Annotated in this window: 46 protein-coding genes and 3 tRNA genes (2 of these 49 cut by a window edge); 24 read left to right on the forward strand and 25 right to left on the reverse strand. The window is 42.1% G+C overall.

Features of this window, described 5'->3' with window-relative positions; translation table 11 throughout:
• Positions 1-213, reverse strand: partial view of a 1-acyl-sn-glycerol-3-phosphate acyltransferase gene (locus CDG61_RS11970; protein WP_087549326.1) — the 5' end (the start) only. It extends 384 nt beyond the left edge of the window; 213 of the gene's 597 nt are visible here — the first part of the coding sequence; the start codon lies at positions 211-213; its stop codon lies off the left edge, out of view.
• Positions 214-686: 473 nt separating this feature from the next.
• On the opposite strand from CDG61_RS11970, the gene CDG61_RS11975 reads away from it, so the two are divergent.
• Complete coding sequence (locus CDG61_RS11975) at positions 687-1,181, forward strand: copper resistance protein NlpE (RefSeq protein ID WP_087549327.1); 495 nt, start codon at positions 687-689, stop codon at positions 1,179-1,181.
• 130 nt (positions 1,182-1,311) lie between these two features.
• Here CDG61_RS11975 and CDG61_RS11980 read toward each other — a convergent pair whose 3' ends face one another.
• Positions 1,312-2,913 carry an isocitrate lyase gene (locus CDG61_RS11980; protein WP_087549328.1) on the reverse strand — a complete coding sequence of 534 codons (1,602 nt, stop codon included), beginning with the start codon at positions 2,911-2,913 and terminating at the stop codon, positions 1,312-1,314.
• A 640-nt stretch (positions 2,914-3,553) separates the two neighbouring features.
• Between CDG61_RS11980 and CDG61_RS11985 the strand changes: the two genes are divergently transcribed.
• The 3 genes from CDG61_RS11985 (at position 3,554) to CDG61_RS11995 (ending at position 7,697) form a co-directional block, all read left to right on the forward strand.
• Positions 3,554-4,543 carry a LysR family transcriptional regulator gene (locus CDG61_RS11985; protein WP_087511848.1) on the forward strand — a complete coding sequence of 330 codons (990 nt, stop codon included), beginning with the start codon at positions 3,554-3,556 and terminating at the stop codon, positions 4,541-4,543.
• A 128-nt stretch (positions 4,544-4,671) separates the two neighbouring features.
• The gene (locus CDG61_RS11990; protein WP_087511849.1) at positions 4,672-5,997 is read left to right on the forward strand and encodes a hemolysin family protein; all 1,326 of its coding nucleotides are present in this window, start codon (positions 4,672-4,674) and stop codon (positions 5,995-5,997) included.
• A 359-nt stretch (positions 5,998-6,356) separates the two neighbouring features.
• On the forward strand, positions 6,357-7,697 hold the full coding sequence (locus CDG61_RS11995) for a CitMHS family transporter (protein WP_087549329.1): 1,341 nt from the start codon (positions 6,357-6,359) through the stop codon (positions 7,695-7,697).
• A 126-nt stretch (positions 7,698-7,823) separates the two neighbouring features.
• Here CDG61_RS11995 and CDG61_RS12000 read toward each other — a convergent pair whose 3' ends face one another.
• Positions 7,824-8,330 carry a hypothetical protein gene (locus tag CDG61_RS12000; protein ID WP_087549330.1) on the reverse strand — a complete coding sequence of 169 codons (507 nt, stop codon included), beginning with the start codon at positions 8,328-8,330 and terminating at the stop codon, positions 7,824-7,826.
• Positions 8,331-8,512: 182 nt separating this feature from the next.
• Here CDG61_RS12000 and CDG61_RS12005 point away from each other — a divergent pair, with 182 nt between their 5' ends.
• Positions 8,513-8,740, forward strand: a complete 228-nt coding sequence (locus CDG61_RS12005) for a hypothetical protein (RefSeq protein ID WP_228199573.1) — start codon at positions 8,513-8,515, stop codon at positions 8,738-8,740.
• An 83-nt stretch (positions 8,741-8,823) separates the two neighbouring features.
• Here the strand turns inward: CDG61_RS12005 and CDG61_RS12010 are convergent, their stop codons facing one another.
• The gene (locus CDG61_RS12010; protein ID WP_087549331.1) at positions 8,824-9,816 is read right to left on the reverse strand and encodes an NAD(P)H-quinone oxidoreductase; all 993 of its coding nucleotides are present in this window, start codon (positions 9,814-9,816) and stop codon (positions 8,824-8,826) included.
• 140 nt (positions 9,817-9,956) lie between these two features.
• Between CDG61_RS12010 and CDG61_RS12015 the strand changes: the two genes are divergently transcribed.
• Positions 9,957-10,292 carry a thioredoxin family protein gene (locus CDG61_RS12015; protein ID WP_087549639.1) on the forward strand — a complete coding sequence of 112 codons (336 nt, stop codon included), beginning with the start codon at positions 9,957-9,959 and terminating at the stop codon, positions 10,290-10,292.
• Between the two features lie 184 nt (positions 10,293-10,476).
• Entirely contained in the window at positions 10,477-11,019 is a 543-nt protein-coding gene (locus CDG61_RS12020; protein ID WP_394357218.1) for a DUF2239 family protein, read from the forward strand.
• A gap of 126 nt (positions 11,020-11,145) precedes the next feature.
• On the opposite strand, the gene CDG61_RS12025 is transcribed toward CDG61_RS12020, so the two are convergent.
• A complete protein-coding gene (locus CDG61_RS12025) occupies positions 11,146-12,324 on the reverse strand; it encodes a S1C family serine protease (protein ID WP_087511854.1) in 1,179 nt (392 codons plus the stop codon).
• Positions 12,325-12,491: 167 nt separating this feature from the next.
• On the opposite strand from CDG61_RS12025, the gene CDG61_RS12030 reads away from it, so the two are divergent.
• From CDG61_RS12030 to CDG61_RS12060, 8 genes are all read left to right on the forward strand, one after another.
• A complete protein-coding gene (locus CDG61_RS12030) occupies positions 12,492-13,250 on the forward strand; it encodes a Nif3-like dinuclear metal center hexameric protein (protein WP_087549333.1) in 759 nt (252 codons plus the stop codon).
• A gap of 149 nt (positions 13,251-13,399) precedes the next feature.
• Positions 13,400-14,026, forward strand: a complete 627-nt coding sequence (locus CDG61_RS12035; protein ID WP_087511856.1) for a superoxide dismutase — start codon at positions 13,400-13,402, stop codon at positions 14,024-14,026.
• A gap of 185 nt (positions 14,027-14,211) precedes the next feature.
• Positions 14,212-14,787 carry a hypothetical protein gene (locus CDG61_RS12040; protein ID WP_147387792.1) on the forward strand — a complete coding sequence of 192 codons (576 nt, stop codon included), beginning with the start codon at positions 14,212-14,214 and terminating at the stop codon, positions 14,785-14,787.
• A gap of 248 nt (positions 14,788-15,035) precedes the next feature.
• Positions 15,036-15,111 (forward strand) — tRNA-Asn (locus tag CDG61_RS12045).
• A gap of 5 nt (positions 15,112-15,116) precedes the next feature.
• A tRNA-Asn gene (locus tag CDG61_RS12050) sits at positions 15,117-15,192 on the forward strand.
• Positions 15,181-15,387, forward strand: coding sequence for a hypothetical protein (locus tag CDG61_RS17425; RefSeq protein WP_147387793.1), 207 nt, complete (start codon positions 15,181-15,183; stop codon positions 15,385-15,387). Before CDG61_RS12050 ends, CDG61_RS17425 begins: the two co-directional genes overlap by 12 nt.
• Before the next feature lie 127 nt (positions 15,388-15,514).
• Positions 15,515-15,590 (forward strand) — tRNA-Asn (locus tag CDG61_RS12055).
• Positions 15,591-15,651: 61 nt separating this feature from the next.
• Positions 15,652-16,098, forward strand: a complete 447-nt coding sequence (locus tag CDG61_RS12060; RefSeq protein WP_171405643.1) for a DUF2726 domain-containing protein — start codon at positions 15,652-15,654, stop codon at positions 16,096-16,098.
• 20 nt (positions 16,099-16,118) lie between these two features.
• Here CDG61_RS12060 and CDG61_RS12065 read toward each other — a convergent pair whose 3' ends face one another.
• From CDG61_RS12065 to CDG61_RS12140, 16 genes are all read right to left on the reverse strand, one after another.
• Positions 16,119-16,322 (reverse strand): hypothetical protein, encoded by a 204-nt coding sequence (locus CDG61_RS12065; protein ID WP_087549336.1) that lies wholly within the window; start codon positions 16,320-16,322, stop codon positions 16,119-16,121.
• An 82-nt stretch (positions 16,323-16,404) separates the two neighbouring features.
• Positions 16,405-17,499 (reverse strand): OmpA family protein, encoded by a 1,095-nt coding sequence (locus CDG61_RS12070; RefSeq protein ID WP_087549337.1) that lies wholly within the window; start codon positions 17,497-17,499, stop codon positions 16,405-16,407.
• Positions 17,499-23,516, reverse strand: a complete 6,018-nt coding sequence (locus CDG61_RS12075; RefSeq protein ID WP_228199574.1) for an SdrD B-like domain-containing protein — start codon at positions 23,514-23,516, stop codon at positions 17,499-17,501. The genes CDG61_RS12070 and CDG61_RS12075 overlap by 1 nt, the downstream gene beginning before the upstream one ends.
• Before the next feature lie 106 nt (positions 23,517-23,622).
• A complete protein-coding gene (locus CDG61_RS12080) occupies positions 23,623-26,421 on the reverse strand; it encodes an isopeptide-forming domain-containing fimbrial protein (RefSeq protein WP_087511861.1) in 2,799 nt (932 codons plus the stop codon).
• Between the two features lie 56 nt (positions 26,422-26,477).
• The gene (locus CDG61_RS12085; protein WP_087511862.1) at positions 26,478-26,969 is read right to left on the reverse strand and encodes a hypothetical protein; all 492 of its coding nucleotides are present in this window, start codon (positions 26,967-26,969) and stop codon (positions 26,478-26,480) included.
• Between the two features lie 208 nt (positions 26,970-27,177).
• On the reverse strand, positions 27,178-30,915 hold the full coding sequence (locus CDG61_RS12090; RefSeq protein WP_160117049.1) for a DUF11 domain-containing protein: 3,738 nt from the start codon (positions 30,913-30,915) through the stop codon (positions 27,178-27,180).
• Position 30,916: 1 nt separating this feature from the next.
• The gene (locus CDG61_RS12095) at positions 30,917-33,565 is read right to left on the reverse strand and encodes a hypothetical protein (protein WP_087549338.1); all 2,649 of its coding nucleotides are present in this window, start codon (positions 33,563-33,565) and stop codon (positions 30,917-30,919) included.
• A gap of 16 nt (positions 33,566-33,581) precedes the next feature.
• On the reverse strand, positions 33,582-36,275 hold the full coding sequence (locus CDG61_RS12100; protein ID WP_087549339.1) for a DUF11 domain-containing protein: 2,694 nt from the start codon (positions 36,273-36,275) through the stop codon (positions 33,582-33,584).
• A 378-nt stretch (positions 36,276-36,653) separates the two neighbouring features.
• A complete protein-coding gene (gene ubiA, locus CDG61_RS12105) occupies positions 36,654-37,532 on the reverse strand; it encodes a 4-hydroxybenzoate octaprenyltransferase (protein ID WP_087549340.1) in 879 nt (292 codons plus the stop codon).
• A gap of 6 nt (positions 37,533-37,538) precedes the next feature.
• Positions 37,539-38,048 (reverse strand): chorismate--pyruvate lyase family protein, encoded by a 510-nt coding sequence (locus CDG61_RS12110; RefSeq protein WP_087549341.1) that lies wholly within the window; start codon positions 38,046-38,048, stop codon positions 37,539-37,541.
• Between the two features lie 99 nt (positions 38,049-38,147).
• Complete coding sequence (locus CDG61_RS12115; protein ID WP_087549342.1) at positions 38,148-38,798, reverse strand: hypothetical protein; 651 nt, start codon at positions 38,796-38,798, stop codon at positions 38,148-38,150.
• A 61-nt stretch (positions 38,799-38,859) separates the two neighbouring features.
• Positions 38,860-39,819: a carnitine monooxygenase, reductase subunit CntB gene (gene cntB, locus CDG61_RS12120; protein ID WP_087549343.1), complete on the reverse strand. Its 960-nt coding sequence runs from the start codon at positions 39,817-39,819 to the stop codon at positions 38,860-38,862.
• A 248-nt stretch (positions 39,820-40,067) separates the two neighbouring features.
• Positions 40,068-41,519, reverse strand: a complete 1,452-nt coding sequence (locus CDG61_RS12125; protein WP_087549344.1) for an NAD-dependent succinate-semialdehyde dehydrogenase — start codon at positions 41,517-41,519, stop codon at positions 40,068-40,070.
• An 80-nt stretch (positions 41,520-41,599) separates the two neighbouring features.
• Positions 41,600-42,715, reverse strand: a complete 1,116-nt coding sequence (gene cntA, locus CDG61_RS12130) for a carnitine monooxygenase subunit alpha (RefSeq protein WP_087549641.1) — start codon at positions 42,713-42,715, stop codon at positions 41,600-41,602.
• Between the two features lie 58 nt (positions 42,716-42,773).
• Positions 42,774-43,703 (reverse strand): alpha/beta hydrolase, encoded by a 930-nt coding sequence (locus CDG61_RS12135; protein WP_087549345.1) that lies wholly within the window; start codon positions 43,701-43,703, stop codon positions 42,774-42,776.
• Positions 43,700-45,343, reverse strand: coding sequence for a BCCT family transporter (locus tag CDG61_RS12140; protein ID WP_228199575.1), 1,644 nt, complete (start codon positions 45,341-45,343; stop codon positions 43,700-43,702). The genes CDG61_RS12135 and CDG61_RS12140 overlap by 4 nt, the downstream gene beginning before the upstream one ends.
• Positions 45,344-45,967: 624 nt before the next feature.
• On the opposite strand from CDG61_RS12140, the gene CDG61_RS12150 reads away from it, so the two are divergent.
• On the forward strand, positions 45,968-46,951 hold the full coding sequence (locus tag CDG61_RS12150) for a LysR family transcriptional regulator (protein ID WP_087511874.1): 984 nt from the start codon (positions 45,968-45,970) through the stop codon (positions 46,949-46,951).
• A 95-nt stretch (positions 46,952-47,046) separates the two neighbouring features.
• Here the strand turns inward: CDG61_RS12150 and CDG61_RS12155 are convergent, their stop codons facing one another.
• From CDG61_RS12155 to glnA, 3 genes are all read right to left on the reverse strand, one after another.
• Positions 47,047-48,228, reverse strand: a complete 1,182-nt coding sequence (locus CDG61_RS12155) for a hypothetical protein (RefSeq protein WP_087549348.1) — start codon at positions 48,226-48,228, stop codon at positions 47,047-47,049.
• A gap of 293 nt (positions 48,229-48,521) precedes the next feature.
• Positions 48,522-48,800, reverse strand: coding sequence for a hypothetical protein (locus tag CDG61_RS12160; protein WP_087549349.1), 279 nt, complete (start codon positions 48,798-48,800; stop codon positions 48,522-48,524).
• Between the two features lie 164 nt (positions 48,801-48,964).
• Positions 48,965-50,380, reverse strand: a complete 1,416-nt coding sequence (gene glnA / locus CDG61_RS12165) for a type I glutamate--ammonia ligase (RefSeq protein ID WP_171405456.1) — start codon at positions 50,378-50,380, stop codon at positions 48,965-48,967.
• A gap of 1,080 nt (positions 50,381-51,460) precedes the next feature.
• Here glnA and CDG61_RS17500 point away from each other — a divergent pair.
• The 4 genes from CDG61_RS17500 (at position 51,461) to trpC (ending at position 54,583) form a co-directional block, all read left to right on the forward strand.
• Positions 51,461-51,637, forward strand: coding sequence for a hypothetical protein (locus CDG61_RS17500; RefSeq protein ID WP_171405606.1), 177 nt, complete (start codon positions 51,461-51,463; stop codon positions 51,635-51,637).
• Positions 51,638-52,108: 471 nt separating this feature from the next.
• Positions 52,109-52,693: an anthranilate synthase component II gene (locus CDG61_RS12170; protein WP_087511878.1), complete on the forward strand. Its 585-nt coding sequence runs from the start codon at positions 52,109-52,111 to the stop codon at positions 52,691-52,693.
• Between the two features lie 17 nt (positions 52,694-52,710).
• Positions 52,711-53,757 carry an anthranilate phosphoribosyltransferase gene (trpD, locus tag CDG61_RS12175; protein ID WP_087549350.1) on the forward strand — a complete coding sequence of 349 codons (1,047 nt, stop codon included), beginning with the start codon at positions 52,711-52,713 and terminating at the stop codon, positions 53,755-53,757.
• Positions 53,758-53,773: 16 nt separating this feature from the next.
• Positions 53,774-54,583, forward strand: a complete 810-nt coding sequence (gene trpC / locus CDG61_RS12180) for an indole-3-glycerol phosphate synthase TrpC (protein ID WP_087549351.1) — start codon at positions 53,774-53,776, stop codon at positions 54,581-54,583.
• A gap of 121 nt (positions 54,584-54,704) precedes the next feature.
• On the opposite strand, the gene CDG61_RS12185 is transcribed toward trpC, so the two are convergent.
• Positions 54,705-55,229 (reverse strand): hypothetical protein, encoded by a 525-nt coding sequence (locus tag CDG61_RS12185; protein ID WP_087549352.1) that lies wholly within the window; start codon positions 55,227-55,229, stop codon positions 54,705-54,707.
• Positions 55,230-55,545: 316 nt separating this feature from the next.
• Between CDG61_RS12185 and CDG61_RS12195 the strand changes: the two genes are divergently transcribed.
• The 4 genes from CDG61_RS12195 to CDG61_RS12210 all read left to right on the forward strand — a co-directional run.
• On the forward strand, positions 55,546-56,247 hold the full coding sequence (locus CDG61_RS12195; protein ID WP_087549354.1) for a Smr/MutS family protein: 702 nt from the start codon (positions 55,546-55,548) through the stop codon (positions 56,245-56,247).
• Positions 56,248-56,375: 128 nt separating this feature from the next.
• On the forward strand, positions 56,376-56,924 hold the full coding sequence (gene folE / locus CDG61_RS12200; RefSeq protein ID WP_171405645.1) for a GTP cyclohydrolase I FolE: 549 nt from the start codon (positions 56,376-56,378) through the stop codon (positions 56,922-56,924).
• A gap of 64 nt (positions 56,925-56,988) precedes the next feature.
• Positions 56,989-57,360 (forward strand): cupin domain-containing protein, encoded by a 372-nt coding sequence (locus CDG61_RS12205; RefSeq protein ID WP_087549356.1) that lies wholly within the window; start codon positions 56,989-56,991, stop codon positions 57,358-57,360.
• A 243-nt stretch (positions 57,361-57,603) separates the two neighbouring features.
• Positions 57,604-57,671, forward strand: partial view of a hydrolase gene (locus CDG61_RS12210; RefSeq protein WP_087511885.1) — the 5' end (the start) only. It continues 619 nt past the right edge of the window; 68 of the gene's 687 nt are visible here — the first part of the coding sequence; its start codon is at positions 57,604-57,606; its stop codon lies off the right edge, out of view.

Consider the following 57,671-nt stretch of genomic DNA (forward strand, 5'->3'; position numbering starts at 1 on the left):
AAATGGACCAAATGGCAGTTTCATATAACTGTCTTTAATCGTGATCCGCACATTGACACCTAATGCCTTCAGAGCAAGCCTGGCATACAGTGCATCCCAGTTACTGGTATGTGGTGCAGCAATCATGACACACTGATCTAGGGTCAGATCCCAGTGATTATCTATTTTCCAGCCCATCAACCCCAGACTTTGTTCTGCCATTTTTTCGAACATGGTATATTTCGCAATATAAAATTTGTGCGAATTGTACCAATGACGCACAGATTAAACAGTCATAAATGCAGATAAAACATACAATTAATATATAAATGTATAAGAATTTATTTCAGTTTTTTTAAACTTCATAAAGGCTGAAAAACACTTAATTTTCATATTGTAATTATTTACATGCTAAAAATTTCACACACTGCTTATTTTTAATAAAAATTATCAGATCAGCCTTAAATGCTCACCCTCAGAAATTTCCAGACCATCTGATCTTATTTCTTTTCCAGATATCCAATTTCCTAAAATTTACTGCTGTCTTTTATGGTCTATTTTGCCAGTAATACAGCCTGCCATCAGAGTCATGCTTAAATTACACGCCTCTCTGTCCCACAAGTTTTAACATTACTCTGACAAGCACCAGGCACTATGTTATGTTTTAATTTCTGATGAATAAAACAACGCTTTTCCAGGATAATCCAATGAAAAAGACATATATTGCTCTCAGCCTTGCTGTGATCACCACTTTGGGTCTCACTGCCTGTAATAAACCAAAAACGGAGGAACCATCAACTCCATCGACTGTAGAATCCACTACTCCAACTGCTGAAAATCCGGCATCTTCAAGCCAGCTTCCTGTTGCTGACAGCGCTGAAACATCACTGGACTGGGCAGGTGAATACAAAGGCGTTTTCCCATGTGCTGACTGCTCAGGCATTGAAACTGAACTTGAACTTAAATCAGATAAAACCTATGAACTGACTGAAAAATACCAGGGTAAAGGTACAGGCAATGAATTTAAGGTCAAAGGCACTTTCAGCTTTGATCAGGACAATCCATCCATCATCACCCTGGATAAAGCAGCAGAAAACAGAAAGTTCTTTGTCGGTGAAAACTTTGTAGAAGCACGCGATATAGAAACCGGAAAGGCGCTTGAAACAAAACTGAACTACAAGCTGCAGAAAGAGTTGCGCTGACATTCAGCTTTAAGGAACAAAATACTGTATCCATTATTCTGAAATAATTCACAGCTCGCTGTTCACTGGCTTTAATTTCTCCATAAAAAAAACCCAGCTTTCGCTGGGTTTTTTGAATCACTCGGGAGGATTAACCACCGAACTGGTTCATTGTGTTTTTAGCATCATCATGCGCTTTAAGAGCGTTGTCACCAGAGAAGATTTCTTTGTGATCATCACCGATGTCAGAACCAGCCATTGCCTGGTGTTTAACACAAGCAATACCGCCACGGATTTCTTTACGCTGTACACCAGCAACATAAGCCAGCATACCTTCAGAACCGAAGTAACCTTGAGCAAGCTCGTGAGTAGACAGAGCAGCTGTGTGGTAAGTCGGAAGAGTGATCAGGTGATGGAATACACCCGCTTCACGAGAAGCATCTGCCTGGAATGTACGAACTTTTTCATCAGCATCAGCAGCTAATTCAGTTGCATCGTACTCAGCGCTCATTAATTTAGCACGGTCGTAAGCAGAAACGTCTTTACCTTCAGCAACCCAACGGTCGTATGCTTGCTGACGGAAGTTTAAAGTCCAGTTGAACGATGGAGAGTTGTTATAAACAAGTTTCGCATTTGGAACTGTTTCTTTAACACGGTTCACCATGTGAGCGATTTCTTCAACGTTTGGAGTCGCAGTTTCGATCCACAGAAGGTCAGCACCGTTCTGTAAGCTTGACACACAGTCAAGTACAACGCGGTCAATCTGGGTGCCTTCACGGAACTGATACAAACCAGAAGCTAAACGCTTAGGACGGTGTAATTTACCGTTACGTTTGATCAGGATTTCATCTTCCTGAGCTTCAGCGATGTCGATTTCAACTGTATCTAAGTAGCTGATGTACTGAGAAGCGATGTCGCCTGGCTCTTTAACCACTGGGATTTTCTGAGTCAAGTCAGCGCCTTCAGAGTCAGTACGCGCAACGATGATACCGTCGTCAAGACCCATTTCTAAGAATGCATAACGTAATGCATGGATTTTAGCGATGAAGTCTTCGTGTGGAACTGTTACTTTACCAGCCTGGTGACCACACTGTTTAGCGTCAGAAACCTGGTTTTCGATCTGCAGTGCACAAGCACCAGCTTCGATCATTTTACGAGCAAGTAAGTAAGTCGCTTCTTCGTTACCGAAACCAGCGTCGATGTCCGCAATAATTGGCACAACGTGAGTCTGGAAACCATCGATTTGAGCAGTGATTTCAGCAGCTTTAGCAGTATCACCAGCTTCCTGTGCTTTTTTAAGTGCACGGAACAGATCGTTTAATTCTTTAGCATCAGCCTGGCGAAGGAAAGTATAGATTTCTTCGATTAACGCAGGAACTGAAGTTTTTTCGTGCATTGACTGGTCAGGAAGTGGACCAAATTCTGAACGAAGTGCAGCAACCATCCAACCAGAAAGGTAGATATAACGACGTTCAGTAGTACCGAAGTATTTTTTGTTCGCAATCATTTTCTGTTGCGCGATGAAACCGTGCCAGCAACCTAATGACTGAGTGTATTTGCTTGAGTCTGCATCATAAGCAGCCATATCACGACGCATAATCGCAGCTGTATATTTAGCAATGTCTAAACCGGTTTTAAAACGGTTTTGCATTTGCATACGTGCAGCATCTTCTGGGCTGATATCGCGCCAGGTGCTTCCGAATTTTGCTTTTAATTCACGGATTGCATCAATCGCTGTTAAGTATGTAGACATGATATGTTCCTGTATATAATATTTAGGATTTCATCAATTAAAGTGCTAAACCTGCTCGGAATAAATTGTTCAGATTTAATACACTTCGCTGTTATGGACTTAGCTTAGTTTGAGTCAAATAATTAATCCAATATTCTGCGTTAATTCCCAGTATTTATTTAAAAAATACATAGATCAAAGTCGTATTATAATATTTATTTACATTTATAAATTACTGTTTAATATGTGTTTTTTAAATCTTAAACGTGATCACAAAAACAACATATTGCTTAAAAATTAATTATTAGACTTAAGTCGTGCTTTTGTAAAAAAGTGCATTTCCTCTTCAGATTAAAACTGAAATCAGTTTTTATGTCACACACTACAGTATAATAATCACACAAAAAAAATAAGTGATGGTGAATGACTGGATACTGAATAAAGCCCTCTGAAGGATAAACTCAGTTCCTGCTCAGAAAGCTCAAAAAACCAGTGAAAAAAGCACCTCAGATCATGAATAAGGCAGGCTGCTCAAAAAGGGAAAAGTGATCTCCATTTCCTGTTACAGACTGCGTTTTAATTCATCTTTTTTTATACACAACCTATATCGCTTATGGCATAATCAAAATAATTTCTTGATTTTATTTTCGGTATTTATTTTATGAATCTGGAGCGGGTCGATCTTAATCTATTAATTTATCTTGATGTACTGCTTCGTGAAAAAAATGTAACTCGTGCTGCTGAACAGTTAGGTGTAACACAGCCTGCCATGAGTAATATTTTGCGTCGTTTACGTAATTTATTTAATGATCCTCTCCTGATCCGCTCTTCTGAAGGAATGACACCGACAGAACGGGCACTGGAACTGCAACCGCGTATCCGTGATGCACTTTCTGATCTCTCCATGATTCTTGAACCACGTACCGAGTTCCGCCCTTATACATCCAACCGTGTATTCCGCATTATGACTTCGGACTATGCAGAAGCCACACTGGTTCCGCGTTTAGTCAAGGCACTGCGTTCTGAAGCACCCAATGTCGTACTCGACTTTTTAACACCGAGTGATGTGTCTTACCGTGACATGGAACAGGGTAAAGTCGATCTTGCGATTAACCGCTTCAATGAAATTCCACAAAGTTTCCATCAGGTGCTGGTGTGGCGTGACAGTTTTTCATGTCTGCTGAACAGTAAGCACCCTGCTGCCACCAACCTGAACCTGAAAAGCTACCTGGATGCACAGCATATCTGGGTATCAAAAACAGGAATGGGCGTTGGCTTTGGTGTAAATCCTGAAAAACAGGCAGGTTTAGGCTGGATTGATCAGGCTCTTGAACGTATTGGTCAGAAACGTAAAATTTCTGTTTTTACCCGACATTACCAGATGCCTGCCCTGTTGGCTTCCAATGTTGATCTGATTGCCACACTTCCATCCCGTATTGCACATTTACAGGGAAATAACCAGAGTCTGCTGATCAAAGATCCGCCTTTTTATATTCCAGAATTTGAACTCAAAATGGCATGGTGCCCTTTACTTCATCACCATCCTGCACATCGCTGGTTACGTCAGCTTATTCTGTATGTTGCACGTCAGATGATTGAAGAGGAAAACCGTGAATATTTATTGAATAATTCACAATTTTCACATTATTAAGCAAGACGCTTCTTAAATACCGCGTTTTACGCTTATACTGTCAGCACCAAAAGGGAATATCTGAATATTACCTTCTGGTGCTTTTGTGTTAAAAATATTCATAATAATCAAAATCCACAGGTGGATTCGTGAGCCTTTTCCAGAATATCCTCATCATCGCGGTACTGATTGTAGGGGCAGGTTTTTTATCTTTGACAGAAATTGCACTTGCTGGTGCACGCAAAGTCAAACTCAAGATTCTTGCCGAATCAGGAGATGAACGCGCACAGAAAGTCCTCGACTTACAGCAGAACTCTGCTGATTTCTTTGCTGCGTCGCAAATTGGCTTAAATGCCGTCGCTATCCTGGGCGGTATTTTAGGTGAAGGGGCATTTCGTCCTTATTTCTTTGAATTTGTTTCACGTTTCTATGTTGGCCCCTGGGCTGAAACCATCAGCTTTGCCCTTTCATTCACCTTAGTCACTTCATTATTTATTCTGTTTGCAGACCTCATGCCAAAACGCATGGCGATGATTGCACCAGAAAAAATTGCTGTTTCAGTGATCAACCCGATTCAGATTTTCATTGTGGTATGTAAACCACTTGCCTGGTTTATCAATGCCGTTGCCAATCTGCTGTTCCGTTTATTCAAAGTGAACACCACCCGTGAAGACAATATTACTTTTGATGATATTTCTGCGGTAATGGATGCCGGTGCGCAAGCAGGCGTATTGCAGAAACAGGAACACCACTTTATTGAAAACGTATTTGAGCTGGAAGAGCGTAATGTTCCCTCAAGTATGACCACACGTGAAAATGTTGTGTTCTTTACACTGAAAGAATCTGAATCAAGTATCCGTCAGAAACTTGCCGAATATCCTTATTCCAAGTTTTTAGTCTGCAGTGAAAATATTGATGATGTGATTGGTTATGTGGATGCCAAAGATATTCTGGTGCGTATTTTAAATAATCAGTCTTTATTACAGTTAAACGAAAATACCATCCGTACAGTACTGACTATTCCTGACACACTGACCTTATCAGAAGTACTTGACCGCTTCCGCTCCACCAAAGAGAAATTTGCGGTGGTGATTAATGAATATGCCCTGGTCGTTGGCGTGATTACTCTGTCCGACATTATGATTACGGTCATGGGTGACTGGGTAACACCGATTGAAGAAGATCAGCAGATCATTAAACGTGACAACAATTCATGGCTGATTGAAGGCAGTACTCCAATTGAAGACGTTAAACATGCGCTTGAAATTGATGAAATGCCAGATGAGGAAAATTATGAAACCCTTGCCGGCTTTATGATGTTCCGTTTACGTAAAATTCCGCGCCCAGCAGATGCCGTGATTTATGGCGGATATAAATTTGAAGTGGTTGATGTCGATCATTTTAAAATAGATCAGCTGTTGGTGACCCGCTTACTGGAAAAAGCAGAGCATCCAGAAGCCCAGTCCGAAGAATAAACATACCGATTGATACCCTCATGAACGAGGGTATTTTTTTATAAAATATCTAAAATCATAGTAATCAATCATCAATTGCTGAAATATTCATTTTCAGATACTGAAATCAAACGGATAATAAATAAAAAACTAAATTAATAAAAATCATAATCTTAACAATACACAATAAAATAAACACATACCGCTGACATAGTTTATGAGTAATACAAATTACTGTTAATTAAATACTATTTCTACAATTAATGTTGATAAAAATCACATTTACCTACCATTATTTAATTTTATAAAAAAACAGCCTAGCATCTGTCATCGAAACACAACAATTAGAAATCTATTTAACTGTATCAAAGGATTGAACCATGCTGACCATTCTCGGTTTAGGCATGATCCTGTGCTTTATGTACCTGATCATGTCCAGACGCCTTACTCCCCTTGTTGCACTGACACTGATTCCTGTTTTATTTGCACTGATTGCTTATGGTCTTGGTTTTTTCATTGACAGTCTGAGTCATATCCAGCTGAATGGACTCGGAGAGATGATGCTGGACGGTGTCAAAAAACTTGCACCTACCGGAATCATGTTACTGTTCGCTATCCTTTATTTTGCTGTCATGATTGATACAGGGCTATTTGATCCTTCTGTAAAATTTATTTTAAGACTTGTTAAGGGTGATCCGCTTAAAGTTATTCTTGGCACAATAACACTGACTATTATTGTTTCACTGGATGGAGATGGCTCCACAACATATATGATCTGTGTCGCAGCCATGCTTCCCCTTTATAAACGGCTGGGTATGAGTCCATTGATCATGGCAGCGTTAATGATGCTGGCAAGTGGCATTATGAATCTGACCCCATGGGGGGGGCCAACTGCCCGTGCAGCGAGTGCTCTGCATGTCGATCCAAGTGATGTTTTTGTACCGATGATCATTCCCATGCTGTTTGCTATTGCCTGGTTATATTTTCTGGGCTTTATGTATGGACGTATGGAACGTAAGCGTCTGGGTATCATTGAACTGGACATCAGCCACGGCGATAACATTCAGATCTCCAATAATCCAGAAGCCAACCGCGCCCATCTGCGCTGGTTTAATGCCCTGCTTACCATAGTACTGATGGTCTGCCTGGTGAAAGGTGTATTACCACTTTCAATTCTGTTTATGATTGCGCTGTGTATTGCGCTGGTGGTGAACTATAAAGATGTTGATATGCAGAAATCGCTGGTCGCCAACCATGCCGGCAGTGCCCTGAACGTTGTCGGTATTATCTTTGCAGCGGGTATTTTTACCGGAATTCTGGCAGGTACAGGTATGGTCGATGCCATGTCCAAAGAGCTAGTGGCAATCATTCCTGAAAGTATGGGACCCTTTCTGGCACCGATCACGGCAATTGTAAGTATGCCACTGACATTCTTTATGTCCAATGATGCATTTTACTATGGAGTACTGCCAATCATGTCAGAGGCAGCGGCGCATTATGGCATCACGCCTGTAGAAATGGCACGAGCTTCCATTGTTGGGCAGCCAGTGCATTTGCTTTCGCCATTGGTTCCATCAACTTATCTGCTCTGTGGTCTTGCTGGGATCGAAATGGGGCAACATCAGAAATTCACGATTAAATGGGCAATTATTACCTGCCTGGTCATGATGGTAGCAGCACTGGTGTTCGGAATATTCCCTCTTTATTCCACACTGGGCTGATAAACTGGTAACAGTCGGATAACATAAGCATAAAATAAAAAAGCACCCAGTATCGGGTGCTTTTTTTAACTGAATATTTTCAGTTCACCATGCTGAAGCAGCATGGTTCACACTAACAATCACTGATCAGTTATGCTTTTTTAACAGCTCATCCAGCGTTGCCTGATAATGAATCGAAATATCATCTTCAAGAATTTTATAAACATTATCAAACTGAACCATTGGCCAGCCTTCTTTCCAGAAAGGAAAAATATTGTGCAGGTCATGCGTCACGACCGCATCTTCACGCACAATAGCCTGTGCAACCTGAGACAGTACCTGAGCAGTTTCTGCACCATCAATCTCCAGGTAATCAATACCACGGGCTTTTAAAATACGGATACGGTCTTTTTTATAACGGATTTTCTTTGCCTGAGCATCATTCAGCCCAAGTGCAAGAACAACAGCTTCAACAAATTTTTCTTCAAAACTTTGATTCAGCGCAACCAGTGCCTGTTTATGCGCTTCCTGACGCCCAGCCTTACCACCATTTCGGATAATTTCTTGTGCTTCTGTATTCAGAACATCATCCTTCATGGAGTGAAGTATGTCCAAAATTTCAATATCGCTTAAAGATGCAGAAGAATCTGTCATGGGAGTCCTGGAAATAAAATTAATGTCCTATTTTCGCATAGTTTCACACAGAAAACAGATATAAATACTTTAGCTGATATCTATGATATTCTCCTCAAAGAATCATGACTAAACTATAGATAATGATGAACTTTTCCTTAAGTGCTGTTCTTGCCTGCATCTCTTTTTATTCAGCACTTTATATGATTTATTATTTCTTTGCACATCAGTCCCAGGCTGTTTTATTGTTTGGAGCAGTGGGTTTACTGATTCTTTCCTATGTGATTACACCACCCGCTTATAAACACAGAGAGCGCAGCAAATATAACAGCACGCTCAGTTACGAAAATTTCTTCACATTGCCTCTGTTTACATGGTGGCGTCTGTTCAGTCTGCCAGTACGCTTACTGTTATCTAAAATTTTCGACTGATCCTAAAACGGTATTGATCATTTATGACTTCTGGAGGTTTTTCCCGAAGCCTTCAATGCTGGCTTCAGGAAAAATCTGTGCCTTTAAATCACTTCCACCACAATTTTACCGATATGATCACCGGTATCCATTGCAGCATGTGCATCCTGAATCTGATCAAACTTAAAAGTTTTATAAATCATCGGTAAACATTCTCCTTTTGCCCAGAGTGGCGCAACATGCTCCATCAGCCCTTTGGCAATTTCCGCTTTTTCTGCAGTATTTCGGGCACGCATAGTTGAACCTGTAATGGTCAGCCGTTTCATCATGATCTGCCCAAGTTTGACTTCTTTGGCTTTTGCTCCACCCAGAAAGGCAATATAAACCAGTCTGCCATCACGACGTAACAGGTTGAGATTCTGATCCAAATACGGTGCTCCGACCATATCCAGTACAATATCCACGCCTGCATTTTCTGTTTTTTCGTTGATCACCTGCTCAAAGTCCTGCGTTTTATAATTAATCGCAGTCGTTAAATGGCTGATTGCAGCAACTTTTTCATCTGAACCCACAGTTGCAAATGAGCTTAAACCTAAAGATTTACACAACATTAGAGCCGTTGTTCCAATCCCACTTGCACCGCCATGTACAAGTACCGTCTCTCCTGCTTTGGCATGAGCCATCTGGAAGACATTTGCCCAGACCGTAAAAAATGTTTCAGGGATTGCAGCTGCCTGTATATAACTGGTTCCCTCTGGCACGGTGATGGTCTGACTTTCAGGGACAACACAGTATTCTGCATAACCACCGCCATTGGTCAGTCCACAAATCCGATCACCTACTTTAAACAGTGTAACATCAGCCCCTGTTGCAACCACCTCACCTGCCACTTCCAGCCCAGGTACAGGTGTTACGCCTTTCGGCATTGGATAAAGCCCCTGACGTTGTAAAATGTCCGGTCGGTTAATACCAAACGCATGGACTTTGACCAGCACCTCATCTGCCGCTGGCTGTGGTAGATCCACCTGCTCATAAGCCAGTTTTTCGACTCCGCCCGGTTCAGTGATAATGACCTGTTGCATACTGCTCTGTGACATAAGGACTTCCGTTTTAATTCAATACATTTCAAGTTTTATCCATTTGAACATAAAGCGGTTGAAGTTTGAATAACAGTGGACTTATGTATAATTGGCTCAGCATTCAGCAACTTGATAATCATGCTTTTATGGAACAAATAATGAACATAATCATGCATTATAATGAAGACAACTTTTCTGAATTTGAATGGTATGAAGGTTTTGCTGTCATCCGTTTTTATGCAGACTGGTGCGCACCCTGTGTTCAGAATTTTCCAGTTTTCGAACAGGCAGCAAACGCCTTTGCCCATTCTGATCCTGCCATAAAATTCGGCAAGGTCAATATTGATCAGTCCCCAATCGTCAGTTTACGTTATAACGTCTATGGCCTACCCACAACGCTGATCTTTCATCAGGGTCAAATTATCAAAAGAATTGCAGGTGTAAAAAGCCTGACAGAAATAACTCAGATCATTCAACAATCCATCTCCCCATGAAACAGATCTCACTGAATTTTTCAAAATTTTATTTCCTTTATAAATAAACACTTCAATTAATTTTCTGTGTTCATCGCATCAGCATGATCATTTTTTGTTTTATTTTTTATTATTACCCGGGTAATATAAGCCTAATGTTTAATTTTACCCTGATAAAATTATTTTAAATTGATGGATGCTTATTATGAAAAAGACCTACAGTGCCTTTGCAGGCAATACACTTCTATGCTGTGATTCATTACTGAACATTGCCTTAGAGATCAAAAATCATGTTCCGACTGACCAGAATATCCTGATCTTTAATGATCAGACCGGACAGCAGATTGATATTGACGTTTCAGGTTCTGCACAGGATATTCAGGCACGTTACGGTGAAACAACCGAAGTTAAAAAAGTTGGACGTCCTAAGCTGGGTGTAATATCCCGTGAAGTGACTCTGCAACAGAAACACTGGGACTGGCTTGATCAGCAAAGTGCCAGTGCCTCCTCTGTCATTCGCAAACTGATTGATCAGGAGCTGAATAATCCTGCATCGAGCAGTAATATCATGATGGCTAAACAGGCTGTAGACCGCTTTATGTCTGCTATGCTGGGTGATATGCCGCATTATGAAGAAGCGACCCGAGCACTGTATCAAGGCAATAAAACAGCTTTTGATGCGCTGATTGAGCATTATCCTGCAGACTTGAAATCATATCTTTTGAAAAAAACTGAATCCGTGTTCTGATCTGTTCAGGAAAATAAAATTATTGACCCTGACCTGTTTTCAACATCATATATTCAGCGCAGGAAGTACCTTTGAGTCCAATAAAAAACCCAGCTGAAGCTGGGTTTCTGTGAAGCCGCAAAGAACTTATCGTTTAGGCAATGGAATAAACTGAGAATCACTGGTTTGTGCTTTTCGTTCAGCTACAGCCACATCAAATGTAATCGCTTTACCATTACGTTCTGCCAGAATTTTAATCTGACTGCCTGGTGCCTGAAGTGCAACATAATTGATCAGATGCGAAGCAGAAGTTATCACTTCGTTATCGACCTGAATAATTTTATCTCCACGCTGTAAACCGGCCTGAGCTGCAGGACCATTTTTCAGAACATCAGCAACAACCACACCATTCTGCTTAGGTCCAAGAATATCTTCCTGTTGTACTGGCAGCAGACTGATCCCCAGCCAGCCACGTACTACACGACCATCTTTCAAAATAGAGTTCAGAACCTGCTGACAGATTTTCGCTGGAATCGCGAAACCAATGCCCAGTGATCCGCCCGACTGAGAGAAAATAGCCGTGTTTACACCAATCAGATTACCCGCAACATCAATCAGCGCACCACCCGAATTACCTGGATTAATAGCTGCATCTGTCTGAATGAAATCTTCATAGGTGTTAATACCAAGATCTGAACGACCTGTTGCAGAAACAATCCCCTGCGTGACCGTCTGCCCCACACCAAATGGGTTACCGATCGCCAGAACAACATCCCCAACTTCATTGCCGCTCAGTTTAAACGGCAGAACCGGCAATTTATCCAGTTCAATTTTAATCACAGCAAGGTCTGTGTCAGGATCAGTTCCAATCACTTTTGCCTGAGCACGACGCCCGTCACGCAAAGCCACCACGATCTGATCAGCCTGTGCAATCACATGATTATTGGTCAGAATATAACCATCAGGACGTACAATTACCCCTGAGCCCAGGCTGTTTTCGTTCTGATCCTGCCCCTGATCTGGAATCTGATTTCCAAAAAACTCACGGAAAACCGGATCATTCAAAAGTGGGTGATCCAGCTGTTTAACTTTTTGTGTTGTAAAAATATTGACTACTGCTGGTGCTGCAACTTTCACGGCTGCACTGTAAGAGACCACACCACCAGCTCGCGTTGTATCAATCAGCGGTTCAACTTTTTCGGCAGGCATTTTAATGCCGTCTACAGCAACGGGAGCTTTCGGTTTCTGATATTGCTGCCAGCCAATAAAACCGATAATTACGATAATTAGCAACACCCAGGGTAACCATGTAAAGGTCCGGCGCACGTCTATATCCTCTATAAATATTATTAATATGTTGATGGTTAAGTAATTTCTTCCCTATTGTAAATCGAAAAACCAGTTGATACATAAAATAGAAGCAAAGATTTGTGATGCTTTAGTTACAATTCAGATTATGCTTTGATGATATCTAAACAGATTTGAGAATTTTTATGGCTAAACTTCAGGACATACTTCAGTGGTGCAATCAGACCCTGAAAACTGGCGAATTTAAAGACTATGCCCCTAACGGCTTACAGATCGAAGGCAAACAGGAAGTCCGCAAAATTTTATGTGCTGTAACAGCTTCTCAGGATGCTGTAGATGCAGCGATTGACCAGGGTGCTGATCTGCTGCTTGTACATCATGGTTATTTCTGGAAAGGTGAAGCGTATCCGATTACAGGAATACGTGGGAAACGGATCAAAAGTCTGATTCAGCACGATATTTCACTGGTTGCCTATCATTTACCGCTCGATTCGCACCCTGTATTAGGCAATAACGCCGCGATAGCCGACCTGCTGGAACTGGAAAACCTGGAAGCACTTGACCCTGAAGAAAAGCATCCGATTGGCAATACTGGTTACTTAAAACAGGCAATGACACCTGAGTCTTTTAAATCTTTTGTTTCTGAACGTCTGCTTTTTGATGCAATCCATCTGCCTGCGGAGAAAACCTTGATTCAGAAAGTCGGCTTCTGTACCGGCGGCGCACAGGATTTTATCGGCAAAGCAGCCCAGCAGAATTGTGATGCCTATATTTCTGGCGAAGTCAGCGAACGGACTTTTTATGAAGCCAAAGAACTGGGGGTACATTATTTTGCATGCGGTCACCATGCAACGGAACGTTATGGTGTGCAACGGTTGGCAAAAGCGGTTTCAGAACAGTTCAATATTGAGTATAGTTATTTCGAGTTAAACAACCCGATTTAATTTTTCTCAGGTTTTAGCATTTTCTTTATGCGTATTAATTCAGCTTATATTGTGTATTGTTATTTAAAGTGATGCACAATCAGTCGAATAATCCATTACAATAAAGCCACTTAATGTTAAAACCCAGCAAATTGCAAGGAATTTAAAACATGTCAACAATTACTTTACCAGCACTTCCTTATGGTTACGAAGATCTAGCGCCACACATCAGCAAAGAGACGCTTGAATTCCACCATGACAAACACCACAACACATACGTTGTAAACCTGAACAACCTGATCAAAGGTACTGACCTTGAAGGTAAATCTTTAGAAGAAATCATCACAGCTGTTGCTGGCGATGCTTCTAAAGCAGGTGTTTTCAATAACGCTGCTCAAGTATGGAACCACACATTCTACTGGAACTGTATGGCTAAAAACGGTGGCGGTGCTGCAACAGGCGCTCTGGCTGCTAAAATTGATGAAGCTTTCGGTTCTTATGAAAAATTTGCTGAAGAATTCGCTGCTGCTGCAACGACTCAGTTTGGTTCAGGTTGGGCTTGGCTGGTTGCTGACAAAGTAAATGGCGAACTTTCTATCCTGAAAACTTCAAATGCAGATACTCCACTTGCTCACGGTAAAGTTGCAGTATTAACAATTGACGTATGGGAACACGCTTACTACATCGACTTCCGTAATGCACGTCCAGTTTATATCAAAACTTTCCTTGAAAGCCTGGTAAACTGGGACTATGCAAATGCTAAATATGCAGGTCTTGCTGCTGGCGTTGAAAAATAATTGAAGTCCGTAAGGACTCAGCTGAATATCAGTTGAATTATTTACAAAAATCGCTCTTTCACAGAGCGATTTTTTATCAGCATATAAAAAGTATTTCCCAATAAAAAGAACATCGTATAACAATGGCCATACAACCTCATGTGATCAAAGCCAGTTCTGGACGTATAGCATTTATTTTCATCAGTATGATTGCGATACAGTTTGCCTGCTTTAAATTTTTACAATATTCAGACTACATTACGCCCCTTTTCGGTATAGCAGTGATTGTTCTTTTGATTTTATTTATCTTCAGCATTTATCTGTTATGGATGGTCTTTCAACGCAGAACACCACGTATTATCTTTAACCTGGAAGACTTGGAAATTATAAAATATACGGCTAAAACCAGAATAAAATATGCTGATATTACGAATTTCAGTTTAGAAAGACACGAAACCAATTATCAAATAACAGCCTATGAACCAGAACGGAAATTATTTCTATACACCGCTCAGCCTATACAGGTCGTTGATATTTTTTCCAGAACTACAACTGTGCCTATATTTCAAGTTCAACAGGGATTATTGATCAGCAATAATCAAATTCTTGAAACTGCTATGCTGATCTGTGTTCTTTGCCAGAATAAAGCCAAAAGTAGACCCGCTGTTTTTCACAAGCTCAACAACAGACAATTCAGATTCATTGATTTTCTCAGTCAGAAAGACATTGCGAACTTTAACTACGATCAAAAACTCAATAAAAAATTCAGTCTCCGAAAATAAAAATAGTCCCGTGCACAGGATAACTGTCGCATTAAAAAATAAAATGATTAAAAATAAATACCACACCGGAAAATATTTTTTATAGCACCAGTATCATCATTCAATCGCCAAGAAAGAACAGAAAACTTCAAAAATAATCAATATATAAGCAAATATTTTAAATATGGACAATAAAAAAACATTTAACAGGGTTTTCATTCAATTTCACTTGACCATGTTCAGTTTCATCCCTAAAATGCGCATCAGATTCTCCAATAGCTCAGTCGGTAGAGCGACGGACTGTTAATCCGCAGGTCCCTGGTTCGAGCCCAGGTTGGAGAGCCATCTATTCTTCCATAGCTCAGTCGGTAGAGCGACGGACTGTTAATCCGCAGGTCCCTGGTTCGAGCCCAGGTGGAAGAGCCAGATTCTAAAAAGCCCACTCATCATGAAGTGGGCTTTTTTATTGCCATCATCAGCATAAATGATCTGAACCGCATCATCTACATGACCACTGAATCTTATACGCTTAGATATTTAGTCACTGTAAGAAAGGCAAAACAGGAATATAAAAAGAAAATCCCCTTCCAGCCATTGCCCATTGAAAGCCACAGAAAATAATCTAAGTCGCGGATTTATATGCATAGAATACAAATGACTATTTTTAAGACATTTGATCGCAATTTTAAACTTTTTCATGGCTCTATGCTTGACCCTGCTGCATTTGCCCCATAGAATGCGTGCAGATTCTCCAATAGCTCAGTCGGTAGAGCGACGGACTGTTAATCCGCAGGTCCCTGGTTCGAGCCCAGGTTGGAGAGCCAGATTCTAAAACCCACTCACTATGAGTGGGTTTTTCTTATTCAGCCTGTCAGTTGTATCAGCATTGTGTTTGATTTTCAGATTATTTTCATTTTCATCGGCTGTATCGCGACTGCTGCATTCATCCTGCTGGTCTTTGGACAGCATCTGTTCCGCTCACAACAATACCATCCCCGAAAAATTATCACGCCTTTTGAACAGAAAATGTTTATCCGTCTGAATGAAGCATTTCCTGCACAGCACGTTCTTGCTCAGGTTGCTTTCAGCGCACTGATCACCAGTCAGAATTATAAAGTCCGGAACCGTTTTAACCGCAAAGTCACCGACTTTGTAATTCTTGATCAGTCTATGAATGTACTGGCGGTCATTGAACTGGATGATCCCAGTCATGAAGGAAAAGAGGAAGAAGATGCCCTACGGGATGCCATGCTCCATGAAGCAGGCTACAAGGTATGTCGTTACACAGAAATTCCGACCGTACGACAACTTAAACAGGATATAGCTTCGTAAAGCTGAATCGTCAGACCAGACTATTTCTGTTCTTTAGCTGCCCGCTCACGTTCAGCAATTTTCTGAGCCTGTTCAAGCCTTTGCTGCTGATATTTTTTCTGATTTTCAGCATCACTTTTTAATGCAAGAAAAGCCATTCCAACTAAAAAAACAGGAATACATAAGCCCAGCGTTGCCAATAAAATGACTTTCCGTGTTAATGGCGATTTTTTAGGTTGCGTCATAAAACAGACCGTTAAAAATGGCGTTTCAATATAGCAAAAAATAACCCTGAGGCAAGTGCTGTCTCAGGGTCATATTTCAGCTTTATTTCTCTTTCTGCAAATCAGAATACTGAGTTTCTGTTTTGATTTCCTTACCCTCAGCATCTGTGAACAGCATTTCCACTCTACGGCTCATTGCTGTGGACTGAACTGCATCATCATGCTCAATCAGATCTGTTTTACCACGGGCTTCAGATGCTATTCTGGATGGGTTGATACCCTGAGCTGTCAGATACTGCTGTACTGAGGCGATACGACGTTCAGAGAGCTTCAGATTATAGGCTGCATTTGCTCTAGCATCAGTATAACCATAAAGCGTAACAGACCACTCAGGCTGTTCTTTAATGACCTGAATAATTTCATCCAGTACGGCTTTGGATTCTGGTGACAGTACCGATTTATCCAGTGCAAAATGCACCGTGTTTTTAATCTGAAGAACTGCGGGTTCCTGTGCTTTGTCTTCAGATACTTTTAAAGGCCATAACTCAGGATTGACACCGGCACACCCAATACTGCCATTCAGCTGTTTCAGCTCAGGCAGCTTCACAACCGATGGCTGCTGAACCTGACCTGATGCACCTTCACATTGCTGTGCAAGATAAACTGCCTGATCCATCTGCCGCTCTGCCGCAGCAAAGATTTCTCTGGAATGTCTCCATCCCAGTTCACAGTATTCTGCTGCCGCCCAGACCAGATTTACTTCCGCCTGCGCAACCGATCTGTATGCACAGGAAAAACCAGGTTGCAGTTTTAACTGTTCTGCACGTAACCACAGATCACGTCGCATGACCTGCGAAGATGAAATAATAGCAGTTGTCAGGCTCGGTTTCTGCTCCTGTTGCAGTAGTTTACTGACCTGTTCAAAAGCCTCTTTGCCCGCAGGAGTAAAACCTCTTTCACTGTACTGATGGTCTGCATAAGTCAGCCAGGCACTGGCTTTTTCAAGCTGATAACGATCCTGCACTTCAGATGCACTGGAAAGTCGGCTCTTGATCTGTTCATGCAGTATCTGAGCGGATGCAGCCTGATACTGGCTGTCAGCCGAAAGTGGCTGAGTTTCAGCATTTACTGTAAAGCTCAGTGTTGAGAAAATAAGCCCACCAAGCAATACGCTGTATTTATTCATTGTGAATGGCATTATTTTGGCTCCAGTGCTTTATTTACAGACGCCTTATTTCGGTTAAACAGATTTTCATCAAACTTGAATCTGAATCTGAAATAAGCACCGCGCATAGTGGTATCGCCATCCGTCAGGTCTTTATCGTCATAACCTGTAAAGTTATAACCACCCGACAACCACAGATTAGAAGCAAGCAGATAACCCACTTCAACACCTGCCATATAACGTATGCCATCAGACACGTCATTCCACATCACGCCTGAATTTACACCTGCATCCCAGCGTTCGTTGATGTCATACATAAAACGCCCGTTCAGCATCTGCGTCATACCACTGGTCTGGATCATGTCATACGTTTCATCCAGATACTTCACTGCATACTGTCCTGAAAGATGAACAGCACGTGAAGGATGATAGTTCATGTGTGTCGAGAACAGATAAACGTTACGTTTATGCGGATCTGTCAATGTTGACTGATTGTCTTCATAACGGTGTTCAATCTTGGACAGCGCATCAAAACGGTTGGTTTCCACATCACGGTATGCTGCACCCAACTGGAATCTGTTGACCAGTCGATCACCAGAATCCGCAGACTTGTTGTCTGTAAAATTCAGTACGTTTTTGGCAAGCAGAGTCACTTCATCTGTCAGTTTATAAGCCGTACCCAGTGTATTCAGGTAGCTGTCAGACTGACTGGACCAGCGACCTTCTACACGAGCCACATTTTTCCAGCGCGGATTACTTAAGTGTTCAAATCCAACCGTCGCTGCAGTGGACTCAAGTGAATCTTTATTTTCACCTTCCATCACTTTGACTTTTTCAAAGCTCGTGTTGAAGAACAGACCTTCTTTCAACTGCCAGCGGTTACGCACACCCATCGCAGCTTCAGCTTCACGAGCGCTCAAGCCATCACGGACACGGTATTCACTGAACACTGAACCATCACGCATATACTGACTGTCCAGACCAAATACGGTTGTATTTCGGCTCTGAGTATCATTTAACTCATACAGACCACCAATACTTGAAATGAACTCATGACGCGCATAGGCATGAACATTTTTATAGATATTGGTATCGCCGCCTAATGCAAAGACCTGACGCTCGCTGTCCGAAATATCCTGTTCATATTCAGCAAAGATACTTGTTCCATTAAATGGCAGATTTGCTTTCAGTTTTGTTCTGACCGTCGTACCGTTATAAGGTGTTGAAATACCTGATGTGGACTGACTTGCCGCATCTACAGATTCTTCATAATAACGGACACCGATTTCTGCAGTCAGAATCCGGGTAATGGCACGTTCAATCGTTGCACTGACACCATTACGCACACCGTTATTTTCAGTATCCTCAGTCCGGATTGTTTCCAGTCTGACCACACCCAGTTTATCCACACGGGCATTCAGTTTGACTGCACTTTCCTTACGACCTGCACTGATTGAAGACGATGCATTCTTAAATCCTGTATCTGCCTGATGATGGTAAGCACGCAGCTCGACATTCTGGTTTTTATAATCCAGTTCAACACGTGCCGCAGAACCATCCTGAGGTCCAACAGTATCTGATGAAGCATTGACTTTGGTCAGGTTGTCCAGGCTGATACTGTCATATTCTGAATAAGCATACTCAGCGATCAGCTTGGTTTTTTCATTCAGCTTAACCACTGTATTTACGCTGGCAATTTTCTCTTCATCGACAGGATCTTCATTCTGAATATAAGATCCACCAACGCTGACCTGTTCTGTCAGTTTCAAGGAACCGTTGACACCAGCAACTGTATACTCATCACCACCCTGATCTGTCTCAACTGTGATTCTCAGATATACAGGGTTCAGATTTTCATCAATACTGCTGAGCGGTGTAGTCAGGTAAATACTGTTTGAATAAGTATCTATTTCATAGTCACTGAATCTGGACAGTGTTTTCTGAGAAATAATCAGACCTGGGTTATTTCTGTCACGGACAATGATTTCAACTTTTTCACTGTTTTCCTGAATATCATCAGCATTGATACCCAGTGAATATGGTCCTGAAACACCCATTGCACGTAACTCATTAATCATCTGAGTTGTGCTCGTTCTGGATGCAAAACCGCTGACTTTGTAACGGTCACCCTCAACAGTGGATTTCAGACCTGTTAATGAACGGCTGTACTGTCCCAGTGACAGACCTTCGTCATTTTCTGTACGTGTAACATAGTCACCATACATAGCATATGAACGACCTTTATCCACACGGACATACAGCTTGCTTGTGGACTGTGCATCAAAACCTTTTGCAGATGCATCACCATAAACCGGATAGTATTCGTCAGGACGGATATCACGGAACAGACGCTGGTTATTGTCTTTGGCAGAGTCATAAGCCATGGTCAACAGATAGTCACCACGCACTTTACCTTTCAGGAAGAATGCAGCACGACCACGGGTTGCCTTAGTCCCATCTGAAGAAACGGAAAGATCAGTCAGTTCTTCTTCAAAACCATCCTGGGTTGAAGTTTTTGCCAGCTCTTTAGGATCAAAATCATTCAGAGCAAATGAACCTTCAATAATACCTGTAACCAGCATTGGGCGAAGTTCCGCCAGGAAGCGCACAGGAATACTTCGCTCATAAATACCGCTGCTGATTCTTAATACGCCCTCACCAGCTTCTGTTGGTGCCAGTACAGGAATAACAACCGATCCACCCTCAACAAAAATCTGAGTGCCTGGTTTATCTTTTTCAAGATCTGTTAACTGAACCGTACCAATACTGGATTCAATGGTCAGTGGTGTACGTGCCGCAACCGGTGTTCCGTTCTGGTCCTGTATTTTAACGACAACCTGAAATACATCCTTACCGTTAGCATAAGCCTGCTGTTCCACCACCTGAGTGCTCAGCTGATTCATATTGCCAGGTGCAATCACAGTCACTGTACGGCTGTCACGCAGATTCCCCCAGCTGTCCAGCTGGCGGGCTTCGATTTTGTTTTTCCCCGGTTTTAGAGCCACACCAATAAAGTCAAATCCAGCCACACCCAGATCAGCAGCAGCGGCTTTTTTACCGATACGTTTTTCACTCACCTGTTCGTCATTTACAAAAAGCTGAATATCTGTGCCCAGAGCTCCTTTTAGCTGAACCATGGTCTGAGCAGCAGGCAATATCTGCTGATCCCTTAAGTTCAGAATACTGAGCTGATTTGACTCAGAGCGCTGTAATTCCTGCTCAAGATCAAGAGAAACTGGTGCTTTTACAGGCTCTATATGAACTGTTTTAACATCTTTGATCTGATCTTTTTTATATTCAATATTACAGTTGGCTGATGCACCGACGGCACTGATACAGCCACTTGATGGCTGTCCCTGTACATCAGAAACATAAGTAACTGACGGATCAATACTTAAATCTGCACGCAGTACCTGTTCCAGGGCATCCAGCTGAGCATCAATGTTCTTTTTACGTTCCTCAATCTGACCTGCAAGTGCATCACTGCACTGTCCCATACCATCCGCAATTGCAAAATCAGCACGATGCAGCTCACCACGTTTGATATCCACAAAACGGCTGCCCGGATCACCCGCCTGACGGTTATTGATCAGCAGCATTTCTGAATTTGCAGGCAGTGTTGTGGTATCGACTTTGAGTACATGAGTGATCGGTTTGATACCGTAAAAGTTATATTTACCTTCACGATCGGTGACTACAAAGGTACCGTCTTCCATATAAATACGGACACCTGGAATACCGGCTTCACCTTTATCCTGTACACCATTACGGTTGCAGTCTGCAAAGACTTTACCCACTACAAAACCATCAGGGCTGAACACACCAGGAGTGATTTTCAGCTTAGCCTGTGCTTCATTTGACACCGTACCTGTCTGATCACGGGCATGTGCGCGGTTAATCCCATCGCCACTTAAAGCATTTGGACCCACATAAACTCTGTACTGAACTTTTGCTTCCTGTTTTGGAGTCAAAGTTCCCAGACCCAAAGTCAGATATGGTCCTTTTCCACCCTGTGGATCGGCAACTTTCTTGCCATCCACACGCATGGTTCCAGATACATATACCAGTCCTCTAGGCAGAGTATCCTTCATATCCACATCATATAAAGTGGTATTGCCCTGGTTGGCAACAGTAACGGTATAGTCCTTGAAGTCACCAATTTCAGCATTTTTACTGCCGTTGATTTCTTTTTTGACCGTCAGGTTATTATTAACTGCTGTAGATGCTGAAGGATCAATTGGAATATCAATATTAAGTGCAGCATCACCTGCTTTCAGGCTGAAATTACCACCATAAGACCAGTTAATATCTACAGGTCTCGTACCGAAATCGTTATAAATGGTGCGGTCACTGGTAAATGTATATGTAATACCGCCAGGAATGGTTGTGGTATCCACATGCAGACTGTATGTACCAGGTTCCACCAACGGATAGACAAACTGACCATCACTGTCCGTCACCTGAACAGCATCTATTGGAATTAATGCACCTGTAATTTCATCCACTTTAAATGCAACATTTGGACCAACCGGCTGCCCGTTTGCATCACGTAAAGTAACTGTAGCACCAGCAACAGGCAGACCTGTTTTTGCATCAAATACAATGCCGTAAGGATCAATGAGTACATCCGTATTTACATCTGTAATTTTTTTGGTGGACGTACCATTTGCATCCAGACAGTCCGTCAGACTTACAATAACTTTGTCACGTTTTACGGTCTGGAGAATCATATCTCCAGGATTTGCTGTCAGGCTTTCCTGTGTCGGAAGTTCAAAGCGGAAAACACCTGTATTGAGTCCAGTCTCTATGCCCTGAACATTTTCAATGTCACCAGTGGTCGTGGACTGAACCTTAATATTGACTTTATCCAGTGTATTACGTTCAGCATTACACATTGCACCATTGGCAGAAATATACAATGGTTTTTTGACAGTACCCGACCCCACGGTAATGGAATAATCACCTGAGTTGTTACTGACATCCGAATGACCGCCGACATTGGTAATCGCATCATTGGAAATGGTTTTTTTAATACCTGTTGCTGTTCCATGTTCGACTGTAAAACGGTTTACAAGCATCGTACTCGCAATATTCGAGTTCATGGTCACGATCAGTTCTACAGCTTCTGTTGCATTTCCAGGTAAAGCCTGAGGATATGCAACCACCAGTTCATTGATCTGGTTTTTATCCGACGGAATATTCTTTGTATATTTATTATTGGCAATTTTATACAGCACAACAGCATTAGAGTTTGCTGGTTTTGCTGATTTAAAGACAGTATTGGCTGGTAATTCATCCACAAGAAGTACAGCATTCATGCTTGAACCATCGACATCAATCGCCGTGGTTCCTGATGTTCTGGAAGAATTATTTTTTATTTCAAGATTGTACTTCAGATCATACGACTGACCTGGTACAGGTTCAAACTGCTGTTTATCTACAGTTTTAGTTGCAATAAGCTGTGGAACAAAACTGATCAGAGCATCTGTTGCTTCTGCATCAGCAGTGTTGTCCTGTACGGTATAGGCACGAACAGGTAAATCAACACGTGTGTTGTCCTGCAGTGTTGTTAAAGTATCTGCAACAACCCATAAATTTACTTTTTCACCGATTTCAAGGTGAACAGGACCACTGATCACCTGGTCAGAACTGTCAAACTTCCCGTCCCGGTTAGTGTCCAGATATATTTTAATATTACTTAAATCAGAATGACCCAACTGATCAAACAGGACATCAACAGGTGCATTACTGTCATTACTGAGTTCATTGAGCCAGATGACTTTAGAGCCTGCATCAACTTCCTGTAAAGGTGGCGTTGTCAGTCCAATCACATACAACGGAGTAATCGTTACACCCACTGTATTGGATGGAACGTCTTTAAAGTATCCACCATCGGAGGTGCTGTAACTTGCATAAGCGGTATTGCGGATCGTTACACCAGCGTCTGGCATGGCTGCATAGGTCTGATTCACCAGTACAATGGACGATGCCAGTGTGGTGAACAAGAATGCTACTTGACTGCTACTACCCAGCTTAAATCGCTTTGACACGACAGTACCCCAACAAAAAAATTCAAAAAACAAAATATAAAAATTATAGGGATGAACACGAACCGAAGTTCATGTCCATCCATCTGCTAAAAGCAAATATGGATTATTATTTGTCTACCTGCACAGCAAATTTAAGTACTGCAGCTTCTTTAGGCGCAAGATCAAATTTATCTGTAATCAGATCTTTTGTACTACCAGCATCGTAGTTAAACTGACCTTTTTTAGTACCTGCTGTATTGTTGAAATCAGCCGGTAATGTTGCAGGCGCTTTCAGTGTTGTATAAGACGGGATCACGTCTTTAATCTGAACGTCTTTAACAACCTGGTCACCACGGTTTTCTGCTGTAATGAAATACACAATACACTCACCTGGTTTCGCCTCAAGACCAGCAGTACTACCTGTTGTTGGCATTGCGCCTGGAGGTGTGTCTGCACATGTCGGCCATGCTGCCTGAGTCTTATACAGATCAAGGATACCTGCAGCTACAGTCGTTGTATCTGTGTTATAGATAACTTTAGGTGCTGCAACTTTATTTATTACGCCGGTTGTTGTAATTGTGATTTTAGATTCATCAGTCAAACCATTGGTTGCCGTACCTGGAGCCTGAACAATCACCCACAGTTTAACGCTCTCACCTTTTTTCAGTGCATGAATCCAATCAGCTGAACTGGTACTGTATGCAGCATCTTCTGATGGATCAAAAATATTATTTTTGTCCGTATCAACATAGACAGTCGTAATGAAACCGTTATCTACGCTATGTGAAATACCCAGCTCGAAGTAACTTTTATCAGTAGCATTTTTACCAGCACCTTCTGTCACGTTACCGTTGTTGGTCAGCGTATGCTCATAACGAACCACACCACCTGGGTAAACAGTACCATGCTGATCTTCAGTTAATACAAGCTCACGCACCGCATTTACAGTCACCTGATCTTTCATACTGTCTGTCACACCAGCAGAAGATGTCACACTGAAGATTACATCATATAATCCAGCGTCCTGACCTTTAGGTGGAGTTACTTTCACACAGTAATATTCAGTTTTATCTGAAGTCGCTGTTGTTGGCTGAACACTGCCTGTTCTTGTTACAGGTGTACCTGAACAGGTTGTTCCATTCTGTGCAGGCTCTTTGAAGTACTCAACAACCCAGTCAGTTAAATCAACAGGTGTGCCGTCAGTTGTCTTAACCACTGTACTGAACAGATATTCTTCAGGTTTTGCACCATGGTTAGTTACAGCTACCGGGAACTTAACAGTTACACCTGGGTTTGTAGATTCTGAATCAATAACATCAGCTGGGTCATATGGTCCTTCACCAGCATTTTTTGCGTCATCCTGCTTACCATTGTGATCACCACTACCGTTACTCAAGTCAACAGCATTTTTTGTAATCTCTTGAATCTCAAGTGTTAAATCATCTTTTTTAGCTGAATTAGCTACAGAAGTAATACTTACTTTTACTTCACTCGCTGTTGTTTTTTCAATACCTGATGGCAACTCTACACGTACAAGCAGTTTAAAGTTAGCACCTGGAGCAAGTGGTCCAGTATCCACACCCTGACCAATACTCGAAGTCAATGCGTTGCCATAAGCATTATAGAATGAGAATTTTGTGCCCGCAGGGAAAGTTGATGCTAAAGTTTCAACTTTAAAGGTATCTGTAGTGTTTCCTGAGTTATGAATATAGATAACTTCCAGGTCAGTTCCTGTATCAGTCGCAGTTGTAGACTCTGTACCACTACCAAAGTCAATTGAACTGCCTGCTGTCACACTTTTAAGCGTAATCTTATCCGTCCAACCGCCTTTATCTTTTGTAATATCACTACTGTCACTGATAAAGCCGTTATGATTACCCTCTACCGTTACAATTGTATTGTTGGTTGGGTCATCTGGATTATAACCACCAGTTGATGGATCAGGACCATCATTGTCATATTTTGCAATGTTTGTAATATCACCCGGTACAGTTCCCTTAGCAACGCTAGCTTTAAAACTTACAATACCGTTTTTACCAAAAGCAACGTTAACCAAAGTAAATGTCAGTTTCTGCCCATCAACCTGATAATGATTCGTCGTCGGAGCTGTTCCAGTACCATCCCATGGTGTCAAAACAGTACCATCAAGAGTTACACTACCAGTGACAAAAGCCAGCTTGCTGTCAAGCACATCTTCAATCACCAGATTTGCAGTACCGTTACCACTGTTCTTATATTTCAAATCATAAGTAACAGTCTGAGCAGCAGTACTTGTATCAATAGCCTGGACGTTGACTGCTTTTACAACACTGAAAGAAGCACCTGTAATAATAGTTACAGTATCAGTATTGTCCTGTGATTTCAGGGTGCCAATCGTTTTTTCACTTTCTGCGGTCAGTTTTAATTGACCTGCAGTAGCAGCATTTGCTGCCTGTGGTGTTTTAGCTACAACCACAAGGTTCATGGATTTGCCAGCGTCAAGGGTAATCTTATCCGTAGCCGTCAGTGGTTTACCATCTGCTGTACCATTACCATCCGTATCCAGATACACTTCAACTTTCTGGAAGTTCCAATCATCCCCTGTCAGTACATCACCGATAGTCAGTGTAAATGTATCTGTACCATTACCGGTGTTAGTCAGGATGTGCTGCATAACCACTTCAGCATTCTGATTCGCTGTTTTGGTACGATCAGATTCAAGTGTGAATGAACCCACCTGAAGAACCTTGGTTTCAACTTCGTTTGACTTCAACGTTGTTGTTGTACCATTTTCTGTATAAGTCGCCACCGCGGCGTTCTTAATCAGAGTCCCTGCTGCTGGTGCTGCAGCCTGTGCACCGGTAGAAACCAGTGCCAGACCGCCAAGCGCTGCCGCTACGGACAAAGACAAGCTGTTACGCTTTAAAGTTTGAATAGGATTTGACATTATAGTCCCCGCCCCCAAAAGGAGTTATGTTTAAGTTGCTTTTAAAAAGTTAAAAATTAATCGTCTGCAGCATTAACTTTAGTCTGTGCAGTTACAGTCACAGACTTTTTGGATGGCAGTTCTGCAACCTGCCACTGTAAAGCCCGATAGTCTTTCAGTGGAACTTCCACAATTTTTCCATTTACTGTTTTTTTCAGCGGTGTCGCTGCAAAATTCACCCCGTCTGTACTTGCAAGCGCACCTGCCGGAGAGCTGACACCTGTGTACTGAGTATCTGCTGGAACAGGCAGTGTCGCTTTCAAACCTTTGATACTACCTGCAGTGTTGTTGGTATATGTTGCACGGTACTCAATGATATCTTTTGGCTTGGTTGCTTCCGCAGAAACAAACTTGACCTTTCCTTTTGTGTCCACTGTTTTTTTGAACGCTTTAAGTTCAATAGACACGGGTTCTTTAGCATTATTTTGAGCTGCCACAGCATGTGTAGCTGCTATTCCCATAACCAGACTGAGGGTTAAACCCTTCAGCGCAACAGTTGCTTTCAGCATATTTAGATCCACTGCAAGTAAAATTACATTTTGTTAATATAAGTCACAATTTTCTATGAAAAACATACAAAATACAACTTATATTAAACAAATTTTAACCATGTTTTCAATCATTAATTAAATTTGATGTAACTTTAATTATCTGTTTTCACAGGACTAACTACACATTTTCAGATTTACACTAAACGTGTAGCCTCCCACCCTAAAACTATTGAACTTTCACACAGAACAGTACGTTTCCTCTCGCTCCAGGTAACAGCGTCCCAGGAATATCCCATGTAAGTGACGATCCAGTCTGGGTACAGTTTTCTGTACAGGTTTTATATTCTGTTCCAAGCGGCACAGAGTCCTTCAACACAACATCAATCAGTTTTTTAGCCGAACTGTTTGTATATGCAATCTGATACTCCAGGAACTGTTCTTTCTTTGCGGTATTTTCCGTCGTGAATAATGCCGTATCTGCAGATGTAGATGGGCATGCATTCACTGTACGAACCTGTTTTTTGATATCCAGTCCAGCCGAACCGACTGTGGTGATGTCATGTACTGAATTTGATTTTCCTGGTGTATTACCCTCATAATTCTGGCTGTAGTCCAGCTTAAACTCCGCGGTCAGACTGTCACCGGCTTTAGCAGCTGCAGATGAGACAACCCTCTGTACCAGACAGATTTTTTGACCTGGCATGATTTGCGTATTCTGCAATGCAGCTGAATACAGTTTTTCATTTACATCGACCAGGCCGTTACAGTTAGTGTCATGGTAGATCATGCTCTGCCAGTCCTGACCAGATGGCTGCTGTATATTTGAAGAAGTCAGAGCACCCAGCTTGTGTACGCTGTTTGAAATAATTTCATGTGGATAGTCAACCACATCACCTGCTGAAATATTTTTCTGACCATTCTGCGTCAGAATCAGCTGGAGCTGTGCATCACCAAAAAGGAAACCATCATAAACACTGGCTGTCCCATTTTTTTCGACCGTAAACAGATCATGTCCTGCATCAACAACTGCTGTTACAGAAGCAGACTTTGCACTGCTGACCGATGTATAACCATCCACATTTTTTTGAACCAGACAAACATTATTTGAGGTTGCATCAAATACATTCTGCAAAGTACGGATCTCAAAACCACCATTTGCATTGGTTTGTGCAGATGCAAACACCTCTTTGGTACTACAGTTCTGCAACTCTATACGGCTTCCAGCAATACCGACTTCACCTGAGTCAGCAACACCGTTATATGCCTTGGCTGCATCCTGAGTTGTACCGCTGTTGTCATTGATCACACGACCACTGAATACATAACCCGCTTTCTTTTCGTTGGTGACTTTACAGATCAGCTTCGATGCAAATTTTACCTTTGATGCATCCAGTGTCACTGTACTTCCCTGGCGTACAGCGAGATTGCCTGCAACGTTTCCACTCACACTGGTATTTGAATCAGTACATTCGACACTGCGCAGCGAATACAGACCCGATTCTTTCTCAGTAAATGAAATCGCTTTATTTGCGTCTGCATAAACTGGTGATGTGAAACCATTCTCCACCGGTGAAACAGAGTTCTTCAAACGGACATTCTGAGCTGAACCAACAACTGTTGTCACCACTTCACCACTTTGAATCTGATATGAAGCATTTGCAGCCAGATTACTGAAGTTTTCAAATTCAAAAGCATCCGTACCACCCTCTGAGATTTTCTTTAACTCAAAGGTTGGTTTTAAACAGACATTTAAATTATTGAGACTGAAACCAATGTCATCGCCCGCATCATTTGCACTTTTGTTAGGACTGATATTTTGAAAATCCACATTTAAAGTACTTAAACTGGACACAACTGTCGTTGGTAAAGTTACAGTGAAATTAACCGCTGATGGCGCAGTATTATATTGACCAACAGTAAAACTTACTGGTGTTACAGTTGCTCCATTTAAAGCAGTAAATGTAGCATCATTATTTACACTGGCACCTGGAGTCGTCAGCACAGCATACGGCGTACCATTTACATAAATTTTAAGTGTTGAACCTGTGACTCGAGGATTTCCATAAGACCAGTTAATTTTCCCCTGTAACTGTAATGCACCATTAGCTCCTGTACCATAAGCAACTGAATAAGGTGATATAGCTGGATTTACTGCAAATCCTTGTGAACTTAAAATACTATTGTCAATATATGAATAAAATTTTGTATCGGTTATTAAATTCACTGACTGAGCACTTACACACATATTTTCAGATTCACCATTTGTAATAGGTGTGTTTTTGGTAACTACAGTTGATACTGTAGAAGTGTTATTGGTTGGATCCGTATCCGTCAGACCTGCAGGTAATGCAATGGTTGCAGTATTTGAAACTGAAGTCCCAGATGGCTCTTTATAAAGCAAACCTGTCAGTGTAAATTCAAGATAATTGGCATCATTATTATTTGAATCTTTACCAACCAAAGGCAATAAACCCAAAGTAATGCTGCGGCTATTGGAATTGTTTATATTTGAAATAGAAGCCGGACATGTTGCAGTCCCCACTGCCTTACATACAACCTGCACACTGGCTAAATCTGCCGGTACATTATCAGTAACAATTGCACCCGTGACAGCAGCAACACCTTTATTCCATACTTTCAACTTATAGGTAAGTAAGTCACCAACTTTTACAGTTGCTTTATCAACTGTTTTGGTAATAGCCAGGTCTGCCTTATCCAGAACAGTAATGGTGGTTGGAAAGCCTGTTTCCAACAGTTTCTGTAATTCTGTATTACTACATGTTCCACCACTGAACGACATTCCAATGGGTCCATATAATCCTTGCGCATATTTATTTATTGAATTTTGATTTACCATTCGATAAGTAATTTTATAATATCCACCTGTTGTCAAAGTAGAACTCACCACATAAGGATTATCAGAATCCCAAGAATCCCTCACACTTTCCCTGGAATTTGACATTAAAGCTGAATTTGTTAAAACTCCATTATTTGATTTTTGAATCGTAATATAAGCTCCGTCATCAATATGTGAACCTTGCGTACCAACACAAGCATTAACTTCACTTGTTCCATTAGGAATATAAACATAAGTTTCAAACTCCCAAGCACGTAAATTATTAGTATATGAGTTCCTCTTATTAGAAGGTTCAGCTAAGGTAACTTGACTATTTGTATAACCAATTAAATTTGTAACAAGGTCAACAAACGTCGGTTCTGGTTTATTGGCACTAGATACAAAGTAATAAGTATCTCCAAGTTCGGAATTTGATGCAGCAGTCCTAAGGTACTGTCCTATGGGGTTTTTTTCTGCTAATGGCCATGCACCGATCAAACTTGTCCCTTCCCATGAATATGTTCCACAAGTTGTTGAAGTAATCACACCATTAGAATTTCTGTTAACAGTACAAGTTCCATTTGCAGTTCGACCAACCCAAAAAGCATCATAAGCTGAAGGCGCACTTGTACTACTCCCCTCCCGCCCCCAAACTCTGTGAATACTCTCACCAGCACCACTACCAAGGTTTGCCTGATTACTTTTTACAGCTAAAGTCGTCTGTTGTACTGAGGTAGATGTGGTTGCAGTCTGAGCGACTGCATAAGTAATTTTAACATCAAAAGTAGAACCAACACTTAAACCACCGACACTGCAACTGTATACCGTACCAGTTAATGGACAGACTGTATCTGCCGCTCCCCAGGTTACACCGGTAATCGTTACACCCGTTGTTGTCGCTCCCCTTACTTCAGCGACTGTGCCCGTTGCAGCCGATGGTCCAAAATTTGTAATGGTTGCAGTCTGTACACCACTGTGCCCTTTGGTAATTGAGGGTGTATCTACAGCAGTCACTTCAAAACGGGAGACATCAACAGTCATTGCACCCGGATTGGCTGAGTATGCAGATGAAATGCTGATGCAGGAAAGCACCCCGAATAAGAAACTTTTTCCCAGTACTTTTTTCATCTCAGTTCCCCACATACTTCACCCCAAACTCCAAGGTATGGCTTGCACCACTTTTAACCGCAGGGACTGAACCCTTAATTTCACCACTTTGACCCACAGCTGGCGCAGTGATTGACGCCGCATCACAGTCCGCACAAACCGGTGATTTATTCATCATCATTGCTTCTGGTGTTGCATCATAAAAAGTAAATCTGCCAATGTCTGATGCACCCATATTTGTCACCGTCAGCTGATAAATCACACACTGACCTGAACCATTTGCATTTTTAGTAATCGGCAAAATGCCTGTTGTAAATGAACCTTCTTCGGTTCCATTACAGTCATCATCTTTTGCCTGCAACTTGCTTAAACGCACAGGTGAAGTGGTAATGGTGGTAATGTCCGTTGCTGTATCCAGCACCGTAGAACCATCACTTAAACTGATGACAGAAGTGTTGGTAATACCCACTGTGCCCAGTGATGAGTTTTCCACTTTGGCAAAAATACGGACTGGCTTTTTATCTGTCAGTGTTGCTGATGGTACTGCCGATAAATCGGTCATCAGCACATCTTCAGCATCCAGCATACCGTTATCATTTTTGTCAAAATACAGTGTGGTGATAAAACCCTGCTGGTCATTGGTCACTGTCAAAGTATCTGTTGCTTTCAGAACCTGCTCGCCCCACGGTTTTAAAATGTGGGTATAGGTAATCGTGCCACCTGGTGCAATCTGCCCACGCAGGTCTGGATCAAGCGTTATGCCACCCTGACTGTTTTTAGATGTGATGCTGATCGAGTTATGAATGGTGTCATAAGCGTTTTGTGCATTTGGTGCAGGCAGCTCAGATGAAGCCACTCTGAAATAGATATCCACAGTACCTGTTGCTGCTGTGGCATCCAGACTCACTACTGCACAGTAAGTCTGAGTTTCACCATTATTCAGTACACGAGTAGAAGAAATTTCTCCAAGCACAGTCTGACAGTTATCTGCAGTTCCGTAGTAACGAACACCAGACACGCCTGCAGGGAGTTTTAATGTGCTGAATACACCATCATCATCTGCACTGAACTGATATGATGTTGCAAGACCGACATGACTGACCTGCAATGGAAAGATCACTTTTTTGGTATTATCACCCGACAGGTTTTTCCATGCAGCTGCTCCATTGGAGACGGCACCATTGCCTACACCATTGTCTTCGGGCTGGTTTGTTAAGTCGACTGTTCTGGATAAATCATTCTGAGACAGCGTGACTCTATCTGTCACGTCATCTGTTTTTGAACTGTCCGCAATGGACTGAGCTACAGGTTTCACCTCAAACTGAGTATTTGCTGTATCTATATAGTCTTTCGGGAAAGTTGCTTTCACAACAACGGGCAGTTTTCCACCTGCTTCGATATAACCTGTATCAGCAACACCATCGCCATTGGTATCAAACAATGGAGTAACACCGTCTTCACGGAAAAACTCAAGAACTGTTCCTACAGGGAAATTATGGGTTCCCATAGTCAGATTGAAACGGTCAGTTGTATTTCCAGTGTTCCAGACCCAGTTGTTGAACAACACTGTTGAACCTGTAGCCACAGGTCCTCTACTGTCAATATCATTAACATTTGAAGCTGTGCTGGCATCAGCATTGATCACAACACCATAACTATAAACTGGTTTTATTTCCAGAATGGCTGTGTTTGATTTTGCTGTTAAAACGGGGGTAACTGTATTTTTATCATGATCAAAAGTCATGTCTGCAAAGTTAGGAATCTGACCTGGCGTTCCTTTTACAACTTTGACTTTAAACTCAATATAACCCTGAGCATTGGCAGGGACACTGGTGATTCTGGCGCTCACCGTCTTTGTCGCCTCATCCCAATAATAATTTATACCTGTCGGATCATTTGATCCTGATGCAGAATTTAATACTTGTCCATTCCACAGATCAGCACCTGATACATAAAGCAGCTCTGCTGAATTCAGCACATCCGTAATATGGACTTCGCCACTTTCAGTACCCATGTTCTGATAGGTCAGACGGACAATGGCTTCATCATCTTTTACTACAATATCTTTATTGAATGACTTGCGGATACTCAGTACAGCTTTATCTGTAATCTTTACTGTGTCAGTATTGCTCTGTGCTGCTACCCCAGACTGAGCTGAAGTCGCTGTAATTTTCAGTGAACCACCTGCACCAACAGCGCCTGTAGCTCCAACAACTGCTTTTACAATTAAAGCAACTGCTTCACCCGCATTTAAAGAATACTGAGTTACAGGCTGATCGCTGTCTGGCACACCATTGCGGTCTTTATCCAGATATACAACAATCTGACTTAATGCCACCGCGCCATTATTTGTAACTGCACTCAGAGTAAATGTATCTTCTGCATTTGCTGTATTGGTCAGTACGTGGTTGAAATATACGGTCTGATTCAATGCTGCATCAATTTCATTATTACTGGTCAGAGTAAAACTGTAAGTCGGGATAATTGTGGTACGCACCAGGTTCGACCTGGATGTCTGCACAACAGTCGAACCTTCCTCTTTATATTCACCTGTTGCCATATTACTGATAACCGCAGCGGTATCAGCCAGTGCAAATGTGGATACAGTTGCTCCTAACAATCCAGACATTGCCCAGCGTAAACTTCGAGTAATCATCTTTTCCGTAAACATTTCTGAACGCCTTTTATTATTGTGGATTGACACGAATCATGAAGTACATATTTGCTTCAGCCCCTGGTGCAAGACTGCCGACCGCACCTGATATTTTTTCCCCAGAAGACTCATCCGTACCACCCGGCACCAACAAAGGCCCCTTATGCAAAGTTGTATAGGCAGGAACCACATCAATAAACTGCACAGCATTTACAGTCGATATACCCTTATTCAGCAGATTCAGTTTATAAACCACACAATGCCCAGGCTCGACTGCAAGTGCCTGTGTTGAAAATGCCAATGTCGAAACTTTTGCCTGGTCCAGTGGTTCTTTACAATCAAGAGTTGACTGATATTTAGTCAGCTGCATATTAACCGTACCAACAGTTGTGATATCTGTATTTTTGATATCGGCTAAAGTAATACCCTTATAATCACCTGCCTCAACTATAATTTCAGCAGCACTACTGGCACCCTGCAGCACAGTCGAAGAACTGCTGACTTTCAATAACAACTGAATGCTGCCTTGCGATGGGATGCCCACCCCAGATGTCAGTACATTCAGATCAGAGTTTACATCTATAAATTTGTCTGCTGCATCCAGTTTTCCGTCATTATTGGCATCATAATAAAGACTGTAAATAAAGCTGTCGTCAGACTTGAGTGGTGTCACTTTAAACTTTAAAACAGAACCCTCGCCTGCAACTGAGAGCGTTCCTTCCGCCACCGTGCCTGTATTTTTCAGTGTATGTACATAAACAATACTTCCGCCAACACTGACCTGCCCCTGCTGGTCATTGGTCAGCACCAGCTGACGGGCAACACTGCTGACAATTTCATCTTTAATTGCATCAGCCTGCTGGTTTACAGGTGAATGGATTGCAAACCATATCGGTTTTACAAAATTCTGCTGCGATGGATCGACCTGGATTTCAGCACAGTATTGCTTCGCTGTACCACCTGCGACTGTTCCGGTGCTGGTAATCTGCTTACCCAGTGTTGAACAGGTTGCATCGCCTTCATAGAACTTCACTGTGAAGCCAGCAGCCGTTACTACGGTAACATTCTGTGGATCTATGGCTGAAAAAGAAGCATACAGATTGTAGTTATTGGATTGAGTGGATCTGTTTTCAGCAACGAGAGGGAAAACAACTTTGCCATCAACAACTGTTTTTTTCAGCCAGGCTTGTCCGCTGTTGTCAATCTCCCCAACACCACCACCAGTGCCCTGACCTGATTTATCTGAGTTATACAGATCACTTTCAGAGGATGATGCAACCAGTTTTGTCACGACGTTACGTACAGGATCTGTAATATCACTTGAAGTTGTGGATGTTGCTTTAACATCGACAATAATATTGCTGACTTCTGTATTGCAGCTGGTAGATGCATATACACCCACCTGAATTTCTTTTACAGCAGATGCAGCCAGCGAACCTGTATCGACAACACCATCACCATTGGTATCGGTCAGCAGCGTTTTACCATCTTTTGTATATAAACGCACTTTGGCACAGGAAGGCAGGTTTTGTGAGCTAAAAGTCAGATTGTAAACATCTGTCACATTTCCTGTATTCCAGACGTAGTTTTTAAACAGAACTTCCTGCCCAGGCTTAAGCACTGCTATTGTTTCAAGGTTATCGGGAGTCTGATCAGGGTCTCCGTCATTCGCCGCAGAAGTCGATGTTCTGTTCAGCACAACACCCAGAGAAGGTGAAAGTGTATAATTGACCGTGTTGGAATTTAATGTGTATTTAACTGAGTTTTTATCTGAATATTCATAATTTGCAGTATTGGGAATTTTATTTTTTTCTGCATGTTTCACTTTGACCTGGAATGACAGTGTACCCGAAGTCAGTGGTGCTACCGATGTCACCTGCGCCTGAACAGTTATACCATCAGGCAGTACCCGATATTCAATTCCTGTGTTTGCCGCATCTTCCGCAGCAACACTATCGGTCAGCGCAACTGTCCCCTGGTTCCATCGGGCACTGTTTGCTACATATTCAAGTGAGCTGTCGAGTACGTCTGTAATCAGTAACGGGCGTGCAGCTGTACCGTTATTTCGGTATGTCAGTGTATAGGTAATAACATCAGCGACATCACCCTGACTCTTGTCCTGTGCTTTCACCAAAGCAATAACAGCGTCATCCACAACAGTAGCTGTGTCCTCAACTTTTGCAGTTAAAGCACTTTCAGTACTGCTGGTCGCAATCAAATCAAGAATACTTTTCTGTTTTTCCGCTGCATCCGTTGGAATACCTCCCACGACAACCACAGAAAGTGATTCGCCTGGTTTCAGACTGATCGTGGATGCTGCTGTCAGCAGATCATTGCTGTCATCCGGCAGACCATCCTGGTCACGGTCAACATAAACAGCCACGCCATCCAGATTAAAATCATCCGTGGTCAGCTGATTTAAACTGAACTGGTAAGTATCTGGTGTGTTACCCGTGTTTGTCAGTACATGGGGAAAACTGACCTGAGCACCAATCGTACCCAGCTGATTCTGATTCTGCACCAGAGTCAGCGCGTAAATTTTCTGAACTTCAAGTGAAACAGGGTTTGAGTTTACAACCAGCAGATTACCGGTTTCATCGGTATAGTCACCAGATGCGATATTGGAGATATAACTTCCCGGCGCTGGGAACGCATACGAATATCCAGAAAGACTCAGCATTGCCAAGGCTGTAAGAAGCCGTACTTTTCCGGTTTTTAACCCTTTCATTCCCCACCCTGAATATTTTTAAAAATTACAAAAACAGAATAAAAATCACAAATTATTACACTAATGTACCATTAATCGCACTTTTTGTGTGCAGTTTTTCTCTAAGAATATTCTATAAATGTTTTATTAAAAGTACAGCCTTTTGATCAATAAACATCAGATTAATTTAATTTTTTAATGACTTACCCTATCAGATAGCATAATAGTGTGATACAAATCACATTTTGTATTTTTATAATATTTCATTCAAATCCACAAAAATGATTATTTAATATTCAAAAAAAAGCTGTTATTTTTTGTATCTTAAGTTTAATTAAATTGTGCCTGTTATTTTTATAAAAAAGCAGCCCTTTTCCAGGACTGCTTTTCATTCAAAAACTATAAGAGAGCAATAAAAATACCGATAAATATAATAATTCCGACCCATCTGTTGTGCCTGAATGCCCAGAAACACAGCTGTGGATCTTTCTTTCTGGTTTTCGTCCACTGGAAAATAAAATCTACCACGACGATCAGTAATGCAATGAAACCATACGGAAACAGAATTTCAGCCCGATACATGGATAAACCAATCAACAGCACACTGATTGCCTGCAACAGTGAAATAATCTGAATATCATATTTTCCAAAAAGAATGGCTGTGGATTTAACCCCAATTTTCAGATCATACTCTCTGTCTGTAATGGCGTACTGTGTGTCATACGCCACTGTCCATGCCAGATTTCCAAAATATAAAAGCCAGCAGGTTAAATCCAGCGGTTTACCCATTGCTGTAAATGACATCGGAATCCCCCATGAAAATGCCATGCCCAGCACCACCTGAGGCAGATGCGTGTAGCGTTTCATGAATGGATAAATAAATGCCAGCACCAGTCCTGCAAGTGCGCAGTAAAAGGTCGCAATCGGGAGAAAAAACAGTGTGCATGTGCTGGCTGCAACCAGTGCAATAAAGACCCAGACGGCTTCTTTTGCTGAAATCACACCTGTTGCCAGCGGTCTGTCTTTGGTTCTTTCAACATGGGCATCGACTTTACGGTCGGCAAAATCATTGATGGCACAGCCCGCTGCCCGCATAAAAATGGTTCCCAGCAGCATGGCAATAAATGTGGTCAGATCTGGGATACCTTCGGCTGCAATCCATAATGCCCACATGGTAGGCCACAGTACCAGTTCAGTACCTACAGGTTTGTCAAAGCGACAAAGATAATAATAGGCTTCCAGGCGCTGACGCCAGGTGGTCACTTGCAGTGTAGTCATGACATATCAACCATGTGTCTGTTGAGTCTGGGTATTCAGAAACTGTTCGAAGGCGGGTAAAAATGTTTCCTGCACAATAAATTTACATCCGTGCCAGGTATAACAGCTCTGTCGTGTCCAGCCGTCTTCGAGCCAGATGACACGGCGTTCACAGACCGGTTCAGTGCGCTGAAACAGATACCAGCCTATGGGCTTACTGCCGATATGCTGAAACAGTCTCGCTCTGCCCTGTAAACTCAGAATGGGAAAAATGCTTCTGGCTTTGACCCAGGGTTGTTCATCACTGCCATACAGATAGCAGTCCCTGACCCACGAGGTGTGCCGGTATGGCATTTTCATCCATTGGCTGTCATTAAAATTCAGACGCTGAAAATATTCTTTTAAGGGCTGAACCCAGAAAACACCACCAGCCAGTTCAGTCAGCTGTCGGGTCAGTGAGCCCGATGCGTACAGCCATGATTTCAGTTCAGGATGAATGGATTGATCCTGTCTTTGCCATGTCTGAGTCTTGCGCATATTACACCACCTTCAAAAACAGGCTTTAGTGTAACTGAAATTGCCACGATGCTCAGACCATTTTCTGTTTTTTCAACAGATTCCTGCAAAGGAAGTCTTTCAGCCATAAATCCGACTGAAACAGAGTGCAGTTTTTTTTAATCGGCTTAATAAAATATTGGTGACAATTTTTTCCAGATAATAGCAGTCTTCATGAATCAGTCGGAAACGTATACATGAATTTGCCAGCTGACGGATCAGCACCTCATTGTATTTCTGTTCAAGCTGCTGAATGTCCGCATCGTTTAACTGCAGTTTCGGTAAGCCCTGAAATTTCTGATAGAGGTAACTGTATTTTTCCACATCAAACAGCTGTTCCACATGCAGCCTGTTGGCATTCTGCAGGTCACTCACAATCTGTTTATACTGAATCAGGAAAAACAGGCAGATTTCCTGCTTCTGCTGTATGGAAAATTTTTCAACAAAAAAATGATAAATCTCATCCCAGTTTTTTTTCAGTTTTTCAGACAGTGTTTTATGCTCTGCCAGCTGAGTCAGCCTGGTGATAAATTCTATTTTTATGTAGTAATCATTTTTTATATCATGACCATGTAATCTGATCATTTCAGACAGAAATGCTTCTATCTGCTGATATTTGACTGACCTGGACGATGCTTTTAATTTACGCATCATATCATCCAGCTCATTCAGTCTGTTCAGCAGAGACTGATTCCTTGAGGCAAACTGACCGGGTTCAAAAAGAATATTCATCACTTCCCTGCCTGAAATAAAAATGCAATCGGGTCTGCACCCGATTGCCAAAGGAGACCTTTTACAGATCCAGTGTAATTTCCTTACCTTTTGCACGGGATACACAGATCATCATGCTTTGCTGAGATGCTTTTTCATCATCATCCAGGTACTGGTCAAAATGCTCTGCTTCGCCCTGTAAAATCGCTGTTTCACACGTTCCACATACACCTTCACGGCACAGACATTCAACATCTACATTCAGTGATTCAATCGCCTGAAGAATGGTCTGATCCGCCATGACTTCAATGCGTTGCCCTGATTTTGCAAGAATGACAGTAAATGCTTCACCATTTTCTGGTGCACTGGATGCAAACTGTTCCCAGTGAATATATTCATCACGCATACGGTTCTGGTTACAGGTATCCACAACCGCATCAATCATTGGTTTTGGACCACAGACATAAACATGAGTACCCTGTGGCTGGCTGCCAATCAGTGCATTCAGATCCAGTTTACTGCCTTCGCTGTCAATATAAGTAAAAACATTTGCACCATGAGAACCCTGTTTTAAGTCTTCAAGCAGTGCTGCATGTTCAGGAGAACGGAAAGCATAATGCAGTTCATAAGCTGCTCCACGGGCAGCCAGTTCATCCATCTGTGGCAGGAATGGTGTAATACCGATACCACCCGCAATCAGGATGTGTTTTTCACCTGTTGGTGCAAGTTCAAACAGGTTCTTAGGTGAAGAAATTTCAAGTGTGAAATCTTCAGTACAGTGATCATGCATAAATACAGAACCACCTTTACCTTCCACATCTTTACGTACACAGACCTGATAGGTGGATAGATCCTGCGCATTACTCATCAGTGAATATGCATTTGAAAGCCTGTCACTCATTTTGACAATAATATGGCTTCCACCTGTAAATTCAGGGAAATTTTCGCCGTCCTTACGCTTGAATGTAAAGCGTTTAATCAGTGGCGTCAGTTGTTCCACTGCTGTTACAACGGAAGGGAACATTTGATAACTGTCAGTCATCCTGGAATCCTGCTATGGAATAAGACTGAGCCTGCTTTGAAACATTCACAATGAATTTGCTTCTGCTCATTGCACAGAAGGCTTTGCCTCGGTGAAGTCTCTTTATAAAGGCTCAGAAAAAATAGGTTAAACACGGGTTTCAGCTGCTTCTCAATCTGTAAAAACAGCTGAAACCATGCCCTTATCAATCTGCCAGAATCATTCTGCTTCAAGCAGCTGTAATGGCATTCGGGTATCAGTGGTCTGTATCAGACACCAAGACATAAATATTTAATGGTCATAAACTCTTCCAGACCATATTTAGAGCCTTCACGTCCAACACCTGACTGCTTCACACCACCGAAAGGTACAACTTCGTTGGAGATGGCAGTTGAGTTCATGCCGACCATGCCATATTCAAGCTGTTCAGACACTTTGAAAATGCGGGAGATATTTTCAGTGTAGACATAAGCAGCCAGACCGAAGATGGTGTCATTTGCCTGAGCAATCACTTCTTCATCTGTTTCAAAAGCAATCAGTGGAGCAACTGGTCCAAAGATTTCTTCATCTACAATTTCCATGGACTGATCAACATTGGTCAGTACAGTCGGCTCAAAGAAGCTGTAACCCAGTGCATGACGCTGACCGCCACAGGCAACCGATGCGCCTTTAGCACATGCGTCATCAATCAGTTTCTGAGCTTTTACAATCGCTTTATCATTGATTAAAGGACCGATCTGAGTGCCTTCGTCCAGACCATTGCCGACTTTCAGTGCTTTTACTGCTGAAACGAATTTTTCGGTAAATGCTGCATAGACATTTTTATGTACATAAATACGGTTTGCGCAGACACAGGTCTGACCTGCATTGCGGTATTTTGCCAGCATTGCACCCTGTACTGCTTTGTCCAGGTCCGCATCTTCAAATACGATCAGTGGTGCATTACCACCCAGCTCAAGTGCCAGTTTTTTAATGGTTGGCGCACACTGCTGCATCAGTAAACGACCGACAGGCGTAGAACCTGTAAATGTCAGTTTTTTCACTTTTTCGTGCGATGTAAATACTGAACCGATTTCCGCAGATTTACCGGTCACAACGTTAATCACACCTTTAGGGATACCTGCTTTTTCAGCAAGTTTTGCAATCGCAAGCGCACAGTACGGTGTTTCATTGGCAGGTTTAATGACAATGGTACAGCCTGCTGCAAGTGCAGGAGCTGCTTTACGGGTAATCATTGCCAGTGGGAAGTTCCATGGTGTGATCGCTGCAACAACACCCACAGGTTCACGGGTCACCAGGAAACGCTGACCTGCGTTGGTGGTTGGAATCACATCACCATAAACACGTTTGCCTTCTTCGGCAAACCACTGAATGAATGATGCTGCATATCTGACTTCGCCCAGTGCTTCAGCAAGCGGTTTACCTTGCTCAACAGTCATAATGCGGGCTAAATCTTCTGCATTATCCAGGGTTAATCTGTGCCATGCCAGCAGCAGGTCAGCACGTTGCTGTGCTGTCAATGCTTTCCATGATTGTAAAGCACGATATGAGCTTTCAACGGCTTCCAGTGCTTCTGCCTGTCCCATATTTGGAATTGAACCGATTTCTTCATCAGTTGCAGGGTTAGTGACAATAACGCTGTCCTGATCCTGAGCATTGACCCATTGACCATCAATGAAAGCGTGTTGTTGAAATAAATCGTTATCCTGTAAATCAAGCATCTTTTAATCCTACTCTGTTGGCTGAATCAGACAAGGGATGAGAATGGGCTCATCCCTGATCTGAAATATTGTTGACCCGATTACTGGTGATACTTCGCAACAAGACTCTGGAAGTAAGCAATACCATGCTCAGAAATACCAGAACGCTGCTGATCAGTCATGATACGACCCTGACCACGGTAACCACGTGATTTCAGACCACGCTGTACACTTTCAACCAGGTTTAAATCTTCAGGACGGAATACATGCTTGTACCATTCGATCAGATCTTTCTGTTCCTGAGTCAGCTCTTCATTTAAGAAGTAGATGTCATAGTGCTGAAGTGTTGTTTCTTCATCTACAGGGAACTCATAGATGGCAGTCATGAAGTCGCCACCTGGTGGTACGTTGAACATGGTGCTTGGCCAGGTCCAGAAACCACTGAATGATGGATCTTTGATTGAAGGATCAAGTTTGAACGACTTTTCAGAAGAACGTGCATGACCGAACTGAAGCGTCCAGTTTTCATGAATGGTGTGCCAGTATTTGTCCACCTGAACAGAGTCAGCAAAGCCCGGGTGAGCTGGACCACAGTGGTAGCATTCCTGATAGTTATCTACAATCACTTTCCAGTTTGCAGGTGTATCCGTTACAAAACGTGCAGCCAGTTTCAGGTCTTTCACAACTTTACATGCTTCACCCAGTTTTTCAGCAAAGCCGGGTAACTGATCAGCTACACAGGTCGCTTCAGGGTCCATGTTAATGAAAATGAAACCTGCATGTTCTTCAACTTTGAGTGACACAAGGTTTGAATTTTCTTTATCAAAATTTGCCACGTTTTCACAGTTACGCGCCAGTGCCAGTGAACCGTCCAGTTTGAATGTCCATGCATGGTATGGGCAGGTAATCACGTTTTTGGATTTTCCTGCACCTGTCATCAGCTCGTGACCACGGTGTGGACATACGTTATAGAACGCACGTAACACGCTGTCTTTGCCACGGATAACAATAATGTTTTCACCGATCACTTTACGGGTGAAATACTGGTTAGGTGTTGCAACTTCACTGCAGTGACCTACCGCAATCCAGCTTTTTGCAAAGATTTCATCTTTTTCGCGCTCAAAAACGCTTTTAGATGTATAGAAAACTTTTGGCACAGTCCAGGCATTATCTGGATCCTGACAGAAGTTCTCAGGTAATTTCTCTGTTTCTTCCACGTGTGGAATTTTCTCAAGTGAGTTCACAGTAAGCTGCTCCTTTAAAATTGAAAATTTATTAATTATTCAGTTGATGAGAAATAAAATTGACCGCTGCTTCATAAACCGCCGCAGTTTCAGGACAATCCCGCATCAATGGCAGACAACTGCCACGAAGCCCCTGGGCTGTCACGGTTTCAAACGGGGTATTGTTCTGCTTCAGCTGATCCAGCAAAGCCTGAGTGGCTGCTTTAAAGTCATCAGCTTCAGCAACTGCAACGAAAGTCTGCACAGAAACCTGAGCAAGTGCAGGAACAGTTCTTGAGTCTTCAACAGACAGCGCTGATGGTTCAAACCATTGCTGTACCAATGCCTGCTGCTCTACCTGATACACCAGACTGTTCACCGCAACCGATGTCTGTTCAGATGTAAATGTCGGGAAAAACAGTGTCATGGCTTTGATATCTGTCTGCTGTGCTGCCAGCTGCTGCTGCATGCTCAGCGCAATTGAACATCCAGAAGCATCAGCCGCAATCACAGATTCATCTGCCTGAATCTGCCACTGTGCAGCATCTGTACGGATCTGCTGGTAAGCTTCCATACAGTCTGTCAGTCCCTGCTGCCATGAGAACTCTGGAAACAGACCGTATTCCACCAGGAACACTTTCAGGTTCAGATCACGGGACAGCTGTCGAGCAATATATTCGTGTGAGTCAGCACCCCCAACAACATTACCGCCACCATGGACATAAAAAATCCATTTCCAGCCTTGCGAAGGTGCAGGCTGGGCGGGATTGAACACCCGCATGGAAACCTCATGTGTACTGAGCTTAAGATCAAAGTCTTCAACTTCCATCTGCTCAGTACGAGGTAAAGTGTAATGTTGCAGAAATGCATCATAAGCCGCACGCAAAGAGTCAATATGTCTGTCTGCCGGGCTGTACACCTGGCTCCAGTAGTCAAACATCTGCATGTCTTCGGTCAAAACGACTTCTGAATTTGCATTCATACCGATTTACCTTCTTTTTCAGAATTAATGTCAGTACTCAGTACCTGCTGAATAACGCTTTCATTTTTTTCCTGAAGCTCTTTCAGCGCAGCACTGATCTCACCCTGTTCAATCATGTGTGATGGCAAGGTTGCATAGTCCTGTTTCAGCCATTTCACCAGACCGAAGGTCTGCACCAGGATAATCACAATAAATGGCAGTGCACAGACAACTGTTGCTGCTTTCATAGTGTCCAGTGGTGCTTTGGAGAAAATCATGGCCAGTGGAACCAGGGTCAGCATGACACACCAGAACAGACGGATATTACGGGATGGGTCCTGCCCTTCAGCCAGGTTCTGTGAACAGGTTGCAGAAACGGCATAACCCACTGCATCCATATGTGCTGCAAGGAAAATCACCATAATGATCAGGAAAACCCACATCATCACTGTTCCCGCAGGCAGCATGTTCAGCAGCTGTGCAATCGCAACTTCACCACCCTGAGTACTCAGAATATGTGGAACATCAATGATGTTGTTCATGAAGTGATAAACACTGAAGTTCTCAAAGATCCCCATAAAGAACCACATACCGATACTGCCACCCAGCACCATCGCCATCAGTACTTCACGGATCGTACGACCTTTGGACACACGTGTTACAAACAGTGCAACACCCGGTGCATATGACGTCCACCACAGCCAGTAGAACACCGTCCATTCACGGGTAAATTTGCCGTCGCCCATTGGGTCTGTGTACAGACTCATTGCCACAAAACTGGAGAACATGGTTCCCACACTGCTGATGGTGTTGTTCAGAATGAAATGTGTTGGACCAAAAATGAAAATATAAACGGCATAAGCAACAACGCCATAACACACCATCTGACTCAGACGCTGCATCCCTTTATCCATACCGACATATGAACTCAGAGCGAACAGTACCGATACCGACACAACAATAATGACATTGGTCATAAAGGTGTTTGGAATACCAGTCAGCGATGACAGAATATTGGTGAATGTAATTGCAGTCAGTACCAGTGAAATGGTCAGCGCACCGAACATACACAGCAGGAACAGCAGATCCACTGTACGTCCCACAATGCCCGTTGCTTTGAAACCAGTCACAGCTTCAATAATTGAAGCCAGGCTCAAACCTTTGTTTTTGCGTACATGAAAGCTGTAACACACTGGAATGGATGCCAGTGCATAAATGGACCACGCACTGAAACTCCAGTGGAACATTGAGTAAGGAACACTGTACTTCAGTGCTTCAGGTGTATTCGGAGCAATATTTAAACCAGGTGTCTGATAGTAATAAGCCCAGTCGAGAAAACCCCAGTACAGTGTGGAAGACCCCAGACCCGCCAGAATAAACATGAAAATCCATGATGGCGTACTGTATTCAGGCTTTCCCTCACCTAATTTAATATGTCCATATTTACTGAATGCCAACCCGACTACAAACAGGCAGGCAAAAAAACCGAAAAGCAAAACTGGTGCTGAAAAAATTGATGTACTCCAGTACAGCAGTTTTTCTGCAAAGGCGATGGATTCTTTCGAATATATCGCCAGTGCGAGGACAGAACTAAATACAACTGCCAGACTGCTGATCGTCAGCACCTTATCCAGCTTTACATTTGAGTTACTACCATCCATATCCATAAATCCTTAATTTATGAAACTTGACCACATACGGATCAGTTCCAGAATGACAGATCACAGCGCATCTCCGATCAGTACACCAATTGCCTGAATTGATATCCAGCCGCAATTACCCCTTAAAAAGCTGTACTGTTCATACGGTCAGAAACAGTTTCATACCCGATGAATCACCCGGTAAAACCCTGCTCCAGACACTTTCAGATCCTGTTTTCACACAGTCCGAAAGCCCGTCCCTGTCACTGAATTCTCTCTCTCACTGCTTGACAGACAATGATCAAGGTCGATATTTACCCAAGGCTGAACCGGTATATTTTGCCGTTCTGCCAGGCAGTAATTTAAAAAGATGTGCAGGAAGAAATTCCTGGGTGGCTGAGCTGTTCTACATCAGTAAGCTTTCAGAGAATGATCTGTAGTCATACTTTAGTGACACTGCCTTTACTACCTTTGAACCTTGTGGTACAAACATCGCATTACACCATTTCAGGCAAAATCTACGACTCTGTATTCCCGGCTTATCAAGCTCCGATACACATCTTTCGGTTTCCTTAACAGTGACTAAGATGCTTTTTCGGGCATAAATGATCAATAAGTTAACCATTTTCCCCATGGACACAGATCGTGAATAATCTACCAAACCTGTCAGATTTAAAGGTTTTCTGTGTAGTGGCAAAACGCAAAAGTTTTGTAGCTTCCGCAGATGAACTGGGTTCGTCTCCTGCTTATGTCAGTAAGCGAATCAATATCTTAGAGAACAATCTCAGCTGCACTCTGTTCAACCGGAGTACCCGTCATGTCAGCCTGACTGAAGATGGAAAACTGATTCTGGAGCGAGTCGCCAACATCCTCAATGAGTTCGATGAATTGAGTGAACTGGTGAACAATCCCCAGAATACACCCACAGGTCGAATTGACATTGTCAGCAGTTTCGGATTCGGGCGTCAGTATGTCGCACCAATTCTCTCTAAGTTAATGAATTTATTCCCAAAACTTGAAATTCAGTTTGATACCATTGACCATACGCTTGATCTTATTCAGCATGGCATTGATCTGGATATCCGTATCGGCAATGACATTGCACCCAACATGATTGCCAAGAAGCTGCTGTCCAATTATCGGATTCTGTGTGCTTCCCCTGCTTATATTCAGAAGTTTGGTGAACCCGACTCACTGGATGACCTGGAAAACTATGACTGTCTGGTGGTCAGCGAACGCGATCAGCCGGCTGGTTTATGGAAACTTCGTAATTATCACGATGAATCCTCCACCCGGGTCAATGGACGTATCATTTCCAACAACGGTGACATTATCAAGGAACTGGCAATTGAGGGGCACGGTATCATGCTGCGCTCTGTATGGGATATTGCAGAAGAAATAGCAACGGGTAAACTTCAGCATATTCTGACTGATTTCTGGCAGGATGCAGATATCTGGGCAGTCTATCCATCACGCCTGAAAAGTTCATCCAAGCTGAAAACCTGTATTGTATTTATTCAGACCGAACTGAATAACCGTTTAAGCCATCTGAATTTACTTGAACGGGGTCAGCCATTACCGAAAATCACCCCAAATGAAAGTCTGCTGACTGAAAAGGTTTTCCTGTAATTATTATTTTTATCTCAACAGCCTCTATGTACTGCTTAGTGTTCTGAACCAGGTCAACGAAACCACTGACCTGGCTGCTTTATACTGACAAAGTGTTAAAAGTAATAACCGACAGCAAGGTACATCAGCTTATTCCAGCTGTTGTTATCTCCCTGTGCGAGCGCATCAGCAGTACCCCCAATCATGGCATCATTACGGGACAGGATATACTCTGCCTGTACGCCAACCTGTTTGTAGTTAAATGCCACACCTGCGATTACACGGTTTGAATCCTTATAACCCGCTTCATCCTTAAAGAACTGGCTGTAGGACAGATAAGGTTTGATCCCCGTGATCCCGTGAAAATCCTGCTTCACAGCATAGTTCACTTCTGCCATGGCATATTTACCATCATTGGCAATCTGATATGGATAATCAAATGCACCTATGGTTGAACTCTCAGGCATATCCAGATCTTTATTATTTATTTTCTGCTGACCCGCCAGTGTCATCAACTGCCAGCTGTCATAACTGGTGACTGCAAACACATTCCAGTTATTTTTATGCCCAGTCCGATCTGTTTTTTTATTTTCAAGCTCTGACAGCCAGGCGGAAGCACCCAGTTCTGTATTGAAGTTTTCAGCTTCATTCAACTGAAACTTACGTGCTGCACGGGCAACCCACATATTTTTTTCTTCAATATCCGTGCCTGCACTCAGATCATCTGCTTTTACAAAGTTGCCTGTGTAACGACTGGAGTCTTTTGAAGTACCTTTAAAATTACCGCCATCTACAGGGTAAAAGCCCAGTTTCAGGTCATAATCTTTATTTTTAAACTGATATTTAAGTCCCAGGTTATGCACATCCTCAAAACCCAGTGTATTAAATAAAGTTTCGTAATAACTGTTACCCCAGAAACGCCCAAAACCAAAATCCACAGGCTGTAAACCCGCTGTCAGTTTCTGTTCAGCACTGATTTTATACCCTGCCCATGCATTGGTCAGAAAAATGGCATCGCAGAGACGGTCATACTGATAACAGCGTGCATCTACCGAACCCAGCCAGTTCGGATTTTCATAATTCAGTACCAGTTTAATATCAGCCAGTTTCCAGTCACCGTTTGTACCCTCACTCGCATCATCTGCAAAATTTTTATGCTGATAGCGGGTACGGATTGCACCATTCAGTTTTAACTGTCCTGCCTGAGCTTCAGGACTGCCTACAGACAGCCCTCCTGCAAAAGCAACCGGACTGAGCAGTACTGATATAACGGACAGCGATATTAAGGACTTTTTCATTTTAAGCATCCCTGACAAAAGGATGTTCAAAATGAAGAATTTCCTCTGTTGAATCAATCGTATAAACAGAGGTTCAGGCTTTACGAAATGTGTTTAATCTTTAGACTTTAGTCGATCAGGCTCGGTATTTCATCTGTACAGAATAATCAGACACCTTCAATCCACAGCCATTTAAATCTAAAAAGTTCTTCTTTTACAATAAGCTGAGCAGCCCTTCAGGCATCTCACAACTTTATTTATCACTATCTCACATAGTGAACCTGTTTTATTAAAATTCAGTCTCTGAGATGTATTTAAGCATTGTCGGTTTTCGCTACAGTTTCAAATTTACCCTGAGGTGTTTTAATTAAAATCAGACCTTCTGCACTGATATAAAAAATTTCAGGATAGTCAAAATCCAGTGCCAGCTCAGGATTTTTTAAGGCAATAAACTGCGCCTGTTTATAACCCTCAACAGTCCGACCCAGCTCCATATAAGTCACTTCCGAAAAATTCAGTTTAAATCCTTTACTCTGATCCTGAGCATCAATCCAGGGGAAAAAGCCCGTATGTTTTTTGCGTGGTTTTGACATATTTCTCCGATCATAAACGCATGCCACTCTATCAGTACATAATACAAAAACAGAACCTCATAATGACTGTTATCCAGAACTATATTTCACCATGCATTACACAATGATCAACTACAAAAAAAGCCCGCATTCAGCGGGCTTTCAGGCTTATATTCTAAAAAGAATTACAGGCTGTAGTACATGTCAAACTCAACTGGGTGAGTAGTCGTGTTCAGACGACGCACTTCTTCAGTTTTAAGTTCAATGTACGCATCAAGCATATCTTTAGTGAATACGCCACCTTTAAGCAGGTAGTCATGATCCGCTGCAAGTGCTTCAAGCGCCATATCCAGGCTGTGTGCAACAGTCGGGATTTTTGCTTCTTCTTCAGGAGGAAGATCGTACAGGTTTTTGTCTGCAGCTTCACCTGGGTGGATCTTGTTCTGGATACCATCAAGACCAGCCATCAGCAATGCAGCGAAACCTAAGTATGGGTTCATCATTGGATCAGGGAAACGTGCTTCAATACGCTTGCCTTTAGGGCTTGAAACGTAAGGAATACGGATGGAAGCAGAACGGTTACGTGCTGAGTAAGCAAGCATGATCGGTGCTTCGAAATGCGGAACTAAACGCTTGTACGAGTTCGTAGAAGGGTTAGTAATTGCGTTCAATGAACGAGCGTGTTTGATCACACCGCCAATGAAGTACAGTGCCATTTCTGACAGACCTGCATATTCATCACCAGCAAACAGGTTCTTGCCATCTTTAGAGATAGACATATGAACGTGCATACCAGAACCGTTATCGCCAACCATTGGTTTAGGCATAAAGGTTGCAGTTTTCGCATACTGGTGCGCAACGTTCCATACTGCATATTTAAACTGCTGTACTTCGTCCGCTTTACGAACCATCGTGTTGAAGCTCACACCAATTTCAAGCTGACATGATGCAACTTCGTGGTGATGTACTTCTACACGACCAGGACCCATGATATCTTCAATTTTTGCACACATATCTGCACGCATATCCTGAGAAGAATCAACTGGTGGTACTGGGAAATAACCGCCTTTAACGCGTGGACGGTGACCAGAGTTACCTGCTTCGTAGTCTTTACCTGTTGACCATGCAGCTTCTTCAGCGATCAGTGTATGGCGGGCGCCAGACATGTCGATGTCCCATTTAACTTCGTCAAATACGAAGAATTCTGGTTCAGGACCGAAGAATGCAGTATCACCGATACCTGTAGATTTCAGGTATTCTTCTGCACGGCGAGCAATAGAGCGTGGGTCACGTTCATAACCCTGACCTGTTGATGGTTCGATCACATCACAAGTCACAACAACTGTAGGTTCAGCAAAGAACGGGTCGATGAAACCTGTTTCAGCATCTGGACGTAAAATCATGTCAGATGCTTCAATGCCTTTCCAACCTGCAATTGAAGAACCGTCAAACATTTTTCCGTCTTCAAAAGTATCTTCATCAATACTGTCCGCCGGGTAAGTTACGTGCTGCTCTTTACCCTTGGTGTCAGTAAAGCGAAAATCGACCCATTTTGCGCCACTTTCCTGTATGAGTTGAAGGACTTTGTTGGCCATGCTCATTTGCTCCGATGTTTTTTTGTTGCACTCGCGAAGTGCGTGTTAGTAGTTGGTAGTGATTAAGCAATTCCCGTACCAACTTTTAAAAACAAAGCTAAAATGTTGATTTTTCATACAGAAACATCAACTCGTCTACCTTTCTTTAGTACTATTATACTGAGTGCTATAGCAAATGCACCATATTCAGACACTCTCTTTCACTTTTATTGGAAATGCCCTATATAGTGAACCAATTTGGTGCAATACCCTTTGTCTGCGAGTGTCTTTCTGATGTATTTCCGTAAAGGAAAAGCCTTTAAAATGACTTTCTCCGCCACCCCGCATAAAAATGCACCATAATAATCCTGGTGCCACTGTTCACTTGTTAAACACTTATTACAACACTGAAGAATAAGCGATCACCCTGATTGATCCGGTCCTTCTGTTCATTCAACCAGGTACAAAATGCTTATTGTGTGCCCATCTTCTTCACAATATAAATGCCGCTGTTTTTGAAAATTATAGAACGGTTAACGAGATACACAGCCCAGTTACTCATGGGATGAAAGCAGTCATGCTGTCAAATCATTCAGAAAGCAACGACAGGTTCAACAAAGCACTGATATTTACACTGTGAGTTGATTATTAAAAATACTACCCTTTCAGCAATGATGAAAACGAATCAGAACTGAAAGTCTTATATTCAACCTCTGTCTGCTCAACCATCAGATCATTTTAATCCTGAAGATTCCACAAAGCCTTCAGTCAGAAAATCATCAATATACTGTTATTTATTATATTTTATTAAATAATAAACCGTAATTCAGAATAGTTTTAAACTCATAAAAACATTCCTTTACTACAACTTATGATCACATAAAATCTAAAACCCCACAAACCAGTTAATAAATAAAAAACATCATTTTTAATTCAACAAGATAAAAAACTATACATGTCAATATATTTCATACTGGACTTAATAACTACACAACAAATCGCCAAATACCAAATTTCAGGGATATTAAAGAGAGCCTGATTATTATTAAATTTAACAAAAGTCAACTGACTGATTTTTATATTTTTATTAAATTTTAAGGCAATATTATGTTCGGTTCAAAAAGCAAATTACTCGCAATTTTAATTATACTCTCTCCATTCACATCTGTTTCAGCATTAGCAATGCCTATTATTCCAAGTTTTGATTTCACATCTGAACCACAGAATATGACGGTTGAAAACTCAAAAAACAACAACAGCGAACAAAAAAAATCTGATGCTTAAAACATCTGATCATTAAAATAAAGGTATTTCATTCAGGTTGAAATACCTTTTCAATATTCAGCTGAAGACTCCACCACCATTCTCAAATATTTATTTATGAATATTATATTTTCACTGTATCAACTATCCTGAACATCATCAGTATATTCCAGCCCGCCTCGCATATTCAGTCAATACATACATCGCTTAATCAAACAGTCATATTAAAAAATGATATTTCACTCCAGTTGTTTATGGCATGCTAGTAAAATTGGCTGAAGTCACTGAAGCTATAAATACAATTACAGGGAGTGATTAAACAGTTATGTCAATGAAGTGATCACAAGCGTTACAAACTCTGATAAAGTAGCCTGCACCTGGCAGGCTTTTTATTTTGTTCCTGTCCGGCATTCCATCCAGCATGGATCACGACACGGGTACTAAAACTCACAAACAAAATAAATGTATAAATTTCTAAGGGATATGCTAAGTATGCTTCTCATGATCGACAATTATGACTCTTTTACCTATAACATCGTCCAGTATTTTGGCGAGTTAAATCAGGAAGTAAAAGTTGTCCGTAATGATGCCGTGACTCTGGAAGATATTGAACGATGGCAACCTAAGTATTTAGTGATTGGGCCTGGTCCCTGCTCTCCGTCTGAAGCGGGAATTTCAATTCCTGCCATTCAGCATTTTGCAGGAAAAATTCCACTGCTCGGTGTCTGCCTTGGACATCAGGCAATTGGTCAGGCTTTTGGTGGCAACATTGTACGTGCCAGAACTGTGATGCATGGTCGTTTATCTGATATGTATCATAGTGATAAAGGCATATTCAGCAATCTTCCTTCTCCGTTTTCAGCAACGCGCTATCATTCTTTAGTGATTGATCAGGCGACTGTTCCCGAATGCCTTGAAGTCACCTGCTGGACCAATGAAGCTGATGGCTCTATGGAAGAAATTATGGGTGTAAAGCATAAGACACTGCCTGTTGAAGGTGTGCAGTTTCATCCTGAATCCATTTTAAGCCAGCATGGTCACCAGATCTTTAAAAACTTTCTTGATATTTACGCATAACAGGCACAGTGAAACTGATGGATATTTTACAAGCGTTAAACAATATTACTAAAAACATTGAACTGACCCAGCCGCAAATGGAAGATGTCATGCGCATCATCATGAGCGGTGAAGCAACAGATGCCCAGATTGGTGCATTTATGATGGGACTCCGCCTGAAAGGTGAAAGTATTGATGAGATCACAGCTGCTGCGCGTGTAATGCGCGAATTTGCCATTAAGATTGATGTCAGTGATATTCCTTATCTGATTGATATTGTGGGCACTGGCGGTGACGGTCAGAACTTATTTAATGTATCAACAGCGTCTTCTTTTGTGATTGCAGCTGCAGGTGCAACCATTGCCAAACATGGTAACCGTGGCGTTTCTTCAAAATCAGGTTCTTCTGATCTGCTTGAGCAGGCTGGCATTAACCTGGATCTGAATATGCAACAGACTGAACGCTGTATCCGTGAAATGGGCGTTGGCTTCCTCTTTGCACCGAATCATCATAAAGCGATGAAATATGCTGCAGGTCCCCGTAAAGAATTAGGTTTCCGCAGCATTTTCAACTTACTTGGCCCGCTTACGAATCCGGCTGGAGTGCGTCGTTTTGTGATTGGTGTGTTTTCCAGTGAATTATGCCGACCGATGGCAGAAGTTCTGAAACAGTTAGGGGCTGAACATGTCATGGTGGTTCATTCCAGAGATGGACTGGATGAAATCAGCCTGGCTTCTGCAACCTATGTTGCAGAGCTGAAAAATGGTGAAGTGACTGAATGGACGATTCAACCCGAAGATGTGGATATTGAATCTCAGACATTGACCGGTCTGTCTGTAGACAGCGCGGCTGAGAGCCTGGCTTTGATCCAGGATGCTTTAGGCAAGAAAAAATCTGCCAAAGGTGAAAAAGCTGCCAATATGATTGCCTTAAATGCAGGCGCAGGCATCTATGTTTCTGGGTTGACCAACAGCTATAAACAGGGCGTGGCACTGGCACATGACATTATCTATGGCGGACAGGCTTTAGAAAAAATGGGTGTTCTGGCAGAGTTCACAAAAACACTGAAACAGTATGAAGCATAAGAATTAAGGAAAAATCATGGTGGATATTGCCAATACCATTTTAGGTAAAATTGTAGACCGTAAATACGAAGAATTTGCTGTACGTTTAAAGCAACGCAGTTTGAAAGATGTGGAAGAACTTGCTCAGGCTGCAACGCCTGTCCGTGGTTTTGCACAGTCTTTACAAAGTAAACGCCCAGGTGTGATTGCTGAAATTAAAAAAGCATCTCCTTCCAAAGGCATCATTCGTGAAAACTTCAATCCTGCTGAAATTGCAGAACAGTATGAACAGGCAGGTGCTGCATGTTTATCCGTTTTGACAGATACTGATTTTTTCCAGGGTGCAGATGAAAACATTCAGATCGCACGCAATCACTGCAGCTTGCCTGCTTTGCGTAAAGACTTCCTGATTGATCCTTATGGGGTCATTGAGGCTCGTGCATTGCATGCAGACTGTATTTTACTGATTGTGTCCTGCCTGTCAGATCAGCAGCTTGAAGAAATGTCAAAAACTGCTTTTGAGCAAAATCTGGATGTACTTGTGGAAGTACATGATGAAGATGAGCTTGAACGTGCTTTACGCCTTTCTGAGCGTTGTTTGCTGGGTGTGAATAATCGTAACTTAAAAACTTTTGATGTTGATCTGGATACATCATTCCGTTTGAAAAAGTTACTTGATCCATCACGTTTACTGATCACGGAAAGTGGCATTGCAACACCTGATGATGTGCGCAGGATGCAGGAACATGATATTCATGCCTTCCTGGTTGGTGAAAGTTTTATGAAACAGCCTCGCCCTGATCATGCGTTTACTGAATTGTTTGGTGTGCCTGAAACTGTAAAATAAATCAGCTCCATCAATAAAAAAGCTCAGGCTGAACACATCCTGAGCTTTTTTATTTAAAAATTTCAGCTTAAATAAACAGTCATATCCTGAAATAACCAGGAAACAGAGATATACCTTATTTTTATTTATATGGAAAATAATCAAAACAGTTCACATTGGAACCATTCAAACGTCTTTGCTCATACACCATTTCTCTTCGCTGCTCGTTGTAATACTTATCTTTTTCTGACATCAGCTTTAAAGCAGCTGCGGATAAATCTTTCCTTCCTCCATTCGATGTATGAACCTGCATCACATTGATCGCGGCACTTTCAGCTTCACATAATATTTTAATCTTTCGGCTTAGATCCAGGTCATCACGGTTTGCCTGAATAAACTCTGACACTTTCTGATCAAAAAGCTTTTCATAATAACTGATGGCAAATGTAATCTGTCTGGATGTCATCTTACTGTTGATTTCCGGTACAGCACTGGCATCTTCCCCAACCACCTTGCCACGTACCAGTTCAGGGTTATTCGGTAAAAGAACAGGATTCAGTACATAGGTTGTTAAACCCTCTTTCAGCTTCCCCCAGTTAAACCCCTCTGCAAAAGTTGCTGTATTAACCATCATACCTATCGCTAAAACAATCAGTTCAGTTTTCATTAATATTCAATTAAGTATTTGTAAAATATAGATATTAATTATAACACTATACTTTTCATGTTTGTAAAACAATCAGGTATGCCACCTGCTTTTAACAGCACTGTAGGGCTCAGTCACTCTGACAAGGCTGCCTCTGGAAGCACTTTAGGTATGAAAAACAGAGCCATTTCAGATCATGACGAAGCTCAACAATTGTCTCTGTATGCTGACCTGAAAGTAGTTCGTGAATGGTTAGCACTATGTATTTCGGTTCAAATTTCAATGAAATCAGACTATAATTCACAGCAAATATGGTCATTTACTGTTTTTTGCAATTATGAGTAATTCAGATTCACCCTTCTCTAAATCACAGCTCGATTTATTAAAACAGTTCAAAAAACAAATCACCCATCCACATTCTTCTAAAGTTGCCGTACAACATGAACAGAAGAAAGTGCAGGAAGTCGCACCTGAAGAAATCAGTGATGCTGATTTATTTAAAACGGCTTTAGGTGGCGTGAAAAAAATCGACAACAGCAATATTGCTAAAATCGAACGTACAGATGTACGTAAAAAACCCGATGCAAAAATATTAGCAAAACGTGCTGCTGCAGAAGGTGCATTTGAAACTGATGATGCAGAATTATCAGATACACAGGCTGTATTAAATCCAGTCGCAAGTCAGGCAACATTGAGCTATCGTATTGCCACCTTACAGCATAAAGTTTTTGAAGATCTGAAAGCAGGAAATCTTCGCTGGTTTGAGGCAGTGGATTTACATGGCTGTACTGTTGAAGAAGCGCGTTCTGCGGTGTTACAGATTATTCAGATTGCTAAAGCAGAAAACCAGAATGTCATTAAAATTGTGCATGGCAAAGGTCCTGAAGCCATTCTCAAAACTTATGTCAATGGCTGGCTACGTCAGCATCGTGATGTACTGGCATTTGTCAGTGCGCCTGAAAAACAGGGTGGAACGGGTGCAGTTTTAGTCCTGCTGAAACGTGCTGAGAAAAACCCTAAATTTAACACCACGTCATAACCCTTGATTTTAACTGGTAAATACCCCTCCTAAGTGACGGTTTATCTTATGATTAGCAAAAATCAGCTTTTTTTCTGCTACAATGCCGTCCTTGTTCAACCCGTATAAAGTGAACACGTTTTATGTCTATGCAGCAATCCTACGCAAATATTTTAACTGCCGTTGGCGAGGACCTGGATCGTCCTGGTCTGAAAGATACGCCTATGCGTGCGGCTAAAGCTTTTTCGTACTTGACGTCTGGCTATAGCAAAACACTGGAAGAAGTGACCAACAATGCGGTCTTCCCTTCCGATAACCATGAAATGGTACTGGTCAAAAACATCGAATTTTATTCGCTGTGTGAGCATCATTTACTGCCGTTTCATGGTCGTGTCCATATTGCCTATCTGCCGGAAGGCAATGTTTTAGGCTTATCTAAATTTGCCCGCATCACTGAAATGTTTGCCCGTCGTCTACAGATTCAGGAACAGCTGACACAGCAGATTGCTGAAGCCGTTGCTGAAGTAACTCAGGCACGTGGTGTTGCTGTTGTGATTGACTCTGCTCACATGTGTATGATGATGCGTGGTGTCAGCAAACAGGAATCCACAACCCGTACCGTATCTTTTATCGGTGATTTTAAAACCAATAAAGAAGACCGTCGTGAATTCCTCATGGCTGTGCCTGAAGCACACTAAGTTTTAAAAATATTTTTCCAGGCCTCAATTTTATTGGGGCTTTTGTTTATATAGGGATTTTAAAATGTCTGATCTCTGGCTTGCCGGTCAAGGCTTAACAAGCAGCGAAACAACCGTAGATTACCCGCGTCCTGACCGTTTAGTGAAAGGTAATCCTAAACGCTTAACCACGAGTCTGTATGAACATCCCAATATGAACTGCGGCATATGGCAATGTGAAGTCGGTGCATGGAATATTGTATTTGCAGACAATAAGCAGGAATTTTTCAATATTATTGAAGGTATTGTACGTATTCACAATGCTGAGAATAATTCATTTATAGAAGTCAAAGCAGGTGAAGCAGGCATCATTCCGCCCGCATTCAAAGGCACATTTGAAGTGCTTGAAGCGGTTAAAAAATACTTCGTTGTGGTTGAAGCACCCGTGGCTGAATAACCAGATACAATCATTACAGCAATGAGTGATGATTCAGATCTCACTCATTTTCAGCTTTTGCTTTAAGCTGCATTTTTAAATAATTAAATAAAAACAGACATTAAGCCGACACCAGTCAAAAAAATATCGACGGCGTTTCAAAAATAATAAGAAGCGTCATATTAATCACACTTATTTCATTTTTTCTTTCCGCTATTCTTGATTACAACAGAATGATGATCGAACAGCGATCCGAGGATTAAAATGAATAAATCAATTTTACAGGTTTTAACACCAGAAAACTCACAGATTATTTTTATTGATCATCAGCC

The sequence above is a fragment of the Acinetobacter sp. WCHAc010052 genome (genome assembly GCF_002165295.2).
Lineage (GTDB): Bacteria > Pseudomonadota > Gammaproteobacteria > Pseudomonadales > Moraxellaceae > Acinetobacter > Acinetobacter chinensis.

Coding starts and splice junctions, on each gene's coding strand:
- CDG61_RS12040 (WP_147387792.1), top strand. CDS start 14,212: ATGATTGCGATACAGTTTGCCTGCTTTAAATTTTTACAATATTCAGAC.
- cntB (WP_087549343.1), bottom strand. CDS start 39,819: ATGACTGACAGTTATCAAATGTTCCCTTCCGTTGTAACAGCAGTGGAA.
- CDG61_RS12115 (WP_087549342.1), bottom strand. CDS start 38,798: ATGAATATTCTTTTTGAACCCGGTCAGTTTGCCTCAAGGAATCAGTCT.
- CDG61_RS12020 (WP_394357218.1), top strand. CDS start 10,477: ATGAAAAAGACCTACAGTGCCTTTGCAGGCAATACACTTCTATGCTGT.
- CDG61_RS12010 (WP_087549331.1), bottom strand. CDS start 9,816: ATGTCACAGAGCAGTATGCAACAGGTCATTATCACTGAACCGGGCGGA.
- CDG61_RS12065 (WP_087549336.1), bottom strand. CDS start 16,322: ATGACGCAACCTAAAAAATCGCCATTAACACGGAAAGTCATTTTATTG.
- folE (WP_171405645.1), top strand. CDS start 56,376: ATGCAGCAATCCTACGCAAATATTTTAACTGCCGTTGGCGAGGACCTG.
- CDG61_RS12080 (WP_087511861.1), bottom strand. CDS start 26,421: ATGTCAAATCCTATTCAAACTTTAAAGCGTAACAGCTTGTCTTTGTCC.
- CDG61_RS12015 (WP_087549639.1), top strand. CDS start 9,957: ATGAACATAATCATGCATTATAATGAAGACAACTTTTCTGAATTTGAA.
- CDG61_RS12110 (WP_087549341.1), bottom strand. CDS start 38,048: ATGCGCAAGACTCAGACATGGCAAAGACAGGATCAATCCATTCATCCT.
- CDG61_RS12140 (WP_228199575.1), bottom strand. CDS start 45,343: ATGGATGGTAGTAACTCAAATGTAAAGCTGGATAAGGTGCTGACGATC.
- ubiA (WP_087549340.1), bottom strand. CDS start 37,532: ATGACTACACTGCAAGTGACCACCTGGCGTCAGCGCCTGGAAGCCTAT.
- CDG61_RS11985 (WP_087511848.1), top strand. CDS start 3,554: ATGAATCTGGAGCGGGTCGATCTTAATCTATTAATTTATCTTGATGTA.
- CDG61_RS11980 (WP_087549328.1), bottom strand. CDS start 2,913: ATGTCTACATACTTAACAGCGATTGATGCAATCCGTGAATTAAAAGCA.
- CDG61_RS12205 (WP_087549356.1), top strand. CDS start 56,989: ATGTCTGATCTCTGGCTTGCCGGTCAAGGCTTAACAAGCAGCGAAACA.
- CDG61_RS12155 (WP_087549348.1), bottom strand. CDS start 48,228: ATGAAAAAGTCCTTAATATCGCTGTCCGTTATATCAGTACTGCTCAGT.
- trpD (WP_087549350.1), top strand. CDS start 52,711: ATGGATATTTTACAAGCGTTAAACAATATTACTAAAAACATTGAACTG.
- CDG61_RS12035 (WP_087511856.1), top strand. CDS start 13,400: ATGTCAACAATTACTTTACCAGCACTTCCTTATGGTTACGAAGATCTA.
- CDG61_RS11975 (WP_087549327.1), top strand. CDS start 687: ATGAAAAAGACATATATTGCTCTCAGCCTTGCTGTGATCACCACTTTG.
- CDG61_RS12170 (WP_087511878.1), top strand. CDS start 52,109: ATGCTTCTCATGATCGACAATTATGACTCTTTTACCTATAACATCGTC.
- CDG61_RS12030 (WP_087549333.1), top strand. CDS start 12,492: ATGGCTAAACTTCAGGACATACTTCAGTGGTGCAATCAGACCCTGAAA.
- CDG61_RS12125 (WP_087549344.1), bottom strand. CDS start 41,519: ATGCTTGATTTACAGGATAACGATTTATTTCAACAACACGCTTTCATT.
- CDG61_RS12195 (WP_087549354.1), top strand. CDS start 55,546: ATGAGTAATTCAGATTCACCCTTCTCTAAATCACAGCTCGATTTATTA.
- CDG61_RS12085 (WP_087511862.1), bottom strand. CDS start 26,969: ATGCTGAAAGCAACTGTTGCGCTGAAGGGTTTAACCCTCAGTCTGGTT.
- CDG61_RS12135 (WP_087549345.1), bottom strand. CDS start 43,703: ATGAATGCAAATTCAGAAGTCGTTTTGACCGAAGACATGCAGATGTTT.
- CDG61_RS12090 (WP_160117049.1), bottom strand. CDS start 30,915: ATGAAAAAAGTACTGGGAAAAAGTTTCTTATTCGGGGTGCTTTCCTGC.
- CDG61_RS12095 (WP_087549338.1), bottom strand. CDS start 33,565: ATGTTTACGGAAAAGATGATTACTCGAAGTTTACGCTGGGCAATGTCT.
- CDG61_RS12005 (WP_228199573.1), top strand. CDS start 8,513: ATGATTTATTATTTCTTTGCACATCAGTCCCAGGCTGTTTTATTGTTT.
- CDG61_RS12070 (WP_087549337.1), bottom strand. CDS start 17,499: ATGCCATTCACAATGAATAAATACAGCGTATTGCTTGGTGGGCTTATT.
- trpC (WP_087549351.1), top strand. CDS start 53,774: ATGGTGGATATTGCCAATACCATTTTAGGTAAAATTGTAGACCGTAAA.
- CDG61_RS17500 (WP_171405606.1), top strand. CDS start 51,461: ATGTTCGGTTCAAAAAGCAAATTACTCGCAATTTTAATTATACTCTCT.
- CDG61_RS12000 (WP_087549330.1), bottom strand. CDS start 8,330: ATGACAGATTCTTCTGCATCTTTAAGCGATATTGAAATTTTGGACATA.
- CDG61_RS12100 (WP_087549339.1), bottom strand. CDS start 36,275: ATGAAAGGGTTAAAAACCGGAAAAGTACGGCTTCTTACAGCCTTGGCA.
- CDG61_RS12160 (WP_087549349.1), bottom strand. CDS start 48,800: ATGTCAAAACCACGCAAAAAACATACGGGCTTTTTCCCCTGGATTGAT.
- CDG61_RS11995 (WP_087549329.1), top strand. CDS start 6,357: ATGCTGACCATTCTCGGTTTAGGCATGATCCTGTGCTTTATGTACCTG.
- glnA (WP_171405456.1), bottom strand. CDS start 50,380: ATGAGCATGGCCAACAAAGTCCTTCAACTCATACAGGAAAGTGGCGCA.
- CDG61_RS12185 (WP_087549352.1), bottom strand. CDS start 55,229: ATGAAAACTGAACTGATTGTTTTAGCGATAGGTATGATGGTTAATACA.